Source organism: Paraburkholderia nemoris, from assembly GCF_905221015.1.
Classification (GTDB): Bacteria; Pseudomonadota; Gammaproteobacteria; order Burkholderiales; family Burkholderiaceae; genus Paraburkholderia; species Paraburkholderia nemoris.
Map to the genome: position 1 here is coordinate 1 of NZ_CAJNBO010000022.1, position 55,765 is coordinate 55,765.

Here is a 55,765-nt window from a genome sequence, read left to right on the forward strand (position 1 = left end):
ATCATCCCCAAACACCCTGCCTGAAAAACTAGCAGGATAGGTTGATTGCCCGGCTCAGTTTTCAGTCGGCGCGATCCCTACATGTGGCTGAATTTTCGGTCGGCGTAAACACGAGCTACCGCACCATCAGGCGGAGAAGCGTATTGCCCGAACGCATACGCCTTCAACAGCAGACCACCCAGACAGACACACATGAGAACCGCAAACGCCCACCGGTCGATTTCGGCATCTTTCATCGCTGTATCCACATGTTGTGCTGATTGCAGGCCCGCGCTTTGTTGAAACGGATTATAGAAACCGGATACCTTCCGCCAGCTTTCTGTGCTGCTGCGAAATCATGGGTGTTAACCCGCAAACCCCGGACGACCGACGCCGGCGACTCGAGAACGCAGACTCGATTTCAATCTGCATTCCAAACTATTGCGATGTTTGATCGTTGTCTGCCCCAACCGTGAGCGGAATATGTATACCAATGACTGTGCCCTTGCCGGCCGCACTGTCGATCGTCATCGTCCCGCCGATCAGGCGCGTGCGTTCCTGCATGCCGAGCAGGCCGTACGAATTGCCGCGGCATGCCGTCGCCGGATCGAAACCTCGGCCATCGTCGCTGACGCGGAGGTCGAGCGCCGCCGCAGTGCTGATCAGCGCGACGTCGACCCGCGTGGCACCCGCATGGCGCAAAATGTTGGTCAGCGAAGCCTGCACGATCCGGAACACCGCGGTCGCGCAGGCGTCAGGCAGCGCCGGCTCGCCGCCATTGATGCGCAACTGGCACGGAATGCCGTTGCGCCGGCTGAAGTCCTCGACCAGCCACTCGAGTGCCGGAACGATCCCGAAGTTCAGCGCCACCGGCCGAAGATGGTTAGCGACGTTCCGGACCATCCAGATGGTTTTCTCGACCAGTTCGAGCATGTCGTCTGCCTTCCGTTTCGCGTCAGGGTCATCGCCAAGCCGCATCTTCAGCAGCGAAACGTCCATCTTCAGTGCCGTCAGCAACTGACCCAGTTCGTCGTGAATTTCCAACGCGATGCGCTTGCGTTCTTCTTCCCGAATTGCCTCCATGTGCGCGGATAGTTCGCGTAACTGGTCACGCGATTCGAACAGATCCTGCTCGGTGCGCGTGCGTTCCTCGATCTCCTGCTGCATCCTTTCGTTGGCCTGCGTCAATGCGGCCGTGCGTTGCTGAACCGTGATCTCCAGCCGGTCGTTGGCGCTCCGCAACGCGCCCTGTGCCTTGAGTTTTTCTGTGACTGCACGGCGACGCTGGATAGCATAGAGGCAGTAGAGCCCCGCGATCAGGAAGCCGCCTGTGACAAACGCGAGCGCCATGAGCTGCTGACGCCGTGCTCCGGCGACGTCGAGCAGGACCATGATCGATTCATCAGTCTGAGGCACGGGGCGCGTCACCACCAGATAGCGCTGGCCATGGTTGGGGCGGGTCCAATCGGGAAAGCGTGCAAACCAGGCCGTGGAACTCCAGTCCCCAAGGCGGCGATGGGGCAGTGTCTGGACTGTGCGCCCCGCATACTGCCGCGATGCCTGGATCTGGCTCTGCTGCGCCGCCGTGACGGGCCGGAGTGCCATGAATTTCCACGCAGGCACCGTCGAAATCACGATTACGCCATTGCCGTCGACGACCATGGCTGCTTCGGCCGGCGTTCGCCATGCGGATTCGAGCGCATCGAGGCTGACCTTCACTGCCGTTACACCGATTGGCACTGTGCCATCGCGCACCGCGCTCGCGAAATACAGACCGGGTATGCCCGTGTTCGTACCGATGCCGAAAAACCGGCCCGAGCCGTGCGCCAGAGAGTCCTTGAAGTACGGCCGATACGATACGTTGGTGCCAATGAAGCTCACCGGCAGATTCCAGTTGCTCGCTGCAATGACCGACCCGTGCAGGTCGATGACGTCCACGGCGACGCTGCCGGCTTCGCGGTTCACTGCCTCGAGATAGGTATTGACGGTTTGCAGCAGATCCGGCGGTACCGGGGACGGGGCGCTCAACAATGCGCGCACGCTTTCCTGCCGCGCGACGATCGCGGGCATCATCTCGTGCCTCACCAGTTCGCTTTGCAGATCGGCGGCGTACAAGGCGAGCCGATGGGCACCGACCTCTGCCAGCACGTCGATCGCGCGGTCCCACACGAATTCGACGGCGATTGCTGCGACGCCAAAGTACAGCGCCGCTGCGGCCGCCCACCCCCATAAGGGGATACCTCTAATCCTCATGCGCACGTTCGACCCCGGCTGTCGTGACGGAACGAACTTTTACATACATATGCGACTCGCCGTCGTGCCAGAGTATGTCGTGGGTTCCGCCCCCGACGGCCATAACGTTTCGTCCATTCCGCGCTTCGCGCCTCGTCGATACGTCGGACTTGATTCTAATGACAGTTTCTAGCTCCGCCTGCGGCCCGCCCGGCACCGGCCAGTTGGTCGATCTGCCGACAACAGTCTATCAGTCTACGGCGGACGTGCTGCAACGTCACGGCGCATACATTCTGACCGACAGTGCGTGCGATCCGGTCGAACCCCGCGTGACCTCAGACTTGCCGCCCAATCACCGGGGTCTTGTCACCAGGAGCAGGGACGGGAAGGACTTTGGCCGGCCGACCGGCTTGTCAGTGCATGAACGCCTGCCGCGCGATGTGCGGTGCGCATACCGCTCGCCATAAGTTCCTTCACTGCTTCAACCACCCGGCTTTCACCCGGGCGGCCGCTTCGGGCAGTCAGTCGGTATGGATGCCGGAGATATAGCGGCTGCACACGTTTCGTTTGGCGCAGCCGTAGGAGAAGATCATTCCCCCCGACAAACGCCCTAGGATGCTACCGGGCAACGCGGCGCGGGGCACCGGCAGCGCAGCACAGCGTCTCGAGACCGCCTTTCACCTGTTACCGATTCCGGCGAATTTCGCTGTCGCCCGCAACTTTTCCGGGCTGCAACGTCACTTACCCCCGCGAACGACCTGTGCTTCGCTCGTCGGAGTGCAGCGGCCATCGTGCATATTTCTGATGGTTTGCCAGTCAATTAGGAACATCGTTTTCCCGGCATCGATTCCGGCGAAACGCCTTGTCGCCCAACGAAGCCTGTTTCGGCATCTGACATGTGGCGCGGCCAGACTGGGGCGTATGACGCAAAGAGAATCAGGTTGGAAGTCCTGCCAAAGATTGTGTGGATATTGAGAAGGATTGTTCACTGTGGTTAATGCGACAAGAGCAGTTTTGTTGGGACTGGTTTTTTCCGTGGTTGCGCTTTCCGCGCATGCCGGCGAGACGAAAAAGGTCGATGTCCTGCTGGTGGGCGGCGGTATCATGAGTTCGACGCTCGGCGTCTGGCTTCATGAGCTCGAACCCGACTGGTCGATGATGATGGTCGAGCGTCTCGACGGCGTGGCACAGGAAAGCTCGAACGGCTGGAACAACGCCGGCATCGGGCATCGGGCATTCGGCGCTCGCCGAGCTCAACTACACGCCGGAGAAAGCCGACGGCAGGATCGACATCTCGAAGGCCGTCGAAATCAACGAGGCGTTCCAGGTGTCGCGGCAGTTCTGGGCGTGGCAGGTCAGAAACGGCGTGCTCAGCAACCCGCATTCGTTCATCAATTCGACGCCGCATATGAGCTTCGTGTGGGGCGACGATAACGTGCGCTATCTCAGGAAGCGCTACGACGCGCTGCAGGCGAGCCCGCTATTTCGCGGCATGAAGTATTCGGAAGACTTCGACCAGATCAGGCAATGGGTTCCGCTGATGATGGAAGGCCGCGATCCGAAACAGAAGGTCGCGGCGACCTGGTCCCCCGTGGGCACCGACGTGAACTTTGGCGAGATCACGCGCCAGTTCGTCGACTATCTGCAGCGCCAGCCCAATTTCAGTCTGTCGCTTTCCAGCGAGGTCCGAAGCATCACGCGCAACGGTGACGGCACCTGGCGGGTGTCGTATGTGAAAACCCATTCTGACGGCCCGCAACAGGACGTCGACGCGAAGTTCGTGTTCATCGGCGCGGGTGGCGGTGTGCTGCATTTGCTACAGGCATCGGGCATTCCCGAGGCCCGCGACTATGCCGCGTTTCCGGTCGGCGGCTCGTTCCTCGTGACGGAGAATCCGGAGCTCGTGAACCGGCATATGGCCAAGGCGTATGGCAAGGCGTCCGTGGGTTCGCCGCCGATGTCGGTGCCTCATCTTGACACCCGCATCATCGACGGCAAGAAGATCATTCTGTTCGGCCCATTCGCGACCTTCTCGACAAAGTTCCTGAAAAACGGCTCGTACCTCGATCTTCTCAAGAGCATGAATACGAGCAACGTCATGCCAATGGCGCACGTGGGCGTCGACGAGTTTCCCCTGGTCGAATACCTTGCCGGCCAGTTGATGCTGTCGGACGAGGACCGCTTCAACGCATTGAAAGAGTACTTCCCGCTTGCGAAGAAGGAAGACTGGCGCCTGTGGCAGGCAGGCCAGCGCGTGCAGATTATCAGGCGCGACAGTGCGAAGGGCGGCGTTCTGAAACTCGGTACCGAGATCGTGAGTTCGAGCGACGGAAGCATCGCCGGCCTGTTCGGCGCGTCGCCTGGCGCATCGACTGCCGCGCCGATCATGCTCAGCGTGCTGGAGCAGGTGTTCAGGGACAGGATCGCCACGCCTTCGTGGCAGCGGAAGATCCGCCAGATCGTCCCGAGCTACGGGACGAAGCTCAACGACAGCCCGGCGAAGGTCTATCAGGAATGGACGTACACGAGCGACATGCTGCAACTCGCGCCTCCGCCTCGGCTCGATCTCACCACCACGCCCCCAGCGAAGCCCGGGGCTGCGGCATCGTGGCCGGCCAGGGCTGCGGCTGACATGGCGCTATAACCACCAGGCGAATGATGAAATCATGGTCGATGGCGGCTACTGCCGCGCTTCTCTCTATCGCGTGCGTGCCCGGTGCGGTGCAGGCTGAACAGCCCACGCTAGCGGGATCGTGGCACCTCGTTTCCTACGAGGTCGAATCGAAGGACACTGGTGGCAAGATCGCAGCCATGGGTGAGCACCCGAGCGGCCGCGTGATCTTCACTGGCGATCACCGGGTGGCGTTCGTGTTGACGGGCGACGGGCGCAAAGCGGGTAAGAGCGACGCCGACAAGGCGGCCCTGTTGAACAGCCTGGTGGCGTACACCGGCATCGAGCGTACCGGAGACAATCAGTGGTGCACCGACGTTGAGGCCGCATGGAACCCCGAGTGGGTCGGCACGACGCAGTGTCGGGAATTCCGTGTCGCTGGCGGCCGCCTGGAAGTGCTGACACCGTGGAGGCAGATGCCGAACTGGCCCGGCATGACGCGGTCCATTATTACTTTCGAGCGTGACAGGTAAGGCAGCTCCGCCTGCGGCCAGAACGCCTTGCGAGGCAGCTGGTCTGACGGGGAATGTCGAGTGCATTGAATTCAAGACCCCGCGTTCGATCGCGCGCATCTTTTTTACCGGGCCTGTCAGTTTTCTTGTGTGCCGAGGTCATGAGACGATACCGGAAGGGGACGCCCCATGACCGACACAACAGGCGTGACGAAAAAGAACATGAAACAGGACGCGCCGGAGCGTTTCCCGGATGAACGGATCGATCAACTGCTCGGTCAGGTGCCGAACAGGGATGCCGGGTCGAATCCCGACGAGTCCGGCCTGGCCGGGCAAGGCGAAACCGGCAATCACGGTGACGGCACCAAGATCTTGTTGAGGCGCTTTGATCGCGGGAACGCGTCTGGAGAGCGGCGCGTATGTCGATGCCAACGCACTCGCGTCTTCGCCAGAGGGGAACTAAGGTCACCGCACGATGCCGGTGTGGGTCACAACGAGAAAACACAACGGGCCCCGCCCTTCAAACGCCTGGTGGTTTCCACAAAAATTCCACGTCTGCTCTCTGGTCCTGGCGGGAAACCAGTGCTACGTCCAAAGGCGGGACCGGCTGCCCGGCTGCGCCGAAGGAGCAGACAGACAGGAGCCGGAGGCAGCCGAAGTCGCGCTCACCGGTTACGCGGGACCGCTGATTTTTTCAGTCGCTGCACGGCTTCATCGACGTCGGAATCACTGTCGGTATCGTACTCGAGCGTGATCTTGCCTTCCCGCGTTTTCGTCACGTAAGTTCCGATCGCCCGCTCGATATTGCGCTCAATGACCCTTGGCGTATCGATCAATGCCTGCGCCGCGCGTGACAGCCAGAACGGCCCGCGTGGCTCCGTGTCGTCGAGCCCCAGTTCTTCCGCGCACGTTCCGCATGGTCGCGTCGTGCCGCCGAGCAGTTTGCGATCGACGGCCTCACCGAAATTTTCCTGTAGATCATGCTTGATCCGACGCTCCGCGTGCAGGTCGACGGTCTTACCGTGATCGGTGAACTTTTGATCGGGCACGCGGAACCCGTTCTCCGACATCATCGCGGCGAGCACCTCCCCCGGCGGCCCGGGCAGCGTGCTGGCGGAGCCGATGCGAAGAGCCGCGCGCAACTTCTTCAGATGTCGCAGCTCCCGGCCAGTGCTTCGGCCATCTGGCTCAACTTGCCGCGGCCGAGCTGCGTCGTCAGTTGCGCGTTCACGCCATTCAGATTGGACGACACGACAATGGTCTGTTCCCTCGCATGGTAGTAGGACTGGATCTCTCTCGATTCCGGATACCTTGTCTTCAGGACCGTAGACTGCCAGCGCAGCATCTGCCTCGCCCGGTTCACCTCGTGGGATCTGGGCTCGCGAACCTGATCGGGATTGTTCGCGTAGATTTTTTCCAGCCGGTTGGCTTTTCTCACCCCAGGGTCTCCCGTCGAGGACCGGACAATAAACACTTTGGCAGGGATGGTGCCCTGGGCCGGCAATTTCATTCTCTTCATCGCAGGTCCCGGCATGGCCGCTACCGGCTTGCCGAGCGAAGTCTCCTGCAACCGGTCGAGCTGTTCTTCGACACCGGGAATCAGAAATCCGTGGAAGTGGGTCAGCAGCGCGCAGACGGCGGTGCGCTCACGCACGACGCCCCCATCGCCGATGACCGCCGTGAACGCTTCGGGATGCACGTCCGCCTGCATCGCGGCCTCGCGGGGCGAGACCGCCGGGGTGCTTCGCAGGGCGTTCATCGCCGCAACGATGCGGGCCAGATCCCGTCGCAAGACCTGCAGAAATTGTCCGGCGTCGACGAGCGGCAGCGGCAGCGCGTCGGCCTGCGCGTGCTGACCGAGCGCTGTCAGCGCGTCGGCGAGCGCTTCCCTGTGCTGCGCGTAGTCGGGCATGCGCTGAACCGCGCCGATATCGTGGAGGCTGCCGTCAGCTGGCACAACGTGCAGGGCGAGGCACGACGCGTCGACACCGACAGCAGCGCCGATCTTCCATAACTGCGCTTTACCGCTGGCCGGGAAGGCGCGCAGCACGTCGACGAGCAGCGCCGCCGTCATCTTTTGTATGGTCCCCTCTCCGGACACAGGCAGGCTGGCCGCCGTTTCCACATGGCCCAGGCGTGTGAAGAGCTGTTGCAGGTCGTCCCGCGCTTGCGCATAGCCGGGAAGGCGCGCGACCGCAGCGGCTGGTCGTTTCAGCGAGCCGTCCACGACCGAAAGCCAGCCCGCGATCGTGCTTTCCTTGTATCCCGACTTCTGCGCGACAATGCCGAGCAACCCCGCGTTTTTGCCGCGCGCTGTGCCTCGCTTTGCCCCGTGCCCGATCAGCGTTTGAAGCATCGCTTTCAGCGCGGGCGCGTCCATCGCTTGCGGCCCGGCAGACGGTTGCGGCAAATTTTCTGCGGTGAGCCTGAGCGCTCGTGCAAGGACATTGAGCCGGTCGCGAAACAACGGATAGTCGGGCATCCTGGCAAGCCGGTCAGGTAAATTCCGGTACTGCCAGAAATTCGGATTCAGCCAGGACGTGACCGTTCCTTTCGCAAACGGATGCGCCCTGAGTGTGTCCGAGAGCGCGGCTCCGCGAACCCTGTCCGATAGAATCGTGTGGACCATTTCCGCCGTCGTGGTTTGACGGGATCGACCGGCAGATCATTCCGAGGTGGTCCAGATCGGCTTCGGTCTGCCGGGCCCTGATAGTCCTGACGCGCGCCATGCGAGCCCGGCCTGGCCCCGGAATACGGACGACTGCACGGCCACACGACGACCGGAGATTGGTTGAGGCCCGCGCGCTTCATCCGCTCATGCAGGACGCGGCACTACGAGCCATTCTTTTCCTTCCTGATCACACTTATCGCGCCATTTCGTTCGAGGACGGCTGCCTCGACGTTTGACATCCCACGCTCCCCGAGTGTCTGCCGTACGCTTTCCTGAATATCGGTGGCGGTCACGAGCGCCTTCGTCATCTCCGCCTTGTTGAACTGTCCTTTCCTGAAGACCTCTCTTTCAACGCCGACCATCAGTCGTTCCACCACCCGGCTGTACATGCATAGCCAGGCCAGCAGTCTGTGGAGCACTACTATGACGGTCGACGCGACGACTGTTGCGAGGAACGGCGACGCACCGACAATCGCCCGGCTTAGCGTGGCGCCGAGCAGGATGGCCACGACGTAGTCGAATGCCGAGCGTTGCCCGAAGGAACGTCGCCCTGCAACCCGGATCAGTGCCAGCGCGATCATGAAAACGACGAGCGCGCGCATGCCCATCTGTAGCACGTCCAGGTCCTTGCCCTCACCGAACAGTATCGCGATCGCATTCATGTTGCTCTCCTGCTGCCGGGAGACCTCACGCGATAAATATGCCTGGGCGGCGGGGAGCAAACGCACGGGCGGGGTACTGCGTACCGGAGGTCGCCGAAACGCTCGCGAGGGCATGGGGGACTCCGGCACACATGCTTACCCCGCTGCCCCGGCCAGACGCGGCCAACCGGACATGTTAGCGTTACCAGGACACAGCGGTTGCGCCTCAATTCATCTCCGGTCGCCCACATCTGTCGGCAGTTTCGCCTGCAGCTGAGTCTTCCGGGCGGCAAGCTGCTGCCCGAGGCGGGTCAGGTCCAGTCCTGACCTCCGCAGCTCAGGGAACAGTTCCAACTCCTCCTCCTTGACGTGATGTCTGACGCTTTCCGCCATGACCGTGAACGTTGCGTCAAAACCGTCAGCGCCGGGCTTGAGCGTGGCAAACTTCTCGATAAGGGTCTTGACGAGAAAGTGTTCGACGTACGCTTCGTCGACATCCTTCTTTTTGTCTTCGGGCAATACCTCCTGTGCCGCGGGGTAGAGTAGTTCCTCCTCGATCATCGCGTGCATCGTCAGTTCTTCGCACGCCCGTCTGGCAAGGGTGCCCTTCGCGTCCAGCTGGTCCTCACCGGTCTTCTCGAAGGCCGCGAAAAGTCTCTCTACTGCGCGATGCTCGGACTCGAGGAAGGCAATCGCGTCATCCGTCGACGAGGCCGCGGTCGCGGATGCTGTCGACTGAGCGCGTTTTGAATCATTGGTAGAAGTTGTCATGGTCTCTCCATCGTCAATGTACAAGGCAACTCGTTACAGCAAGCCTTGGACCCGGCGACCGACGGGGGCCGGTCATGCAATGAGGCGTGGCACGTTTCGAGCTTCAGCGAACGCGTGACAACCAGCGGCATGCTGCTCAGAGGAGGCTTCGTGACCAGAAAATCAGTCAGAACGGGTCGGTTCCCGGAGCCTGACGCAAGGCAACCCGTGCTTGCGGAGATGCGGCGGCAGAAAATGGCCCGTTCACCCCACGCGTACGAGCGGGGCACCGCCGCCCACTTTTACGCGTGGCTGGATAGCCGGCCGGCCGGAATGTTGCCGGAGGGGCCAGCTGTATGGATCTGCGGCGATTGCCATCTCGGCAATCTTGGACCCGTGGCGGACGCCGCCGGCAAGGTTGCGGTACTGGTTCGAGACCTGGATCAGAGCGTGATTGGCAATCCGGTGCACGACCTGCTCCGTCTGGGGTTGTCGCTAGCGACCGCAGCGCGCAGTTCCGATCTGCCGGGCGTGATCACCAGCCGCATCGCCGACGCGCTGCTCGACGGGTACGAGCAGGCGTTCGACGACGCACGCACCGACGAGACCAGCAGGACGCAACGACCCAAAGTTGTCAAGATCGCGATGAAGGAAGCGCTCCATCGGTCGTGGCGCCAACTCGCCCGCCAGAACATTGATCATGTCAGGCCCCACATCCCGCTGGGCAAACGCTTCTGGCCCCTGTCAGGGGACGAAAACAAGGCGATTCACACGTTGTTCGAATCCGGTTCCCCCGCGCTGATTCGCGCTGCGTTGGGCAGCAAGGTGAGTGGCGAATCAGCGATACGTGTCCTCGATACGGCGTACTGGGTGAAGGGGTGCAGCTCCCTGGGGCGTCGACGTTACGCAGTGTTGCTGGACATCGACGGGGCGTGTTCCGGCGGCGGCCCACCCTGCCTCATCGATATCAAGGAAGCGGTAGCACCCGCCGCGCCCAGGCAGCCCCGGCATCGTATGCCGCGGGACAACGGAAAACGCGTGATCGAAGGTGCGCGACACGTATCGCCGTCATTAGGCGAACGCATGATCGCGGCACGGCTTGATGGTTGCGCCGTCGTCATTCGCGAGCTGATGCCCCAGGATCTGAAGATCGAGGCCGAACGCCTTGGGGAGGCCGACGCTGTGAGGGCGGCGCATTTTCTTGCGCTTGCTGTCGGCAAGGCGCACGCGGGGCAGGTGGACGCGGGAACCCGCCAGGCGTGGCTCGCCGAGCTTCGAAGAAGCCGATCGAAATCTGCTGATGCGCCGTCATGGTTGTGGCGCAGCATCGTAGCATTGCTGGTGAGGCACGAAGCCGAATACCTTGAACATTGCCGGCGTTACGCCCTGGCGAGGCCTTCGCGCACCTGAACCGGACAGAACTGCGGAGCGCTACGTGAGCGCGAAGATCACGAACATCGCGCTCACGGCGATGGCCATGACGCCGGTTGCCGTCCAGCCGGCAATGCGCAGGCTGCTTCGTATGCGGAACTCACCCATGATGCGCGGATGCGAGGCCATTCTCATCATCAGCGCCATGATCGGAACCGACGTCACGCCATTAATCACGGCGCTCCAGTAAAGGGCCTTAATCGGATCAATGGACGTCAGGCCGAGCGCGAGGCCGATGACAGTTGCGGCGATGATGATGCCGTAAAACCGTTTCGCGAGTCCGGGCTCCAGTTCCAGGCTGTTTTTCCATCTGAACGTGCCCGCCATCGCGTAGGCCGCCGAGCCGGCAAGGACCGGCAGGGCGAGGAGTCCGGTGCCGACGATGCCGAAGCTGAACAGCAGGAACGCGAATCGTCCAGCAATTGGCTTCAGTGCGGCGGCCGCCTGCGAGGACGTCTGGATGTCATTGATGCCGTGGGCGTTGAGGGTCGCGGCTGTGGTCAACATGATGAAGAATGCAATGAGGTTCGAGAATGCCATGCCGGTCCACGTATCGATACCGATCCGGTTCAGCTGCCGTGTGCCCTGCGACGGCGCCTTTTTCAACGCAAGTGCTCCGGGCGCAGCATTGATCTCTTCAACTTCCTGGGAGGCCTGCCAGAAAAACAGATAGGGGCTGATGGTCGTGCCAAACACCGCGACGATGGTCGTCGCATAGCTACCGCTCCAGGAGAGGTGGGGCAGCACGGTTCGCAGCGCCACGGTCGGCCACGGAATGCCGACGGCGAATACGACGCCGACATAGGCAAGCAGGGCGAGCGTCAGCCACTTGAGCACGCGAACATAGCGCCTGTATGGAACGAAGACCTGCAGTGCGAGCGATGCGGCGGCCAGCAGGATCGTATAAAGCCGGGTTGGACCGCCGACCAGCAAGTTCACCGCGGCGCCCATCGCAGTCAGATCGGCTGCGATGTTGATCGTATTCGCAACCAGCAGCAGCGTAACGGCGCCGTAGAGAAGCGGAAGTGGATAGTGACGCCGAAGGTTCGTCGCCAACCCGTGACCACTGACACGGCCGATCCTCGCACTGACCAGCTGGATCGCGACCATCAACGGGTAGGTCAGCAGAAGGGTCCACAGCAGGTTATAACCGAACGCGGCACCCGCCTGCGAGTAGGTCGCGATGCCGCTCGGATCATCATCAGCGGCACCCGTCACGAGTCCCGGCCCGAGCTTCTCCAGCCATGGACTGGTTGGTTCCTCCGCTGTCCGTGAAGGATCGATGTCGGTGGTCATGGTGTCCCGGCAATCAGAAATGCTGTGGCCTGGCAGCCGACACGACAGGTTCGCGTCGTACCTATGGCCCGCGGAGCAATTTCTGCGCCTCGAGCACGAGCTGCGACGTCTGGCCGCCCAAACAAAGGCGGCGGCAGAAGCGCAGGTCGCGCTTCACCGCTTGCGGACCGAACGCCGGTATGGCCTGTCACTCTTTAGCCTGCGATTGGAACAGCGTTTCGCAAGGGGTGCCGAAACTGCCGTCGCCGTTCCTCGAGCGGGCAATATGGCGGGTACTCGTCGGCGCACTCTTCAACGCTGCCGTCCTGTTGTCGGGGTTCATACGCTGTTAGTTGACAGAGTCGGTCACTCGTCTCCGTCGCAGCCGATCATTGCGACTTCTACGCGAGGCAGGGAACGGCACAGCGCGGACGCTGACATTTGAATCACGCTCTGGTCGCCGAAGGTCTATAACTGAATCGGACAGCCCACGATGAAGTTACTGTCCAAGTACCGCGGGCGCGGGAGTCCGCGAGCTTTTCCCCGGGGAAGGAGACTCAGCGATTGTGACCGCGTGAATCCGTGCTTTGTCATTTCGAATCCGGATTAGCCTGGGTATCGGAGGTAATCATGAAATGCGGGTACCGTGGATGGATCATCGACGCGACGCCGGATTTCTCCCTTGGGAAATTCTTCGCACACGCGCGACTGGTCCGCGTTTCGGCTGACGATAACGTTGAAGGTGAAATGCATATCGAGCGTGATCTTTCCTACTTCGACACGGAGGATGAGGCGATCGAAGTCGCTCAGGAATGGGCTTTTGCATGGATCTGCGAGCGCGACCGCAGCGTCGGTGACACGCAGCACGAGACGCCAGCATCCCGGAGCAGCATTCCGGACGAAATCCGATCCAGATGAAATGCCGCAAGACGGGTCTCCCGCCCGATGCGAAACGCAGGCTTCGGACCCAGCAGCGCAGGGTAAGCGTCCCTTGCAATACCGTAACTGGAAGGTCAGGGAAATAAAGAGCGGCGCCGCCGACCTGGTGTCGGGGCGCCGCCTGAATCACACACCCGCAAGACCGGGGAGAGCGCACGAGTGACCTGAAGATATCGTTCAGCGTTGCCCGCTTCAAGACGAAAAATCTTCGTTTGTAACTAATGTCGGCGCGCGACCGTCGCGGTTTTTGTGAATTTACAAATTCGTAAAATTCTTACAAAAGGGGTTATCGATTGAGTCCGGCCAACAGCGCGGTCCTGGTCACGGTTCGGAGCATCAGATTCTTCCGGATATTAAATTTTCCTTCAGTACCGGCGCAACGTAACCGCAAGCCGAAATTTCTTCCTGCGCAAATTTTGAGTGACTGTAAATACTGCATTCCTGTCCCATAATCAGCGTCAGGACCAACCGGTGTCGCACATGCGAAAGGAGACTGACCTATGGACGATACGAAGGCAAAAACTGCGGCTGAACGTTATGAAGCCGGGACATCGATGAAGGATGGTCTCGTGTCATGGCCGCGTGCGTCGACATGATCGACGCTGTTTCTGCCGCCGGCGTAAGAAACGAGCTGCACGCTGTTCGCGATGCATTGCGGCGCCTCCACGCTTTAGCTGCGGCCACACACGACGAGGCGGCCAGGACCAGAATGAACTGATCAGCTGCGGCGTCCTGTAAGCAGATCTGCCACCGCGGCTCGGGTGGCAATTTCCCAGATATATCCGCGAGAATAATTGACACCCACCCGCCGATGAAGCGCGGTGCGCAAACGGCCGTGCACGCGAGGTGACTCCTTGACCGTAGCGGCAATCCACGCCAGCGTTTCATCATTGATCGTCAGGCGTTTCTTCTCCATGCGCTGCTTCGGTGGTCGCATCCTGTGCTCCAGTCCGAGCTTCCCGACGAGGGTCCTGACATGTCCGCTTGAGTGGTAGACCCCGAATCGCTGCTTGATCAGCCTTTGCACATCCCCGGTCCGCCAGAGTTCGGATTCGTATCCGTGGGCCATGGGGCTGCGCTCCAATGCCGCTCGCAACCATTCAAGCGCCTCGGGGCCGAGTGTCGCTTCCCTCCCGGATGACCTGAGTTGTTCAACAGCCTCAACTCCACCAGCAACGACCATTGACCTGTATTTCGTAATCGTCCGCTCGCTGATGTTGAGCGCTTTTGAGACGCGGTCGGCGCTTTCGCCATCCAGAAGCATTTGGGCAGCAATCTTCCGGCGCTCGGCATCGATGTCGTTTTGCGACTTCCGACCCGTCGCACACGGCGGATTTTCCGAAACTGGATAAGTGAGACGGTATGCGAGGCCATAACCCCGAACGAGATAGCCAACATGCGAAGCGGAAAACTGGACTCCGAAACGCCGAAGGATCAGTTCGCGCAGTTGGTTTATGGTCCAGGTCGGCCCTGGATAGCCGTGAAGGCCCGGTGAGTGCTTGATAGCGCTAACGAGCCAGCTTTGCGAAACATCATCCAGTCGCGGGTTGTTCCCGTGGATACGAAGGCACGCGAGAGCTTCAGGTCCGTTCCTTTCTATCAGGTCCTTGTATTTGCTCACGGTCGGAAGACTCGCTCGGGCCTTCCTGGCTACCTCGCTGATACTTTCACCATTCAACAGCAGTTCAGTGGCGAGAACCCTTCGCCGCGCGAGCGGAATATCGTCGATCTGTTTGCTCATCTCGTCAACGAAAGTGAATTGATAATTGTCTCGCGTGGCGGTCTCCGTATTTATACACGATCGTCGACAAATTTCGGGCTAGGAGAGCGAGAATACCTCCCGACTTGATACGCGCTCTCAACTGGAGCGAAACCCCGACCTAGGGCCAATGCGCCGAGCATGAGCCCGGTCGCCTGACATTCTGAATGGCCGCAAATCTGCCATCTTGGGCCGTTCATTTGTGCTAGCCCGGCGTCGCTTGATGGCGAAATCCGGGCGCAGCGAGCAGTCGATGCGCGACGCGATCGACCCCGGCGCTCACTTCCTCAGCCGAGCGCGGCTCTCGCATTTATGTTATCGAGCCGCTACAGGTAAGGCGCTTTCAGACGATACGAAGTCTCGCCAACCAGTCGAACAAGTCGGGAACAGACGCGAAATTGTGCCCCTGTTCGCTTGAACGCAAAGTTACGGCTGCTGGACAATAAATGCCTTGCGCGCATCGGCGCCCTCATGCTTGCGCGGTCCCACATCGAATGCTGCACAGAGGAAAGGTTCATGCGACTGACAGATTTCACCGACTACACGTTGCGCGCGCTGATGTATCTGGCTTTGCGCGACGACAAACTGTCGACGATTGAAGAAATTGCCGGGGCCTACGATGTATCAAAACATCACATGGCGAAGATCATCCAGCACCTTACGCAACTCGGCTGGGTCGACAGCGTGCGCGGACGTCGCGGAGGTATGCGCCTGGCACCACGCACACGCGAACTGACCGTCGGTGCCATTGTGCGCGCGTCGGAACACGATTTCACGCTGGCCGCCTGTCACGCAATGGATGCAGGGAAAGACTGTGCGATCGTGCAGCATTGTCGCCTGCAGCATATCCTCGCTCACGCACGGGAGGCTTTTCTGGCTGAGCTTGACAGTTGTACCCTGGCGGATCTGGCGACGCCTGCCCAACCGCTTGCGATGGTACTTGGCCTGATCCGGCCCGGCAGGCCGGTTTCGCTGAACCATAAATAATCGTCGCCGCAGGCGGCAGCGGAAGTGACTGCGCCGTTTATCCCGTCGGCACGAGGCCATTGACGATCCATCCATCGATGACACACGCATCCTGAAAAGTGAACATGCGCAATTTCGACGAGACGCGGCGGATCCAGTCTGGAGAAGGTTCCGGGTTCATGTCGAACCGATCACGGTTAGCGTGCACAAAAGCGCAAATCCTGAGACCCTCCGGGCTGGATGGGGAAGTGGATACTAAAGGTCGTGCCGTGCCCTTCGCGGGTCTCGAAGCGAATCCTGCCGTCGAGTACCCGGCAAAGCTCCTTGACGATCGCCAGTCCGAGGCCCACGCCGGGTATATCGTCGCCCGCGGCCCGTTCAAATTCGTCGAATACGCGGTCCCGGTCCGCGGGCGCAATGCCTACCCCTGTATCCGCAACGCGCAGATACCAGCTGCTTTCGCCGTAGCCGCCCATCGCCAGCTCGATTTCACCGGTTTTCGTATACTTTGTCGCGTTCGACAGCAGGTTCAGCGCCACCTGTTTTACCTTGATGCGGTTCGACAGCACCGTGGTCACGTCCGCGTCGAAGTGGGCAGACAGACGTAACCCCTTCGCCTCGATAGCGGGTCGGCAGGCCGTGACCAGTTCGTCAACGAGTTCGCGCAGGTCGAACGGCTCGACCGCAAGCGGTGTGCTGTCGCCGAGCACCACCGAGTACTCGACCATGTCGTCCACCAGTTGCTTCATATCCGCGGCCTGGCGGGTGGCCAGCGCCAGTCCGGCTTCCGCTTTCGATGGTGCTCGCGAAATCAGCTGCAGCGCGATGGAGAATGCGTTCAGGAAGTTGCGCAGGTCGTGCACGACACTGCGGGTAATCTGCATGCGCGATTCGTACAGGTCGCTCACCAGCCGCTGCTTCAGCGTCAGTTCGTGGTTTGCCCGCTCCAGACTGCCGGTGTATTCATCGATTTTCCGGTCGCGCTCCGTGACCACTTCCCGGATCGACGTGACGGTGACGACGCCGAGCGCGTCATCGATCAGCCGCCGGGCGCGCCCTTCGTGGCGCCTCGTGAACGCGTCATTCGATTCCGCGAACGCCCCGGCCGCGTCCGCCAGCACCTGCCGGAACAGGTCCAGCTCGTGAACCAGTTCATCGATGCGATAGCCCTGTTGCCAGCGGACCCTGCCATGGGTACGGGCATCGCGTTCGATCGCAGGCTCCGCCGGTTCGAGATCCTGCGCGTCGAGCGCAGTACAGATCCCGTCCAGGATTTCCGGCAGATGATCGGCGAGCTGCTCGTACGTCAGCTTGTCGGCCTCGACGAGGCCAGCATCCCCGAGCACGGCATTCATCCATTTCTCGGTCAGGGTGGTGCGTTGCCGGCGCAGGAACCCGGCAAAACTGCGAAGCGGCCCTGCTTGCGCGTCAGTCATGTTTGGTATTTGCAGAATGGTGTTTCGACAGAACGGGCGCCCCGGTGACGCAGCGCACGCGTCAGTGAACAGGTAACAACGCAACGGGCGCCGGAATCTGGCACTGGAAAGGGAAGACCCGGAAACAGTCCCTGCCCTGGCCAGAAGGGCCGCGGGTGTGCTTGCCTGGACCGCTGCGCGGGTCATTATCCTTCAATCCCCTCCAATGGAACACGTCTTGCTAAACGGTTAGGGGGAAACGAGAACGCATAAACCGGGGCCAGATGTAAATGAAATCAATTCTGCTTGTCGACGACGAGTCCGACCTGCTCGCTGCGTGGCATCTGATACTGACCAGCGAGGGATATGACGTGCGGTGCGCCGCCAATGGTGCGGAGGCACTGGAGTCGATGCGACAACGTGTGCCTGACCTGGTCATCACGGACTGGATGATGCCCCTGATGGGCGGGGCCGAACTGTCGCCGTGTGCGTGCGCAGCCGCACCTGGCTCACGTGCCCATCCTCGTCCATACATCGGCTCCGCTCCCGAGGAATGAGGGTAACGCCTGGAATGCCTGCCTGCAGAAGCCGGCGTCCATGCAGCTTTTTCTCACCACCGTAGGGCGGCTGTGCGCGGCACGCAGATAGGCTGAAAGCTGTGCAGAGCTGATTTGAGCGGCCTTGCTGGCCGGTAACGCAGTGCGTGAAGCGCCGGTTGAATCCCGTACTTCACGTTGATATCCAGGGAGAAAAACCATGCGCAGGAGACAGTTCATTCTGACCACCAGCACAATGCTCGCGACGGGCGGGACTGTACTGGCCGGTTGCACGACTACGCCCCCGAAATCCGGATCGGAGACTTCGGAAAATGCCGGCAAACGCCGGTCCATCAATGCCGATGTTGATGCGACGCTTGCGCGCCTGTACACCACCGCCAGCGGCTCGCGAGAACTCGTCTCAAAAGCCCGCGGCATACTGGTGTTCCCGTCGGTTATCCAGGCCGGTTTCTGGATCGGTGGCCAGTACGGCGAAGGCGCGCTGCGGGTTGGCGGCCAGACGGCCGGCTACTACAGCACGGCGGGCGGTTCGTTTGGCCTGCAGATCGGTGCGCAGTCCAAAGCGATCATTTTTCTGTTCATGACAGAGGACGCGCTCGACCGGTTCCGCAACAGCGATGGCTGGGCGGTCGGCGCCGACGCGACGGTTGCCGTGGTGAAGGTCGGGGCAAACGGCAATATCGATACGTCAACCGCGACCGCGCCGGTGCAGGCCTTCGTGCTGACCAATGCCGGCCTGATGGCCGGCGTGTCGCTGGAAGGCACCAAGGTCACGCGGCTGAAAATCTGAGCGCCATGCGATGTATGTCCAGCCCGGGTCGCCACCGCATCCAGACACGAAAGACCGGCCGCCATGACGGTCCGGGCAGCATCGGGATCCGGCCGCATTCGTGGTCAACCCCGGCACGCCGGTTCAGGTGGTCAGGGTGACGCGTATCTGAATTCGGGCAACGCCTTCAGGGAGTCCCGCGTGGCGCCCGGCAAACGCATCTGCCTGTCGACCACGTGCAGACTGCCAAAGGGCACGGCGACCAGGTGGGTACCGAGACCGAGAAAACCACCGACGGACAGAATGGCGTACGTCACGCTATCTTTGGGACTCACGACCAGATCGTCGATCGTTCCGATCGTGTCCCTGCTTTCGTTGTAGACGGTCGCGCCAATGACCTTGGAAGCCCGGTATCCGGACGCCAGCTGAACGACATCGACCCGGGTCGTGGTGATCGATTGCACCGTCCCCTGGGCCCGGAGGTTGCCGGTGGAAAAAGCGGTGGCGAGCATCACCGCGCAGGTGGCGATCGCGAATTTCATATCAAACTCGCTATGTGTCAGACAGTCAACCCAAAGGTGCGCCTGGGCGCCGCGGCACGGTCGAGCCGTTCGAGGCGAAGCCGTCCTGCTCACTGCCCGCGCTCCCGCCATTCTCATGTTAGCGCCTCATTGCGGTGACCGGCCACTCGTCATGCGCGGAGCGTGCCGCTTGTACCACGCAATGTAATTTCGCACTCCCTAATGCACTCACATTATCGGCCCGGCGAGGACGGAGACCGCGACAGGGCGCAGCGCCAACGGCGCAGCCAGGTACGCCGTTTGCGTAAATTATGGAGCTTGCCCCGGCAGGCGGTAGCCCATCCATGGATCAGTTTTGCACGGGAGGTCGGCCATGAACAAGGATCAGATCAAGGGTACGGCGGAGAAGGTGAAGGGCAAGGTGAATGAGGCGGTTGGACACGCAACGGGCAACACGAAACAGGAAGTCAAGGGCGATGTCCAGCAGGCGGCCGGCGAAGCACGGAAGAAGGCGGGCGACGTCAGGGAAGCCGTCAAGGATACGACCCGGAAGCCCGTCTGAAACGGGGCCCCCGGGCGGGTCACGACCACGCTCATGACGGGGTTCTGACCGGTCGATGCGCGGGCCTGGCGTTCCGGCTTCGCTGGCCCGTTTCCGTGTCGCCTGTCATACGGAAGCGGGAAAAGGGGCGGCCGGACAGGGCCGCGTTGCATGACGCAGGGTTCGGACGACGGCGCTCCCGATGGCGCCGCCAGCAGGGTCGGGTCGCGCCCTCTTGCGTCTCGTGCGCCCTAGAACGCGCACGGTCTGCGCGAATTACCTGAACGGAGTTGCCCGATGCGTATCGCGCAGATCGCGCCGTTGCACGAAGCGGTGCCGCCGAAGTTCTATGGCGGTACCGAACGCGTGGTGTCGTACCTTACCGAAGCACTGGTCGAACCGGGGCACGACGTTACCCTGTTCGCCAGCGGTGATTCCCGGACAGGTGCGCATCTCGAACCAGCCTGGCCGCACGCTCTGCGTCTCGATCCGGGCATCTGCGATACGCTGGCTCCGCACCTGTTGCTCCTTGAGAAAGTGCGGCGTGTCGCCCATACATTTGACGTCCTGCACTTCCATCTGGGCTATTTGCCGTTCCCGACGTTTTCGCAGCTCGTCGTGCCGTTCGTGACTACGTTACATGGGCGCCTCGACCTGCCGGAACTGCAGCCGGTGTTCGACACGTTCCCGGACGCGCCTGTCGTGTCGATTTCCGGTTCGCAGCGGGTTCCGTTGCCGAACGCGAACTGGCTCGATACCGTGTACCACGGGCTGCCGGAAAATCTGCTGACGCCGCAAGCGCCGGCACAGCCGGCCTATCTGGCTTTCCTCGGGCGGATCTGTGCTGAAAAGCGCGTTGACCTGGCCATGGAGATCGCCGCCCGCGCCGGTCTGCCCCTGAAGATTGCGGCGAAGGTGGACAGGGCCGACGAGGCGTACTTCCGGGACGTGATCCAGCCGCTGCTTTCGCAGCCGCATGTCGAATTCGTCGGCGAGATCAATGACGCGCAGAAATCCGGATTCCTCTCGGGTGCCCGCGCGCTGCTGTTCCCGATCGACTGGTCCGAGCCGTTTGGTCTGGTGATGATCGAGGCGATGGCATGTGGCACGCCCGTCATTGCGTTCAATCGGGGCTCGGTGCCGGAAGTGATTGCCGACGGTGTAACAGGCTATATCGTCGATGATGTGGCAGGGGCGGTCGATGCCGTCACACGACTCGACGCGCTGTCCCGTACGGAAGTCCGCGCGGCCTTCGTGCGCCGTTTCACATCGCGGGCGATGGCGCAGCACTACATGAACCTCTATACCGCGCTCGTCCAGACAGCAGGAGCGCCGGCATTAGGTCAGGTCGTCGCGGGCTGACCGGAATGGGTAACACCCTGTCAACGTCCCGCACCTGCTTACCGGTCCGGCCGTACCGCGCCCGTCGTCAGTAGATCGGAAACACGAAGTCCGGTGTCGGCGCAAAGCGGATGCCGGAATCCGGACAGATAACGCGCCCCCTGACTGCGACCCGCTGCCCCAGATAAGGCAGCAGAAGCAATGGGTCGGGTACATTAGCCTTCCCGAGCACGATGTCGGTCACGAGCTTGTCGTTGCAGGGCGAGGTTGACGGACGGTCCAGCCGCAGCGACGTATAGTCGCCCGGCGCGTACTGTCCGTTGCCCCGCTGGATCGTGCCCGTGATCCAGATCTCCTGTTGCGACGGCAAGGTCTTCAAGGGTGGCTCAGCCGCCGCAGCCGCCGCCGGGCTGGCAGCCAGAATGGCCGACGCGAGCAGTGCCTTTGAGCGCTGTTTCATGATGCTGCTCCCATCTGACGTGTTGGTTCTGATCCCGGGCGTGTCCGGCGAATCAGCTCGGGTCCGCCGTCGCGCCGCAGCGTAATAGCCCGGCAATCACTGGATCGGCGGCACAACGCCGAGTTTCTCGGCGAGCATGCGCTCGTAGACGCCGAAGTGCAGGTCGACTTCCTCCTGACTCACCGTCGTCACGGTGACGTTCACCTGTCCCGTCGGGAGGCCCAGCACCACTGACATTGCCGCTTCCAGTTGCGGCGCACAAACGCTGTCTTCCACCAGCGTCGTGCCGACGGCGATATCGTAGGTCTGTTCCTGCTGGAAGACGATCTCGACGAGCCGCGCGCGCGCACTCATGTTGTTGTCGATTGCGAGCCTCACGACCTCCGCCACGTTACGCATCGTTTCAGTCGGAAAGCCTTTCGTCGAGCGCAGCCGGACGCGGTGTCTGCCCAGTGTGAGCCAGTCCGAATCGAATTCCATGGTGTCCTCCGCCTGGTCGTTGCACTGCATCGGACTATAGGGGCCGGCCGGCGGTTTTCAAGACCGGAATTTCACCGTCCCCCTTGAAATTTCCACTGTAGTGCCTATATTGGATTTCGCTCAGGCAGACGCGCTGCTGGTATCAGGCGCGCTGCGTGTTTCGATTTGTTTGCCAGCAGCTGGCAGGCGGACTGGAGCGCGTAAGCCCGTTCGCCTCCATGCTGCATTCCGGGAGGATACGACCATGAGTGATCTCTATTCCGGAACCGACCTGTTCGGCGAATTCGACCGTCTGCAGCGCCAGATGGCAAGCCTGTTCGGTGGCCTTCCGTCCAGCATCCGCGCCGGCCGCTCCGGCGCCTTCCCGCAGGTCAACATCGGTACGACCGACGACTCGATCGAGATCGTCGCGTTCGCACCTGGCGTCAAAGCTGCCGAACTCGACGTGTCGATCGACAAGGGTCTGCTGACGATCAGCGGCGAGCGCAAGCCGGCGCGGCCGGATGCCAGTGGTGACACCGGCGATGACCCAACCGGCAGCGACGCTCGCACCTATGCACAGGAACGCTTTGCCGGTGCGTTCCGCCGGGTGATCGAGCTGCCGCAGAACGCCGATCCCGACAAGGTAGAGGCGCGCTACACCAACGGCTGCCTGTCGATTACCGTCGGCAAGCGCGAGGTGTCGAAGCCGCGGGCCATTACCATCCAGTAACGCCAGCTATTCGAGGAGCAAGCCATTAACGACAGGACACAGGTTGCTGAACGCGACCAGAAAGCGGCAGCACGACGCGAGGGCGACCCGCCGGTACGGCGGACGACGATTACGCCAGCAGTCGACGTGTTCGAGGATAGCCAGGGCATCACACTGTGGGCGGACCTGCCCGGCGCCACGAAGGACAAGCTCGAGGTGAAGGTGCACGACGGCAATCTGTACATCGAGGCCGAAGCGGTTGTGCCGACACCCGCCGGTCTGCGGCTGCAGCACGCCGAGATCAGTGAACCGCATTTCGCACGCGCGTTCTCGCTGAGCCCGGACTTCGACACATCGAAGATTGACGCGAACCTGCAGGACGGCGTGCTGAAACTGACCATTCCGCGCCGCGACGAAGCAAGGCCGCGACGGATCGAGGTGCAGACAAACTGAGCCCGGAAGACCAGCAACGACGACAGGAGAAAAAGCGGTGGTGGCCGTGAGTTCGCCATCACCTACGTCATGGAGGCCCGGATGCAGAACGCCATGGAAAAATGGTGGTCGCTCGCGAGGCGCAGTGCAGCGACTTCAGCAGAAGCTTTGCAGTTCGAGCGCCGATGGATATCCAGTTTTCCTGTCTGGCCATCGAGGAGAATACGATGAACCACGAGCTGAAAAAGTGGAACCCTTTCAAATTCCTTCGCGGATCAGGGAGCAAGTCCGACACGCACAGCCCGGAGAGTCATCCAGCTAGCGAGCAGGGGCGTCCCGCGTGGCCTGATATCCAGCGACTTTTCTCGCGCGATTCCTTACGTGCGCTGGAGGATTTTTTTCCCGATCCGTTTGCCGTGCGCGGCACGCTCGAACGATGGTTTGGCGACTTCAGTTCATCGCGTTTCCAGCCGCGCATTGACGTGGTCGACGAGGGAAAGATACTGCGCGTGACCGTCGAACTGCCAGGCATGGAGCGGGAGGACCTGACAATCAGCGTCGAGGACGGAGCGCTGGTGCTGCGCGGCGAGAAAAGGCAGGACGTGCACAGTGAGGAGGACGGCTGCTACCGGCTGGAACGCGCATACGGGGCTTTCACGCGCACGATCCCGATGCCCGAAGACGCCGATCCCGATCATGCTCTCGCAAAGTTTGACAAGGGCGTGCTCACCTTGACCGTACCAAAACACGAGGCCTTGCGATCCGCCAGCCGAACCATCGATATTGGCTAACGTCGGGCGGCGCTTTTGCTTCAACGCGTATGGACGGACATAGCCCACCCGTCTGACGTGAAGGGTAGTGATCGCCGCGGGTTAAATCACGGGACTTGCGGCGATCATTGCGCCTCGAAGTCGCGAATCCGCTGCCAGTATTCGTCGGCCCGTCCTTCAGGACACCCATCCTGCACCCAGAGCACATGAGCCCGCTCCCGCAGATGCTGCTCCAGCGCACGATGCCAGTATTCCTCCGCGCGTCCCACTGGGCGACCGTCCTGCTCCCATAGAAAGTAGGCGCGCTCGCGAACGCTTTGCTCAAGGCCCGATTTCGTTTCCGAAGTACTCGCCACGTCGTCGCCATAGGGTGCCATCTGGCCGCCGCGACCGATGTGGATTCTGGCGGACAGGCTCCCGAGTTCCGCGTCGGAAACCAGCCGGCCGTGGGCAGCCGCCTCAAGCGCTTTTGCTTCGAAGGCAGCGTCGTCCGCCTCGTCTCCCGGATGCCCGAGCTTGATGGGATAGGTGTGAAGGACAGTACCACCGCTGTCCAGTACGTCGACCAGTCGCTCCATGGCTCTCTCCCTTCCCCTGGCCGGATCGCTGCCGCCGCTTACCCTTCTCACAGCTCAGAAGAAGCGGTCTGAACGTCGCTGTTGCACAGGCCAGAATTGCAACACCGTGTGCAAACCTTACCATCATTTACCCGCGCTGCCGCACGGACCGGCATGCTGCTGCGCGGGGGATCCGTATGAGGGGGCATGTTGCCGGGACGCTGGTTGCTCCTTCTCCTGCGGGGCCGCATTTGCGTGCATCCGTTTAAAGATCGCGGTGCTGGGCTTGCTTCTTGCTCGGGCGCAGGGACGCGAATCGTCGCGGCAGATTGACTTTGCCGGTGACGCAGCGCGCGATGTTGTCTCATCGCCTGCAAAAACGTCTAACTCAACGGAGTGTCGAAATGGATACGGGAAAGGCAGAGGGTGCGGTCGAGGAAGTCGCCGGCAAGGTTCAGGGCGCAGCCGGCGCGCTGGTCGGTGACTCCGCGGCGCAACTGGCAGGCAAGGCAAGGGAACTCGCCGGTAAAGCGCAGCAGCTTCGCGCCGACGCCGCGAGCGCGGTGCGCGAAACCACAGCCACGAACCCCTTCATGGCGCTGGCAGTGGTGGCGGCGGTGAGCTTTGTGGCAGGCGCCATATGGCGTGCCGGCGGGCCTAGGCGCAACGATCGGTAAGCTACCCTGGAACGAGGCGGTAGTCCCGGCGCCCATGATCCCATACACGCCAGCGCTCGCGCCTTGTGGTGAGGGAAGGTGGGCATCTTGCAAGCAGATAACCGGTCAGGACAACTCAAGGCGGGAACTGCGGCCGGGTCCACCGCCCGGGACGCACCGTACGGCACTTCCGCCAGTGGCATCTTTCTTCCATGCGCAAAAAACTTCTGCTGGCTGACGACGACGTCAATGCAACCGCCGCCGTCGCCGTGTTTTTCGAGTCTCACAATTTTGAGGTGCGCACGGCCACCGACGGGATTACCGCGCTTCGGTGGTTCGCGACCTGGCAACCCGACGCGGCCATGCTCGATATCGACATGCCGGGCGCAAATGGATATGCGGTGGCGCGACACGTCAGACGCACCGAGAGCCCGGGCAAACGCGCACTGCTCGTTGCCATTACCGGCGAAATGCCGCCGCACGAGGTCGCCGCCCGATGTCATGAGGCTGGCTTTGATCTCCATGTTGCGAAGCCAGCCGATGTGAAGGCACTCGCTGAATTTGTCATTCAGGGAATTACGCGATGATTTATCTGCCCGCGGTTCCTTGCTGCGCGCAATGCGAAAAGCGTTGACAGAACGGCTCTGTCATTTACACTGCGAGCTTTAAAATATTCAAGAAGCCCGATTGCTGATCACCATTTTCCGCCTTGTCTGCGCGGTACTCGTTGTCCTCCCCCCTTCCTTGAAGTTGTTGGCGCTCCACACCGGAGCTGTTATTTTCATTTCATGGATACCGGTACTGTCAAGTGGTTCGACGATAGCAAAGGTTTTGGCTTCATCACGCCGGACGCAGGCGGCGACGATCTCTTCGCTCACTTCTCGGAAGTTCGGGGCGACGGCTTCAAGACGCTCACGGAAAACCAGAAGGTGAGCTACGAAACAAAGCGTGGACCGAAGGGCATGCAGGCGTCGAATATCTTGCCGCAGTAAAGTATTTAAGGGCCGGTCTGCCGGCCCTTTCCATGTGTGCCTGACTTGCATCCTCGCGGAGCCAATGCGCTCCCGATCTGATCGCCACGTTTGAATGTGCGCATCATTTGTCGTTCCGACACGATCCGTCTCGCCCCATTTTCGATCCATTCGCCTGCACGGCATCGATGTCGTGCGGACGTCGCCCGGTTATCGCTTATGCAAAACAATAAACATATTCACCAGTACAACGGTTATTCAGTTTCCCCGTCCGTTCACGGGTTGCCGGACGGCTGGTTTGCCGCCAACCTGCTACCCACAAGGGGTGATGCCCTGAGTGCTGAGCGTGCGTCCTACAAGTTTGATGTGCTCGACTATTTCGATAGTGAAACACAGGCTGTCGGGCACGACGGACGAAACCCGACCACGCCGCACAACGCTGCGGGAATCCGCAGCGAGACGCCTGCGTCGGAGCCTGTGCACACCGGCAAGCATGTCGCACGCGAGCGCCGCGGCCGGAGCCTCCCGACGAGCCGCCCGCATTCAGATTGGGGGTTGAACGGATTGCCCGTTGCGCCCCGAACCGGATTGCGCCTGTTCGCGCCGGCGCCAAGTTCCGGCACGTTCGTCTTGCCGACGACAATCGCCCCAGCGGCGCGCAATCGCGCGACGGGCAGGTTGTCTTCCTGCGGCACGGCATCACGATAGAGCGGTGAAGCCTGTGTGGTCAACAGACCTGCGGTGGCTTCGAAATCCTTCACGCCGGTCGGCAACCCATGCAGCAATCCGAGTGGCTCGCCGCGCATGACCGTTTTTTCAGCAGCCCGTGCTGCGTCGCGCGCCGCGTCAAAATTCGTTGCGACCATTGCATTCTCGAACGGATCGAGCGCCTCAATCCATGCAATACAGGCGTCGACCAGCTCGACCGGCGAAAGCTGCTTGTTGCCGATCATCCTGCGCAACATTGCCGCCGACATCCCGGCGATTTCCCGGGGCTCAACCATCGCTACCCTCCAGTAAAGAACGATGTTGCGAAGGCAATGTCTATGCTGCCGCTTGCTGACTGCGCGGCAACAGATAGCCGTAGCGGTCGATAAAGGCAGCCAGGACTGCCTCAAAACGAGCCGTTTCTACGTTTGTCACTGGCAGGCTCAATACGACGTACCCGCGTCGCGCCAGATAGATACCATGCTCGCCCAGAAGGATGGCGCCAATTTGCGGCAATTGCGCTTCATCCAGATGAGATCAAGGCGGTCTGACCGCTCCTGATTTTCATGTGAGCAGGTCACCTGCGATAGTCTGGCACTCTGTGCCAGACTATCGACCCTGAATCCGTCGGCTTGACCGGACGGTGATTTCATTTTCTCCCTGCTTATGTCGATTCAAACAAGCCCAGGCTGGTTTCGCGGGTATGGTCTCATGGCCTGGGCTATTCCACGCGGAGGCGCTTCGCAAACGGGGGCCTGTTGAAGGGGGGGCTGTGGTCTCGGCCGGAAAGCATGATGTGAGTTTGGCCTCGACAGGCTCGGATGTTCACGGCGTTTCGATTCATCAGGTAGCCGATGGATCGAGGTTTGCGGATTCGGGACAAGTTGCGTGAGTGGAGGGTGGGGTGACCACCCTATGAAACCCGGGACAGCGAAACCCGATTCCGGCCGGTCGCTTTCGCGTTGTAAAGCGCCTCGTCGGCGGCCTTGATTACCGCGGTCACGTCGTCGTCGCTCTGTGGCGTGCAGCTTACTGCGCCGATACTGGCCGTCACGCATCCGTGCTCGCTGCCTGCGTGTTCAATGCAGCAACTGCATATGGCGTGGCGAATCTTTTCCGCGATCTCCGATGCGCCCGTGGCAGGTGTATCCGGAAGGACGACGATGAATTCTTCACCACCGTAACGTGCCGCGGTATCCGCGGGCCGCCGGATGCTGTCAGTGATGCAACGCGCGACCGCCGCGAGCGCATCGTCACCAGCCTGATGACCGTAGGTATCGTTATAGGCCTTGAACCGGTCAATATCCACAAATAGCAGTGACACAACGCTATGCGAGCGCTTCGCGCGGCGCCATTCCGCATCCAGAATTTCGCCGAGACTGCGGCGGTTGTTCAGCCCCGTAAGTCCGTCGATTCGCGCAAGGAGTTGCAATTCTGACTCAGCGCGCATCCGCCGACGCAGCTGGATTCCCAGCAGGGCCGCAAGACCAATGAATGTTGTGCCGAACAGGACCATCAGCGAACCGATCGTCAGTGCCCGTCGGCGCCACGCTGCGTAGATGTCCTGTTCAGCGGCGGCCGCCATGATGATCAATGATGTGTTGGGGAAATTCCTGAACCAGTAGAGACGGCGAATACCATCGATCGACGCCGTATCGCCGAAACTGCCTTCCTGCTCGGCTATGAAGTGCCGGAACGTGCTGGCGTTCCTGATGTCGCGCCCGACGATGCGCGGGTCGTAAGGTTGGCGCATGAGCATCACGCCATTCTTGCCGATCAGCGACAACGAGCCATGCGGACCGAGCGAGAGTCCCGCGAAGAGGGTGTGGAAATACTCGAGGTTCACCGAGAGCAGCACAATGCCGGCAAACGATCCGTCGGGATTTGAGATACGTCGGGTGAGCGCGATGCTCGGCGCGCCTCCTCTCAGCCGCGATGCATAGGGGTCACTGATATACATGCCGGCAGAGGGATTGTCGCGTTGGATCGTAAAATATTCGCGGTCAGCAAAATTGCCCTGGCGCGGCGAGTCGCTGCCTGAATCCAGGACGATATTGCCCCTGGCATCCAGTACGAGCATCGAACCAAGATATTTGGCGCTTGCAGCGCGATCGAACAGTACTTCACGGCGCAGTCTGGGAGACAGGGACATGACCTCGGGGTCCTTGAGTCCGTCCATCACAGCCTGCAATGACAGGTCATAAAGTTCGAAATTGCGTTCAATATCGCGCTCGGCAATGAGTGCGATGTCGCGCAAGGATTCGCGCGTATGGTTCATCGCATCCTGTCGGCTCTGGTACAGGACCATCGCACAGAGACCAACCATCACGATGGCGATGACGGCGCCAGCTCCGGCGACGAAGAGCGACGACGCAAAGAGTTTTCGCTGGATGAGCCCGATGAAATCTGCGATCAGACCCTTTCCAGTTTTTATCATCTTTGTCGGGCGAGGTAACTCTGGCTGGCCATCTGTCTGGTCAGCGTCGAAGGAGGTGTATGGGGGGCAATGAGGCTTCCCTGCTGTTCGCAGGTCGCGCCGCGCGCTACTGGCCCGTGCTGAGGCAGCAGCCTACATCAATTCTGGTGAACATGGGAACGGTGTGCCGATGGGCCTGCCGCAGTCGCTAACCACGTGCTACGGCATCTGAACCAGGAGGATCGGGAGGCACTGGGAGCCCGAATCCCCCTCAACGAGCGTTCGGGCGATTTGCCAATACTCGTCGGCACATCCTTCGAGGCTGCCGTCCTGCTGCCAGAGCTGATGGGCGCGCTCGCGGATTCTTTCGGCAAAACTCAGATCGTGCATGCAGTCATCTCCCTCTGAAACGGAGTTCCCGCGCGAGATTCTCAGCACCCCAAGCCACAATCACGTGCGCTCTAAAAAGTACGCTTTTCATCGACGATCACGCATCACGTCCCAACACTGGCGAGGGTCCATCTGCCTGAGCATCCTCCGTCGGATCAATTCACGACGGTAGTGACTGGCAACCAGCAGCGCGGCAACGGTCAGCCCCAAAACTCCGACGACAATTCCTTCCCACGAGTCGCTCATGGAAGATTCCTTGACTGAACAACTGGATCACCCGGTCAGTGTCACTTGTCGGCAGGCATGCGAGCGGCAGCTTTGAGAAAAAGCTGGCCGTCGTCGGTAAGGCAAGGGCGTTGCAGGCCGGAGGCGAGTTGCTCCAGCGTGACCAGCTGCCGTTCAAGGAGCGCTTCGAGATCCGCCCGATCCAGGCTCATTGGGTCCGGCGCGTCCTTGAGCAGCATGAGAGTGGCAAATTCATGTGGACTGAGCATCTCCGTCTCCTGGCTACACCTGCGTTTCGCTGGCAACCTGATCCGCCGTTCTCGCTTTGCGAGCGGGATCATTCGGGGATGGCGGCGGGATACCCAATTCAGCGGTGGATGCATGTCGCGCGCCAAGGTGCCCATCTTAATATTGAGATGAGTAAAAGATCAATATTTGGGAAAGATTTTTCCGTGCGGTGTGGCGGAGCGCTAGGCGGCACAAGCATGCCGCAATTGGGGGTGCAAAAAAGTCGTTTCCAGCACCACCAAGTCGCGAGGAAAGTCTCAGGGCCGCGACCAGTCGGCTCATGTGTGCAGGCCGGCCCTGCGACAGTCAGGATGTATTGCATGGCGAATTAACGCAACTAACCGTCTGCGCCGAGAACACCAACCCTCAACGTCAAAACCGCTCAGCAGGAAAGGCGGGCAGTCGCAAGGTGCTTTGTGGATAACGATGCTGGTTTTCGTTCGATCGATTCTGGTAAATTCGAAAATCAGCGGCGCAGTTAATTAGACGTCGCAGACGAATCTGACGAGGTTTCTCATGGACGTTGTTGATCTTGCTCCCGGCGTGTCGCCAGACGGACGCACGATCGTATTCCGCCTATCCGACCACCAGCGCGAAGTGGAATGCGCGATTACCCGCGAGGCACTCGTAGTGTGTTTCTGGCTGCCCGCTGACGCAGACAGCGACCGTATGCTGAAAACGTTCGCAGACGGCCGCCAACGCATCATCGCGGTTGCGGAAAGACGGATGCGGGCTCGCCCCGATCAGACCATCGAGTTGGCCATTGCCGACTTTCTCGCAAAGCGCTAAACCCTGCGAGACAGTTTTTCAGGGATTCGAAAAGTACGCAGCGGCGCAGGCCTGGCGGCGCAGTGCCCGCAGATGAATAATCTCGCGGGAAAAGTGACAACTGCTGATCGGTCTGGAGGGGTCCCCAGGCTTGCTGATCGTGGGCTCGCGCTCGGCAAAAACAAGCGTACGCCACAGTCTCGTCTGCTTTGCCCAGAGTCATTGGGGCTACGGCCAGGCGTTTCCGGCTAATGCCGGCCGAAAATTCCCGCAGGCAGTCCCGCTATAATCTGCCCGTTATTAAACCGCTCCTTGCATCTTCGAATCCGTGTCGACCAAGCGAAATAAGTCCCATAGTACCCGCGGCCATAAACCGCTGACCAGGACGCTTCTGTTGCCGATGGATCGTGCCTCGGCAAACGCACAGTCGCTTGCCAGTCATCTTGCGCTGGTCGCATGCCGGAGTGGTCACGGAAACGGGCACCACGTCAATGAACTCATGCGCGTGGTGTATCTGGGCTGGTTTCTGCAGCGAGCCGGATACGGCAGTTGTCCGGCTGAGCAATTCAGGATTGCCGAGTACGCCGTTGAGGCGATTTTGTCACATGCTCGCGAGTATGGCGAGTGGCAGCTACCGCCCGAGACGAGCGTTGACTTCGAAGCATTGCTGGCCCTTTACGACTCTCAACTCGCCCGTGCGCCGCTGCACGAAGTGCTCGCCGCGGAGCAGAAGCTCGGGGCATTTCTGGCCGGAACGTCCCGTTCTCCCATTCCCGCGGATGCCTGATTCTGGCCGGGACAGGTTGCGATCGTCGGGCATTATGCGGCAGTCGGCCCGCGGGTCAACGCGATCGCCAGGGGTTGGCCGTCCGGGGTTGGATTCATGAGTCGTTCTTCGCAGAACCGGGCTCCGCAGCAGGCGGCGTCTCCCAGTTCATCCGGTGGCGCTTCACCGTCTCGCGATGCCGTTTGTCCTCTTCCTCATGCAGGTACAGGCTCGTGGTGTTCAGCGACACGTGACCGAGATTGTCGCGGACCGTGCGCAGGTCGACCCCGCCGTCGGCCTGGTGCGAACCCGATGTATGTCGCAGCCAGTGCGCCGATGCACGGTCCAGTTCATCGGCGCGATCCGTGAACTCCGGTCCGCGGGCGCGCAGCCACGCGGCGGCGTTGCCGAATACGCTTCTGATCGCGTCGTGCACGGCTGAGCGCGACATGCAGCGGCGCTTTCCCCTGAACGGGATGAGGAGCGGCGTGTCGTCGGCGCGGCCCGGGAGCGACGGCAGGCCGTTCACCTTCCGGTAGCGGGCCAGCTCGGCGATCAGTTCGGGCGACGCGGGAACGATCCGCTCTTTCTCACCCTTGCCGAGGATGTCCAGCCACCACTGCTCGCGTCCGTCGGCGCCGAGCCGGCGCGAGAAGTCGCCCATCTTTCCGGCGGCGACCTCTGAGATGCGCATGCCTTGCAGGTAGAAGAGGGTGGTCAGCCACCGGCAGCGGGCGGCGTACGCCTGCTGCAACCCGGTGTCCTGCGGTAACTGCCCGACGAAGCCTTTGACCTCATCCCACAATGAAATGGACAGGTAGCGCGTGACACGCGGTACCGCGTGTTTTCCACGTTGCCGCAGCAACGCCATCGGGTTGCCGCGCAGGTAACCTGCGTCCACCAGCCAGGTGAACATGCCGTTCAGGATGATCAGCGCCTGGCGCTGGCTGGCCAGTGACAGCGGGCCGTTGAACGGCCGCCAGCGGGCATCGCCGCGCGGGTATTTGCCACGGCTGGCCGACACCCAGCGGTTTTCGGGCTGCGGGTTGACGAGGAACACTTTGAACAACAGCAGATCCTCGTGCGTGAGCGACGACAGCGGCTTGCCGAGTTGCACGACGGCCCACAACAGCAGCCGCTCGGCTTCCTTGCGGTAACTGTCGAAGGTCGTCTTCGTGTCAGCGTAATTGGAGAGCCACGCGCGCACCGCATCGAGGTCATTGCGGGCCGACAGCTGCGAATTCGCGGGGTCGCCCCGGTTGGTGCCGTCGCGACCGTCCAGGCGTTCCGGAATGATGAGCGACTCGACGGGCTGGATGGACGCAATCGGGGTGTTCGACACGGTTCGGGCGGCTCCCAGAGATGTGACGCGTTTCCGGCCGGCACTCGCGACCATTTAGACGACATTATAGGCCTAATGTCGTGTAAGTCGTAAATGCAGTTAAAAGTGGTGCGGTTTACGTAGTATTATTTGGAAAATTCCTCAGAACCTCGCCCATGTCCGACGTCCTGCCCGACGAAACCCGTCTTGCCGCCGAGATCGATCGCCTGAAGGCCGCGCATCCGAAAACCCGCGAGCTCTATCGTGAGGTCTGCGCGCTGCTGTTCTTCCGTTACGGCATCACGCCGACCGCCAACCGCCTGTACCAGCTGGTCCGGCGCGGCAGCATGGGCACGCCGACCGCGGTGCTCGGCGAGTTCTGGACGGAATTGCGCGAGAAGAGCCGGGTGCGCATCGAGCACCCCGACCTGCCGGCTGAACTCGGCGCGGCCGCCGGCGAACTGGTGGCCACCCTCTGGTCGCGCGCGACCGCGTCAGCGGAGGCCGCACTCGACGCGCTGCGCGCCGAACTCGAGGCGCAGCGCGTCGAGGCGCAGCAGGCGGTCGTCGCCGCCCGCGATGAGCTGGGTCGCACCGAGACGGCGCTCGAGCAGCGCACCGCTGCGCTGCTGGCCGCGCAGGTCGAGGTGCGGGATCTGGACAGGGCACAGGCCGAAGGCCACGCGCAGCGGCAGGCGCTGGAGGCAGAACTGGCGAGGGTCCAGGCGGCGCTGGCCGCGCGCGAGCGCGAGCTGGTGGAGGTCAGGGAAGGGTTTTCGCGCGATCTGGAAAAGCAGCGGGAAGCGGCTGAACGCGCGGAGGAACGGCTGCGGGCCTCCGAAAAGCGCGCCCTGCTGGAGATTGATCGCGAGCGAAGTACCGCAACGAAGCTGCAGAAAGAGCTGGAAGAAGGCACGCGTCGGGCGGACCGGAAGGATGAAGACCATCGCCGTGCATCTGAAACCATGCAGGCGCAACTCGGCGACGCGCGTCATCAGGCGGGCGTGCTGCAGGGGCGGCTGGATGCCGTTCAGGCAGAGAATATGCGGCTGCAGGCGGAGATGACGACGCTGCGGGAGGCGGAAACGCGAGCGCGGGAAACCCGGGCATCGGCCGCCTCGGCCGGAGTCCGGAAGACTCCACGCCCGACCGGTTCGTCCCGCACCGTGCCGACTGCCAAACTAGCAACGCGTCGCAAGAAAGCGGTATAAACACAGGGTAATTTGCCACCAGGGAAATGGGCTGCATGGCTGACATCTACCTGCTCAGTGGACTGACGCTTCCGCAAGGCGTCGCGCATGAGTCCCTGCCCGGGACCGTGACCGGCTTCATGTCGGATTGCTGGCAGGGCATGAGCCGCACGCAGATGATTGCCCGCGCGAAACGGCGGGGTATGCGTCTGTCGTTTCGCGCAACGGCACCATGCCCTTCCGGCGAAACCGGCGTGTTCGAGCTGCGCTTCAACGATGGCGCAGGCGAATTCCTGATGCTGGCGCGGCTACAGCGGGTTGGAAACAGGCCCGGTGGAAATCGGCGTACCCGCCGGACCGACGTATCCCGCGCCCCGGCGCGCGATCTCCGACAGACCAGGTTGTTCTGACGTGACGGCCGCAGTTGCCGCGCAACGCGCCGCTCGCTATGCTCGCAGCCTTCAACGGATCGGGAGTGGTGAAGTGCGGCGCGTGACGGTCAGAAAATCATCGGTTCATGGGCGAGGTGTGTTCGCGCTACAGGCGATTCCGGCCGGCCAGCGGATCTTCGAATATCGCGGTGAGGTGACGTCGTGGCGGCGGGCCTCTGCCCGGTACCGGCGTTCGGGAGTGCCCGGCCACACATTCATCTTCGGACTGGCTGACGGGCGCGTGATCGACGGCAGCGTTGGGGGCAACAGCGCCCGCTGGCTGAACCACTCCTGCCAGCCGAACTGCGAGGCGATCGAGGACGAGCGGGGGCGGGTTTTTATCGGGACGCTCAAAGACGTAATGCCGGGCGACGAGCTTTCTATCGCCTATGGACTCACGATCGATGAGGTGAAGTCCCCAGAAATTGTCGCTGACTATGTGTGTCGCTGTGGGGCGAGGAAATGCACGGGTTCGCTGCTAGCCTGACGAGCGGATAACGACTTCCGCCAGACGCAGGAGAACTCTGCGCTAGCAGTGTGAAACGGGCACTCCCCGGAAGCCAGGCCGGATCGTTGTTTTGAAACTGAAAGCGCCAAACCGGAAGCGACGTGAAGATTGTCTCCGCACTGCGGAGGGAATTTGAGGGGCAGCCCGGAAAGTCGCGCCCAGGTTGCCGTCCAGCGGCGGCTCCGGTAACGTATCTTTCTCACCTTGGCAACGCAATCGCAATGCCCGTTTCAGAGGAAATGAAACCATGAACAAGCACGAACTCGTCGATGCCGTGGCCGCCGCGACCGGAAACAGCAAGGTGGCCGTCGCAGGAGCAGTCGATGCACTCATCGGGGCAGTGACGAGCGCGGTAGCGAAAGGCGAACCTGTGCAACTGGTGGGTTTCGGTACATTTGCGACCGGGGCGCGTGCCGCACGGATTGGTCGTAATCCCGCTACGGGTGCGGAGATACAGATCGCTGCGGCAAAGACCGTGAAGTTCACGGCGGGCAAGGCGTTCAAGAATGCCGTGAACGCAGCGTGAATGATGTGATGATGCATTTTTTCCCGTTGGCGGCCGGAGTGCAGCCTGTATGAGCGCACTCACGCCCGCATTGCTACTGAACGAAGTCCGGCTCCTGATCGATTCGGCCCGTGAGCGCACGGCCGCAGCCGTGAACGCCGAACTAACCCTGTTGTACTGGCGGGTGGGGCGCTGCATCCACGCGGAAGTGCTGGGCGGCGTCCGTGCAGAATACGGGCAGCAGGTGATCGCGTCGCTTGCAAAGGCGCTCACCGCCGACTATGGCCGTGGCTGGAGTGAACAGCAACTGCGGCATTGTCTGCGCGTCGCGGAAATTTTCACGGACGAGGCAATTCTCTCCGCAGCGCGGAGAGAATTGAGCTGGACGCACATCAAGGCGCTGATCTATATCGAAGACCCAATCAAGCGCGAGTTCTACCTGGAGCTCTGCCGGCTCGAGCGCTGGTCGTCGCGGCAACTGCAGGAACGGATGAATTCGATGCTGTTCGAGCGCAGCGCGATTTCACGCAAGCCGGCAGAGGCCATCCGGCATGACCTGGCGCAGTTGCGGCAGGAACAGCGGGTGCAACCGGATGTCTTGCTGAAAGATCCGTATGTGCTCGATTTCCTCGGCCTGAACGATCACTACCTCGAAAAGGATCTCGAGGACGCCATCCTCCGGGAAATGGAGCAATTCCTGCTTGAACTCGGCGCAGGCTTTACGTTTGTGGCTCGCCAGAAGCGGCTACAGATCGATAACGATGATTTCTACATCGATTGTTCCGATTTGCGGGTTATTCCGATTTCGTCGGTGCTTGCTGCTTGACTTGCCGAGTGACCCGGGATGGCGTGCTGGCGGCTGGTGTGGGTATCGGGATAGTGCGGTCATCAGGTGAGTCCGCAGAGTCGTTGAATGATGTCCTGCCGGTCGTGCCAGATCGGGGGCGGTGACGGGCTGACGTTGTGGCCTTGGGTGGCTTTCTCCAACGCCGCGCGTTTCATCTCGGTATCGGCGTGGGCGTAGATGAGGGTCGTCTCGGGGTCGGCGTGTCCGAGCCACTCGGTGAGGATCGGGAGGGGCATGCCCGCCTGGTAGAGATGCATCGCACGGGAGTGGCGAAGCATGTGAGGGTGGACCTTCCCGGGCATCTCCGGGCAAGCCTGCCGGGCCGTGTCGGCGTGCTGGCGCAGGAACCGGGCGACGTTGTCGTCGGACATAGGCGTCTTGCGGTGGTCGTGGATCGTGTAGAACAACGGCTGGACTAGGTCTCCGTCAGGGTGGAACGTTTCAACGTAGCGGCGGAAGTGCGCGGCAGTGTCAGGGGTGATTGGCAGCCTGCGAGGCTTGGAGCCCTTTCCGACAAGTTCGGCACTACGCCGCTGCGTATTGATGTCGCCGACGGTCAGGGCAAGCATCTCGGCGTCACGAGCAGCGAGGTCATACATGAGGATCATGAAGAACTGGTCGCGCAGTCCGGCCTTGGTAGCTGGGTCGGGCGCAGCGAGCAGGGCCGTGACTGCGGTAGTGGTCAGGTGGCACACGGGCAGCTTGGCCGGGCTCTTCTTCTGCGGGATGCCGGCGATGTCAGCCAGGTGCATAGCGAGCGTGGGCTCGGCGGTGGCGGCGTAGTGGAAGAACGAGCGGATACACGCCAGGCGCTGGTTGTAGGTGGTGGCCGTCCAGCCACGCGTGGTTGTCATGTCGTCGAGGAACCCGGCGATGAGCGCCCTGTCGAGGACGGCGAAGGTCACCTTCTCCAGCCGGATTCCCCGGCTGTTGTCGACGTAGCCCAGGAGAAGGTTCCAGGCCTGCCGGCAGGCCGTGATCGTATGGGGGCTGACGGCGCGCTGGCGGGGAAGGAAGACGGTGAACCATTCCCGCAGGTGCCGGTAGAAGGTGTCGATGGGCGTGTTCACGGGGTTACCTCCGGGATGATGCCGGCCGCGCTGGTCAGGCCGGTCGCGGCGAGGCGCTCGGGCAGCAGGTGGATGTAGTAGGCGGTCGAGGAGTAGGTGTCGTGGCCCATGTATGCCGATAGATAGGGCAGCCAGACGTTCAGGTCGCGCCCTTCCTCAACCCACCGAGTCAGGGTGCGGGTCGCGTAGTTGTGACGCAGTGTGTAGGGTGTCGAGTACGGTGCGATGCCGCCGGCCATCGCGCGGCACCGGTGGTAAGACGCCGTGACCCAGCGCGCCGGGTAGGGCTGGGCGGGGTGATCCTCGAAGAAGAACGTCCGTCCGGGGCGGCGCAGTTCGGCGAGATCGTCGAATCGGACAAGCAGACGAGCCAGGGCCTCTTCGACGGGGACTCGACGATCCTTGTTTCGTTTCGATCGCTCGATTGTCAGGACAGCCGATCCTGAGTCGACGTCGCGGCGCCGCAGCAGCCGCGCCTCTTGGGGCCGCAGCCCGCACCCGAGCATGAGACGGAACAGCACCGGGATCGTGTACTCGCGGAACGGGCTGGCCGAGCACGGTGTGATCCGATCCGCCGCAGCGAAGAACGCCGCCAGATCTGTGTCGGCGAACAGATGCGGCAAGCTCCGAACGTGCGGGCTTATCCACGCAGCGGGCAGTACAAACGCGTCCTTGCCAAGCAGGCGCAAATACTTGCCGAACGCTCGGACAGCGTGCGCCTTGTGAGCGGGCCAATCGACCCGCGTGCCCTCCTGACACCAAGCCGTGGCCAACTCGCGGTTCAGGACCGTTTCGCCGGGATAACGCCTGGCGCAGAATCGGTCGAAGCTCATCATCGGATAAGCCAGAGTCCTGCGGGAGTATCCGAGCGCTTCGCGCCAGTCGAGCATCGCCTCAATGTGGGAAGCGAAGGCGCTGGTGAACGTGATCATCGCAGGCCCTCCCTCGTGCAGACCAGACTGTCCAGCGGCAGGCAGCAGTCCCGCAGCGACACGTCGGCTAGCGCGATGTAGCGGCGGGACGAGTCGACGTTGGCATGGCCGAGAACTTGCGCGGTCAGCGCAAGCTCGGCACCAGACTCGACCAAGCGGGTTCCCGCTGTGCGGCGCAGTGCGTGGAAGGTCTTGCCATCTCCTGCGTGGTGGGCCACGCCGGCCTTGTCGAGCCAGCGGGCCATCAGCAACGCGCCTGTCGGGCCGGTCAGCTTCACGAACGGGGCCTTGAGGCGCACGAACACCTCCGGCGCCTCGCACTCGGGCCGGCCGCTGAGCAGCCAGTCCGCGATCGCGTTGCCCACCTGTGCCAACAACGGTAGCGTCACCGCTGCGGATGTCTTGTGCTGGATCATGCGGATCTCGTCGCGCCGCCAGTCGATCTCGTCTAGTCGGAGCGCTGCAATGTCGCCGCCGCGGAGGCCCGTGGATAGCGCCAGCACGACCATCGCATAGTCCCGCTTCCCATTCGGGGAACCGGTTTCGATTGCTGCCACGATGTTCGCAGTCTCCTCCGCAGTGAAGCACGGCAGCGCTCGTACCCGTCGCGGCCCCACTCGGGCCAGCAGAGCCTCGACCCTTAGCGCGTTCAGCCCGCGCTGGTTGGCGAACGCGAAGAACCGCTTGATCGCCCAGACCGTGTTCCCCATACCCGCGTTGTGACGTGGTCGGGCGACGACCAGATACTCTCGGACATCCTCGATGTTCACCGCGGGAAGGTCGCGACCGAGCGCGTCCAGGTGACGCAGGAACTGGCGGACTTCGAGCACAAGTAACCGCACCGACCCGGCCGACAGCTCGCCACACGCTGACTTCGAGAACGCATCCAATATCATCGCCGAAGCGTCCCGCAGACCAGACGCCGGCCTACGCCGTCGCCAGTTCACGGCACCAGTCCGCTCGAACTCCAGCAGCATCCGGGCCGACTTCTCCAGAGCCGATCGCATCACCTCGCCGATCTCTCCGCGGCGATGACGCTCATCCATTGCCGCCAGGAACTCCACGAGGATTGCGTCTGTCAATCGCGCACTCTCGCGCGTCTGACAGAAACGGACCACGACGCGGCAGCACGCGCGGTAATACTTCTGAGTGGCGTCGGCCAAGCCGATCCGAGCCCCCCGGGACATCACTCCCTCGACAAGGACAGACAGTTCGTTGTCGTTCTCCATGACGCAGACCTCCTATCGGATAGGCGTGACCTCTCACGTCAGGGCCACGCACCTATCACGATGCGCCGGTCAGCCTCATCGCACCACCTCACCCTCGAGCGCCCCAGGGAGCCTCTCGGTTATCCCGATCCGTCGGAGCGAAACTCCTTGCCTCAGCCGCCCTTACGCAACCGTCGGAATAACCCGCAAATCGGAACAATCGATGTTATGCCGAGGTCGGCATAACATCGACCTGCTGTTTTACAACCGCAAGCTGAAGCGACTGGTGGCCGTCGAACTGAAGCTCGGCGCTTTCAAGGCCGAACACAAAAGCCAGATGGAACTCTATCTTCGCTGGCTCGCAAAACATGAGCAGGAACGGGACGAACTGCCGCCGCTTGGCATTATCCTGTGCGCCGGAAAGAAACAGGAGCAGATCGAACTGCTCGAACTGGACAAAAGTGGAATTCACGTCGCCGAATATCTGACCGTGCTGCCGTCGCGTGAGACGTTGCAGGCCAAACTTCACCAGTCAATCGAGACGGCGCGGCTGCGGCTGCAGAACAAGCCATAGAAGTAATAGTGGGACGCGCTGTGTTTCAGCACGGGTGGCCCAACGGGTCGCCCAGTCAAACCGTCGGCGTAGCCGCTTCGCGAACAACCCGACGAGCGCTCGCGGCATTCGCGGCAGGCGCTACAACTTTTACTTCGAAATCGCTCTTACTTTCGCTTCATCGGACGCCGACGCGGTGAAGCGGCTGGTGGCCGAGTGCTGGCCCGGGATGAGCCGCGCGCAGCTGGTCGCGCGCGCCCGCCGCCGGGCCCTTCAACCGTCCCTCGGAGCCGCAGTGGGCAACCCCGGCGCGCCGGCGCCGGGGGAGACTGGGCTTTTCAGCCTGACACTGCTGGCCGAGGGCGTGCCGGTCCGGCTCATCGCGCATCTGCGGCACGTGAAGCCGCGGCGCCAGTCGGCGCGCCCCGTGAAGGCATCAAAACCCCCAGCGCGCGATCCGCGGCAGGGCGATCTTTTCTGACGGACCCCGAGGAACTGAACAATGGGCCGACCCCGGATTGAATGGAGCGATGCGCAACTGCTCGCGATCATGAATGGCATCGCCGCGATCGACCGGGATTTCCCGCGCGACAATGCACGCTTCCTGGATGGCCTGATCGCGGAAGTCCGGGCCATTACCGGCCGCGTGTTTGGCGCCACCACCTACAGCCGGCTGCTGCGCGATGTCGCGCCGCAGGCCGGCGTCCGGCGTCATCCGAGTGCGCCGACGGTCCAGCAGGCGATCCTGCGCGCACAGGCGCTCGCGCCGATGGCGCAGCCGGGCCGCGCGGACAGCCGGCCAGCCGATCTCGAGCTGATGCGACAGGCGCTGGCCCCGGTGGTGCGCGAGGCGCTCGCACCGCTATATGCCTCGCAGCGCGAGCGGGGGGACGGGCATGCGAGCGGTGCCGCCCAAGATCGTGGTGACGCGAACGCGATGATGCAGCAGCCACTGCTGCAGGCGGCGCTGGAAGATGCGCACGCGCGGATCCGGCGTCTTGAGCAGGACAATGCCCAGCTGCACCGCGAACTCGGCGAAGCGCATGCGGCGCGGGATCTGGCCGGTGAACACGTGAACCGGCTGCTCGGCGATCTGTACGCGTCGATCGAACGCGCCGGCGTCGGCGCCACGACCCTCGCGCAGACGGCCGAGCAGCTGGCCGGGACCGAGCGGTTTCTCAAGATGCAGAACGATGCCGTGCGGCTGCAGGCGAGCGGGGAGGCGGACGCGCTGCGGGCGCAGAACGGCCAGCTGCGCGAGCGGATTGACCATCTGCTGCTCGAAGTCGACCAGTACCGGCGCACCCTGGCGACCCGCCCGCCCGGCAGTCGCTGAGCGCGCGGCACGCCGGCGCGGGTGGCCGCCCATCGGGCCGGTGCACGGGTTCCAGCCGGAGGTGCCGGTTCGTGATTACTCCAGTCTGGGGTGTCCATTTAACCGGAGTTAGCGATTTGCCTCCACGGGCGATGGTGCCTGCCATCACTGATGTGCGGCTATCGCATCCAGTACACATGAACCTGTCGTCTCCAAGCCGCCGTCCTCGCGGATGTCCACAGGACGGGCAGACGAAGCCGCAAGGCCATCGCAGCCATTCGAGGTAGTCCAGGCAGTCTGCATCAGTCGGGAACCAAGCCTGAAACTCCCCAAGGGACTTAGGGCAGTGGGTGCTGGCGGGGGGGACGTTCCATTGCCCAGTCTGCGCTCAACTCCGGTTAAATGGACACCCCAGACTCCAGTTATCAGATGTGGCGATTTTCGAGAAGATGGGGATCGCCGGGCTATTTGTCAGCGGCCAGTAGGCCACAGGCTCGCTCCGGTGGAGCGGGAGACTGATGGCGCCAGGGCGCATCGTCGCTCAATTGAGGCGAACTCTTGCAAGTAGAAAAAAGGACGTCTGCCAGCTGGGATGAGGGCGCCGTTCAATCGGCTTCGATGGGGACTGTCCGGTGGAAACCTCATCACCTTCGCCCTGTGAACTTGGTTCGGCGCCCGACCTAGGGGCCATGAACGTATTCCGGGCCAAAGAAGCTTTGAGACGTAAGCCATTAGATGCAGTTTGGTAATAGCAGTTATCCAATCTGGCAGGGAGACGGAAGAGTGCCGTCGTGATCACGCGTTTTCCTCATCGGTCGGCAGTGCGCGAGCGTTTGCGGCTGACTGACGCAATTCGCGACACAGGGGACGTCGACAGCTGGCCGAGCGCGGAAGCCGGGGGGCAGTTATGGAATGAGTCAAGGCACCCTTGGTTGAACCCCCGAGCATTGCGAGCAGCTCAAGGGGTAAGAGCGGCTTCGCGCACATGCAGGGCTTCAGCGCTAGCATGCGCAGCGTGCCGACAAAGACGCCACCCCATCGCGTCACTCGCACGTCGACGATCAACCACGTGCGGGATTTCCCGCGGCTCATCTTCATACCAGCACGCCGCGGATCGCCAGTTAGCGCTTCACGCGCACCGGCACGACAATCGAATCGCGCGCGTGCGCGTCATTGCCGCCGATCAGGCCGTGGTGGCCGTCGTCGCCGAAGCGAGGGGACGAGAGCTGACGCACCGCGATCCGCGGCTCGCGTAATTGGCGTGCGCCAACTCGCAGCGCCGCCGCGCCCTAGCCAGCAAGACGTCTCGCAGGTTGGTCTGCGCTTCCAGGTGCAGGCTTTCACGGGCGGCCCGGGCGGGTTGCCTCAAAGGCAGATTTTTCGGCTGGCGTGATCATCGGAAAGCCTGCCGCCACTGCACGCCGGCTTTCGGGTTCGTTTACAGGGAGGGCGGCACATGCTGCACCTGCCACGCAGCGCCCGGATGCGGCGAGTTCGTTACCCTTCGAAAACGTCTGCGTTGTGTTCATAGCACACCGCGCGATATCGGCGTAGGCGCTCGTCGTGTAAGTGACCAACGGATACAATACATCGGTTAAATTCAACCTCGACACACAATGAAGAGAATCCGTCTACTGCATCTCTCAGACATTCACTTTCAGCGTCCCGGAAAGATAGGGCATGATCCAGATTACGCGCTGCGCGAAGAGCTTCGCCTGGACGTCGACAAGATGGTCCGCGACCGTGGAGCAATTGACGCTATCGTGGTGACAGGCGACGTCGCTTTTTCTGGTGCGAAGCACGAATATGAGGAAGCGGAGCGTTGGCTTGACGAGCTTACCGCCACGGGGGGCTGTGGGCGCGAAATGGTGTATGTTTGTCCAGGCAACCATGACGTAGATCGCGAGTACATCCTAAAAAACAGCCCGGTCCGTGACATGCACAGATCTATTCGGGGCGAGGCGAACAACGAAGAACGTGAACGACAGCTATTGATCCGCCTCGGCGAGGACACGGCCAGTGAGCTGATTTACAAACCGCTTACCGAGTACAACGAATTCGCCGCCCGTTACGACTGCACGTTTTTTGCGGACAAACGGTACGCTTGGGACAGTGAGGAAGATCTCGTTCTGAACGATGGATCGGTTCTGAAGGTACGGGGTTTGAATTCGGCGCTACTTTCGGGACCCGGCGACACGAAGGGATCGCTGTTCCTCGGGAAGAGGGCTTGTACCATTCTGCGGCGCCCCGGAGTTGAGTATCTGACTATCTGTCATCACCCGCCGGCGTGGCTACTTGACAGCACAGATGCGGAGAGTCTTCTCCAGTCCAAGGCAAAGATTATGCTGTTTGGTCACGAGCATAACCAGCGAGTCGCGTTTGCGAGAGACCACGTTACGTTGTATGCCGGCGCGGTCAACCCAGCACGTGATGAGGCGCCGTGGAAACCCGGATATAACATCATTGAGATATGGATTGAAGCAGGCGCGAAGCGTGAACTTCATGTCGAAATCGTTGCGCGGGAATGGCAGGAAAACCCGACGCAGTTTCGCAACCATGAAGACACGGATAACCGTCCGACGCATAAGCATCACTTTGACCTCGTTCCCTGGACCGCGCCAAAACCAGCGGAGGTGCCTGTGATACCAGCGAAAAGCAGTGACTCGGCGGTAGCCGATGCATCCGTCGAAACGACGACACCACCAATGCGTCGAATAGTGAATGAGTTTTTCCGGCTGTCGATTTCGAGAAAGAGCGCGATTGCCGGAACACTCGAATTGCTCGAAGAGAGCGAAAAAGGATTGCCCGAGGTTCAGCGCTTTACGCGCGCACTCGAACGGGCAAGGCAGCGTGGGAAACTTGCGCTGCTTTGGCAGATGACGAATGAGAGAAGCTAGAACAATGTCCGAGACTACCTCGCAATACCTGTTGCGACTGCATTCAGCCATTGGCATCACAGCCGATGCCGCGTCGATTGAGCGTCGATCGATTGCTATCGATGCGCTACGTGCAAATATCAGTGTTGAGCAGACGATTGCCGCGGCCGCCGTGTCGACAGGATTGGTCGCCGATCTGGCGAAGGTCCGGGAACTCCTGAGTCCGGTAAGTGAAGCGGACCCTGACTTTGCGCCGGTTCAGCTGGACAAGGCCGCAGCAGCTGTGTGCGCAGCCATAACGAATTCAGTACTCGCGACTGGCGGCAGAACGGGACTGGCGGCAGCGCTTGTGATCATGTCTGCTTCGATGGGGCAGCCGGCCAAACATGTCGACGGTCGGTTGAAAGCGATCGCGCAGGAGCAGCTTTGGCTGATGCAACGTGCGGCGGCGCCAGTGGCGAAATACGCTGCACCGAAACCACAGGTTACCGCCGAGCACGTCAAGGCGTTGAATGATGTCCTCGCCACCGGAAACGTCGTAAATGCCGTCGCTCCGATGCAGGCCGTAGTCGATGGAATACTCGCGACATTCGCCGCTCAAAGTGCGGCCGTAACAAGGGCGTTCGAAGCGCTTTCGGTCCGGCAGTCGATAGTTGAGGACGAGACCCTGATGCAGTGGTGGGTGGTAGGCAAGGCGAGTGCTGAAACCCTGCGTCCGTTCGCCGCATTGCCGCCCTTCGAAGCCGCTGCACGGGCAGCCGGCGATCTTTCGGTCATGGTTTCTCCGCTGCGCCCCGCTGGTCCGTTTGCAGCACCGGCTCTACTCGAGAGGGTTCTGTGTGCCGACGATCTTGCTCGCAACCACGCGAAGTCATTCGCGGAAGCGATTGTCGGTATACCGCTCGCGGAGCGTCCGGCAATTTTTAAAAACAAGCCGTCCACGGCGAACGTGCCGGGCGTCTTCCCGATCATGCTCGCTGCTGAATATTCGATCGAAAGCGGGGACGAAGAGGACTGGCAACCTCGCTTTAAGCGTGCTGCACACGTCGAGGTACACACTAAATTGACGCCGAGTGAATTCGCAGAGCAACTTTACCGAGAACGCTTGCTATGGAATCTGCTCCAGAAGTAAAAGAACCATTGAAAGGAAAATGCACTACGGCCGGCTGCAACGCGCCGACAGATCGCTGCATCGAAGGCCTCGCGCCCGAAGAGTGCCCGAAATTCGTGATAGGGCCTGAAATCGATGAAATTGCATTCGAGGCGAGCCGCCCTGTCGATCAGGAAAGCGTTGTTCGCGTAAGCCGCTTTGGCCGGTCGCTTACGGCTAAGGATGCCGACGAATGCATGCTGTCGACGCCTGTAGGTCGCCGACTTGCTGTAGTTTCGCTTGTCGGGGTACCTGATTGCGGAAAGACGACCCTAGTTTCCAGCCTCTACGAAATCGTGCGTCGCAATCTTGCAGAAAGGATTGGCTTCGCTGGTAGTGAGACGATTCACGGATTCGAGGAGCGTTGTCATATGTCGCGGCTCGCTTCGGACCGCGAAACACCTGACACGCCACGAACTGTGCAGGAACTCCAGTTTCTTCACATGAGCGTCGTAGATCGAGATGCGATCGAGCGCGTCGAACTGTTCATGGCGGACCGCCGGGGAGAGCAGTTCCAGGACGTGTTGGATCGACCTCCGCTGTCAGAAACGCTGGTTGAAGTGCGAAGGGCAGATTCTGTCGCCTTCCTGCTTGACGGCGAACATCTCGTCGACGGTAGCAGGCGCGAGTCGGCGATTTCGAAGGTGCACCTGCTCGCGATGGCGTTGAAGAACGTGATCCGGCATTCGATTGCGATGCAACTGGTTATCACTAAGACCGACAAGATACATAGTCACCATCACGAATTACTGGTAAGGCGCCGGGTCGATGCACTGTCATCCCTGCTCGTTCAGATGTTTCCGAAGCAGATTCGATATTCGGTGCATTACGTCGCCGCGCGCAACTTGGACGATGGGTCGAACGGTATGCACGAGTTGTTGTCCGATTGGATGCAAGTTTCAAATGACGAAGAGCATCTGCAAGTCGCTCCTCCGATCGGGAAGGGCGCTTTTGAACGCCTGATGAATCTGCGCGGCGCAAAAATATGACGAGAAAACTGGTTATTGCGGGAATGCCTGACTCGGGGAAGAGTACCTTTCTCATTGCCTTACGACATCTTTTGGTGTCACATGAAGTGCAATCAGTCCTGCGCGCGACTCGCCTTTCCGACGCAGAAAAGCACCTCAACGGTCTCGCGGAGAAGTGGCTCGCGTGTGAACAGGTGGACCGCACCCAGACGGGTGTCGAAGAGTGGGTGTCGTTGCACGTCAGGAAGGAGGCCGATTCGAGCGAGGCCGAAATCGTCGTGCCAGATTTCTCGGGCGAAGCTTTTCGGCGTCCCGCCGCAACGGGAAACTGTTCGTCCGGTATTGCACGCATGCTGTTCGAGTTGGACGGTTTGCTCCTTTTTACAAATGCCGATCGTAGCGCGGACGATGTTCGACTGGAGGCTCTGGCCAGCCTGTTCGCCGTGCCGTCTGAAGCGGAGGGGAGTGGAACGGATGGGACGAACGCGAAGCCGTCGCGATCGGAATCAGGTACCGAACCTGAGAGCGGTGACGCAAATCCCGTGATGCAGCCGGCGATGGCGGACCCCGCCGGGGTTGCTAATAGTGCTCCGGCGTACAGTGCTGCACCGTTCGATCCGGTAAACATGCCTGAGGAGGCGCTGCTGGTTGAACTGCTCCAGATTCTGAATCGCCGTCCCCGTGTCCCGACGGCTAGGGCCATCGCAGTGATTGTTTCGGCGTGGGATGTCGTAGAAGAGCAGGACGTATCGCCCGAGCAGTGGCTTGAGCAGCATCGCCCCATGGTTTGGCAGTATCTTCGTAATAATGACGATCTCTGGTCGATTCGTGTTTATGGAGTGAGTGCCCAAGGGGGTAAGCTCCCCGATGAACAGAAGGCGCTTCAGGCCAAGATTCCTGGGGAGCGTGTTCAGATCGTCGGCCATGGCGCGCAGCCGCATGACCTCACTGCGCCCATCGACTGGCTCATGACTGGCGGCGTTGTGGAAGACCATGCGTGAAAAGCCTTTTGAGTTCGACCAGGTGGTGCATGGATACCGGGACGGACATCGACAACTAGCGGCATCGCTCGTGCTAGACGCCGAAGCTGCCGATGCTATGGCGTTGGCAAGTGATCTTTTGACGTCGCGGGGTCTTCGGTACGACGAAGACTACATCACAGCTTATCCTCTACGAAGCGAACACAAGTACGTGTTTTCGCGGACTTGGCCCGCACAGGAAATGCCGCGCCCAGGTTGCGTCTGGACACATTCACTAGTGCTGGACTACGTGACGGTGTCGAAAATTAATGATGCCGGATTCATCCTGTCGCTGTTTCGTCGGCCGTCGATCTCATCGCTTTCGACCTATGCGGTTCCGCTGACGTACGACGGTGAGCCCCTCGTCGATCGTCATGCTGCTGTTGCCTTGCCTGAGGCCGACGAAACAGTGCGCCGCGTGTACGGAGCGAGATGGTCACAATGCGACATCGTGCTGGATAGTCGTGGATCAAAACGGGATGAAGAGATCGTCATCGCCATCTGGTCGCAAATGCCGCCGCGACTGCGCAGAACCATCGCCTTTTGTACCGAGCCATCGGCTCGCGGGCTGCCACTGGAGGCCGAAGCGACAATGCGGTTTGCGTCGTTTCCCGAGCCTCAAATACCCAATCCGAGCGACGAAGTCGGACGCGCCACAGGTTCGGGGCGCGGGATCAGGCTCCTTGCAAAGGATTTAACCCGGACTCATACGACGCCCCTGCGTCGTTTCCTAAGGCGATACTCGATCGACGTGAGCGACTCTTTCGGTGCAATGCCGGTCCTCGCGGAAGTGTTTCTCCTGATTGGCGATGCTAGGGAGCTTGAGGACTTCGCCGAGGTCGCGCGATTGCTCGGGCGAGCCTTTTCGAACAGACGTGACGCGCAGCTCCTCAAGCAGGATCTCCTGCTTGGTCGCTTCTTCGAAGGGCCAGATTCGACCGAAAGGCGGGCGCTCTCATTCTTGGGCACATTGCGCTCGATCGACCGTCAGGAATTGATGATGACCCTTCCTGACGAGACGCAACTCTCTGATGTGTTCTTGGACGTCGCGCGTGAGCCATCAATGCTTGCCGAGATGGTCACGCTACGCCGGAACGAGGAGCTGGCAGAACTCGTAGAATCCTGTTTCCGTCACACGATTGCCCTTATTCCACCCGACGTACTTGCGACACTACCGATCAATGAGCAGCAAGCAGTTGAACTCGCCAAGATGCGTCCGGACCTTCTGACAGACGAATCGTTCTGGTTGCTAAATGCATCGTCGAGGAAGGTGCTGCTACGGTCTTGCCAGCTTGACGGAGAATCCGTGTCGTGCTTTATTCGGGTATTTCGCGATACGCTGGATGAAGAAGATTTCGAATTCCTTTTGTACGTGGAACCCGGGAGCGTAGTTAGCAGTGTTTCGATGCTCTGGGAGCAGGACGCGGTCCCCGCATACGTATCGCGAATGATGGTCGAGCGGTTCGCGCATTCGGGCGAGTTGCTGCGGCAGGTGATCGCGAACACGAATCTGCTTCCACGAGCGATTTGGGCGGACATTGGTAATGCAGTTGCTTCGCAACCGCTTGGTTCGATTGACGGGGTCGCTTGGGCGAAGATATTAAAGCGTACGCGTGTCACCAAGCTGGAGCGTCACGAAAGCACATTGGCCGCACTGTTATTTGCAGAAGGGATGAGGATGCCGGCAATTGGCGTCGCGCCTTTGCTTGCAGTTAGCTTTGACCTGCTATACACCATTGCTTGGAATGGAGCCCTTACACTTCAGGAGCAAAAAATTCTTGATCAGAATTTGACCGGTTCAGGGACGTACTGGTCGTGGGACTATTGCAAGAGGCTTGCACGCGCAGTACTCGACGCAGTAGCCCGCGAAAGCTCGTGGGAGGCGGCGCTTCTGGGCATAAACGTCAGCTTCTTGACGGCACGCGGGGTCGTACGGGAGATTGAGACCCACCGGAATGCCCAGGATGAGTTGAGGTTGCTCAGCGAAAAGCTCGACGGTATGCCCGATAAGAGGCATACATGGGGCGAGGCAGTGCGCGACGCGATGAAATACGTTTTTCGATTTGGACCGTTCTCCTTTTAGCGCGACAGAACAGTGACTACCGCCTGAACAGGCTGTAGTGGCTGGATAATAATGTCGGTTGAGGGGGTGCGGCAAAAATCTTGGACGGGTTTAAGCCGCAATTCCGAGACTCTCCCGGTATTCGAGCGAGCGGAGTGAGCCGAGCGAGACCTTGATCCGCTTGGACAGAATTGAAGCGCTGCATGACGCTATCGGGGGAGATCAGTCGTCGGAACCATCGTGATGTCTTGACGACATCCTCTGGGAGTTAAACTCATGTTCTACTCGGCTGACTTTGTGGGGAATGCTGTCATTAGGAATGCGAAACGTACGTCAAGCAAGGCGGCGGCCGATGGCGAGCCGGTCGTTGTCTTTTCCTAGTCTTCTTCGTTCGCTCGTTCTACGCGGCAGACATGCCGCCCCACTGTCCGTCACTCAATCCGGAAAAGCACACCGGGGGCGATATTCAAGCTCGCATAGTCCCTCAATTTGAGTTCGCCGGACAAGGATCGGCCAACGTTCTTGCGTTGCCGGTCGGACCACCAATCCGGCACTTCGAGTCCAGAAATCTCTCCGGGCCCGATATCGTCAAGGCGCTCCATGACGACGACCTTCCCCGAACGACTCCACGAATGGATACAGCCAAAGAACGACTTGTCTTTGACCTGGACGTAGACGACGACCTCGGTCCAGTTAGTTACGTAGCCAGGCACCTTGCATACCTTGAGTACCTTGTCATCATGCGACGGAATGGCGGTAAGCGGCTCGGTCCGACCGTTTCCCGATGCTGACTTTTCCAAAGCATGATGAGCGCGTTTAGATTAACGGAGCCAGTCAGCCATGTCGAACGCAGGGGGCGGAGCCCATCCCCGTCGCACGTACGCGCGAGAATTCAAGCAGCAGGTGATCAGAGAGACGTTGGAGCCCGGCATGTCGGTGTCGATTGTTGCGCGCCGGCACGACATCAACGCCAATGTGGTGTTCGGATGGCGCAAGCAATATCGTGAAGGCAAGCTGGTCGTCCCTGCACTCGACGTTGCGCCGAGCATGCCATGCACGGAACTGCTGAGCGTCGACGTGATCGACTCGGCGTTGGTACTTCGGGCGCCGGAGCCGACAGTGATGTCAGAAGCGATGAGCAGCGTACCGATGCCGACGCCCGTGTGCGAGATCGAGGTGGAGATCGGCAAGCGGCGCGTGAAGATTCGCGGCCTGTCTGCCGAGCGCACCGAAGCATTCCTGCAGGAATGTCTGAAGTGATCGCGCTGCCCGCAGGTACGCGTATCTGGCTAGCGGCCGGCGTGACGGACATGCGCTGCGGGTTCCAGGGGCTGGCCGCGAAGGTGCAGACAGCACTCGAAGAGAATCCGCTGGGCGGCCACCTGTTCATCTTCCGCGGGCGTCGCGGCGATCTCGTGAAGCTGCTTTGGGCGACTGATGACGGACTCTGGTTGCTCGCAAAACGATTGGAGCGAGGCCGTTTTATCTGGCCCCAGGCCGATGGCGGAAAGATCCATCTGACGAGCGCCCAGCTGTCGATGCTGCTCGAGGGCATCGACTGGCGGCAGCCGCGACGTACTGCTGCTCTGTCGATGTTGTAAACCGCATCGAAGGCTCGTAAACTGCGGGGCATGTCCAAACATGCGCCGCTTCCCACCACCGTCGCTGAGCTCCAGGCTCTGGTGCTCGAGCAACAGACGTCGATCACGAATATGGTGCGGGAGATTGCCGCACGCGACGACGAGATCGAACGACTGAAGGCGCAGATCGACAAGCTCAGGCGGATGTACTTCGGGAGCAAGTCCGAGAAACTGGCCCGGCAGATCGATAAGCTCGAAGCGCAGCTGGAAGACCTGACGGCCGGCCAAGGGGCGGCAGAGGCGCGAGGACAACGAGACAAAGCATCGAAGGGACCATCCAATCGAGAGCCCACGCGAGAACCACTGCCGCCGCACTTGCCGCGCGACGAGATCGAACTCACACCTGATTCGGCTTGCCCCATATGCGCGACTGTAATGCAGTGGCTCGGCGAGGATGTCTCCGAGCAACTCGCCCGCGTGGCGGCCGCGTTCAAAGTGACCCGCACGATCCGCCACAAGCTGTGTTGCCCTGATTGCGGCCACATCGAACAACCCGCGATGCCTAGCCTGCCGATCGAGCACAGCATCGCGCATCCGAGCTTGCTGGCCGATATTGCGGTGTCGAAGTTCGCTGATCATCAGCCGCTGTATCGCCAATCGGAGATTGCGGCACGCGACGGAGTGACGCTGGATCGCGGCAGCATGGGCCGCTGGCTCGGGCAGATTGCCCAGCTCTGTGTGCCGCTCGTTGAAGCGATCCAGCGCTACGCACTGGTTCCCGGAAAGGTACACGTTGACGACACGCCGGTCGCGGTGCTCGCGCCAGGCAACGGTAAGACGGTGACCGGCCGCTTCTGGGTCTACGTGCGCGACGATCGTCGCTCGGGTTCGGCTGAGCCTGCTGCGGTATGGTTCGACTTCTCCTCGGATCGCAAAGGCGTCCACCCTCAAACCCGGCTCGCCGCATTCCACGGCATCGTGCAGGCCGATGCTTACTCGGGGTTCGATCAACTGTACGCGAGCGGCGAGATCCACGAAGCGGCATGCTGGGATCACGCGAGGAGGTACATCTACGATGTTCACGCGCGCACGCCGACTGCGGATACCCAGCAGCTGCTCGAGATGATCGGCGAGCTCTACAGCATAGAAGCCGACATCCGCGGCAAGGAACCAGACGAGCGTCTGCGCGTGAGGCGGGAGAAGAGCAAGCCATTGCTCGTGAAGTTCGAAACGACGATCAGGGCAAAACTCACGACGCTGTCGACGAAGTCCGCGCTCGCCAAGGCGATCAACTACTCGCTGAACCACTGGGCAGCCCTCACGTTCTACTGTGAAGACGGTCGGGCCGAGATAAGCAATGTGCTTGCCGAAAACGTCTTGCGCTGTGTCGCGCTCGGACGCAAAAATTATCTGTTCGTCGGCTCCGACAGCGGGGGCGAGCGGGCCGCCGCGATGTATAGCTTGATCGGGACGTGCAAGCTCAACGGAATCAACCCGCGTGTCTACCTGGAATACGTCCTGACCCACATCGCTGATCACAAGATCTCTCGCATCGACGAATTGCTGCCTTGGAATGTGGCTGACAAACTGAAACCCCTCACCCCGCCCACACTCTCAACCGGGTAGATCTGGATAGATTTGGATGGATCGTGCCCACGATCGCCGATCGTGGACACGATCTCCCTTGATCTACACGGACTCCGACACGCCATCACCATCATGCCTCACTCGCGCGCGCGTGAGGACACGGCCCAGCCGAGCCGCTTACGAATGGCGTATGCGTCTCGAGTTGTGCCGGACCCGATAGGACCGCCGCATTGCGGCAGCACCGCCTCAAAATGTTCGTCAGGCGCGTTCGCCGAAGGAATCACGATCTGCATTGCTTTTCCTTGTCAACGCTGATCGGCGCGAAAGCCGTCGCGAACCCAGCGATAGAGTTTTGCTAGACCGATTGCCAAAATCCATCCCGCAACGACCGGGCAGATCACGAGCGAGACCGTTCGACCGAGGTCCAGCGAGCAACTGCTTACCGGTGATTGAGACGACGCTCCACAGATAACGAGTAGATTCCGGACTTCCCATCCCGGATGACCTGCCGCTTCCCATCCGGCATGCAAGTGATACAGGATCGCGAAGTCGTACGCTGCAAAAGCGCATGCTCCCAAAACCCAAAGGAGAGACAAGGAGAATCCAAGCCTAAGCCACCCAAGCGATACGCCGCGCGTCAACATGAAAGTCATCAAACGGCCGAGCGGATCAAACTGGTGGAGCATCGTCCCGACAACTTCCGCCCGAAGTGCGAGGTACTCTTTCGGCCATAAACGGTGGCATCGAACGGCGAAGTCATCGTCGCTACGAGTGGTCCTCTTGCCCGTCTTGACGCTCTGAAAAATGGCTCGCAAGCGAGCTTCGGATCCCTCGTCCATGATCTTTACCTTGTTGCGCGGCAATGCCGCTTTTCCGGTCAATCAGCAGACTTTTCAATCTGATGCTGGCTGTAGGTCCAGCCGTAATCGTATTGATCCCTCGGCAACTCGCTTACCTGCAACGCCTTATGCGCCGCAGTCAAGGACAAGCGAAGCCAGCCAGCTGCGTGCGCCGCACGAGCCAAAGCGAATTCTCTGCGCTCCCACGGCCCAAGGTCGGCATCTGTGTTCATCGCGGCAATCTCGCATCGCTCGATCAGCCCAGCAACGAGAGCGCGATGTTCGTCTTCGATTCTGCCGTCATGCGCGGCGAGTATGTCAAACGCATTCTGGATTGCATCGTAGAGTGCTTCGTGTTCCATCGCTTCTCCTTGCGCCGGCTGCACCGGCTCTTCCTATCTCTTTACAACCATCCGGCGACGGGTCTATTGAGTCGTAGTTGTCGTGACGCCATTGTCCGGGCGCATATGAACGTCGTTGGCATGCACGACGCATCTGAACGTGATCGACGCCCCGCCCAACCGAACGCCAGGAATATTGGAGGTGGTTGTTTGCGTCACCAGTTCGAACTCTTTATCCATCGAAGCGCAAAACTGATTGCCCTCAACCATCAACTTCCCGCTCACCGCGCTCACGTCCCCGAAGATTCCTGCCGTATTCGTCTTTGACGAATAGTACGTATCTCCGCCGATCTTCGTTGGAGGGGTGCTAGCACATCCGCCGATGAAAACAGCAGCAGAGAGCATCACAACTCTCGCAATCAGTCCCGCCCCGTTTCCCGTCTTCATCATTATGTTTTCCTTCGTAACTATCGGTGATTTTTTTCGCTGCTCCGACTGCAAGGTAAGCGCCCAGGATGCCTACTGCGAACATGATTTTGCTCGTCCAGTCCGACGGCTGGAGCAACCAACCGAGTGCGCCTACTACGACCAGAGTCGAGATCACCCAAAACCGCGCCGTTGGCTTCCGCTTCAAATATCCAAACATGTTTTCCTGCTTGACCAGTGCCCACTGGCGGGAGCGCTTTTCCGTCACTTCTTCGAGACCAACTCAGGACGCCACTCTCGAACCACGGCCTCAAACTGGGGTCCATAGCCGAGTGTGTCAGGGTACGTGTTGCAACGTACCGCGAGCCCGAATACCGTCACCACGTCCTTTGCGATTTCCTCGTCAAGACCCCACGCGGTCGTAATATCAAACCCACCGCAGTTCGCCGCGTTCCACCACGCCAGGAGAAAGTCCGCGACACGACGACTCTGGCCCGTGTCACGCTGGGCGTGCCCAAGGAGCCGCTCCAATGCTGCGCGCTCCACTTCCGTCATTTTTTTCACATCAACTCCATTTCCGTAATCTCGCCGCGCTACTTTTGGTCAATCTCAACCCGCTGATTGGGTTCCGCTTTGAACTCAGGGCGCTTTAGCATCGGGTCCCCGGCCTTGAGGCAATAAAACTCAATTTCTGCTTCTCCACAGCCACCATGCAGAGCGCATTCACTCGATTGCTCATGTTGGAGAAGTATCTCTCTGCCTTGTGACGAGCAATATGCGTTTGCCTCCTGCAATGCCTGTCCCTTCGCAGAAGCAGGGCCGCCCAATGGCACGCGCGTGGAAATCGTGTAGGTATCCGGTCCGATCTTGATCGGGCCAGTGTCGGTGCATCCAGTCAGCACCCACGCTAGGCTGCACAATATAAGAGCTTTTGCGAGCACGTTTGTTTTCCTTGGCTCAAATCTTGATGCTAAGCGGCGAGCCTTTTGGGCCAGACGCTCGATGCGCGCTTTGATAATCGCCGTACACTCCTTCAAAACGATGGACGTCCATCGTCCTGTCATCTGGCTCCCGGCCGAGCATCAGGTTGAGCCCGATGAACACCAGCTTACTGGTCCCCGCCCATTGCGTCATCAATAGCAACGAATACTTTCATGATTTGTTCCCGTTTTCCTGTCTCTTATGCCGACTGATGGTCACATTCGGAAACGGGTCCGCGAATCACACTGCGGCAACCCGATAGCTCGCCTTTTTTATGGCTTCCCTTTGTAGGTTAAATGCGACAACGCATCTTCGAATTCTGCTGCCAGCGTCTGCGATTTTTGCGTGAACGCTTCCATCTCACCGAGCGACTTGACCTGCGAAGGGTCTGTGACCTTCTCGATCTCATGCACGAACTCACGCGCATCGAAGTCGATCCATGTGTGAAAGGGATTGTGCGCAAACAGGTTGCGTTCTTCCGCTAGGTCGCTGATCGCTTTTACGCACTTGTAGGCAAGCTGCTTCATCGACTCAGAACCATCCGCGCGCGCGATCAATTGCTTGATGA

The 55,765-nt window shown here is 60.9% G+C and carries 59 protein-coding genes and 4 pseudogenes (1 of these 63 cut by a window edge); 34 read left to right on the forward strand and 29 right to left on the reverse strand.

Features of this window, described 5'->3' with window-relative positions; translation table 11 throughout:
• Positions 1–417: 417 nt before the first annotated feature.
• The gene (locus KHO33_RS28965) at positions 418–2,232 is read right to left on the reverse strand and encodes a histidine kinase (RefSeq protein ID WP_200567508.1); all 1,815 of its coding nucleotides are present in this window, start codon (positions 2,230–2,232) and stop codon (positions 418–420) included.
• 969 nt (positions 2,233–3,201) lie between these two features.
• Between KHO33_RS28965 and mqo the strand changes: the two are divergent.
• Both mqo and KHO33_RS28975 read left to right on the forward strand, forming a co-directional pair.
• A pseudogene (gene mqo, locus KHO33_RS28970) lies at positions 3,202–4,855 on the forward strand (malate dehydrogenase (quinone)).
• An 11-nt stretch (positions 4,856–4,866) separates the two neighbouring features.
• Positions 4,867–5,355 carry a lipocalin-like domain-containing protein gene (locus tag KHO33_RS28975; RefSeq protein WP_200567509.1) on the forward strand — a complete coding sequence of 163 codons (489 nt, stop codon included), beginning with the start codon at positions 4,867–4,869 and terminating at the stop codon, positions 5,353–5,355.
• A 138-nt stretch (positions 5,356–5,493) separates the two neighbouring features.
• Here the strand turns inward: KHO33_RS28975 and KHO33_RS43010 are convergent, their stop codons facing one another.
• The 5 genes from KHO33_RS43010 to KHO33_RS29000 form a co-directional block, all read right to left on the reverse strand.
• Positions 5,494–5,766, reverse strand: a complete 273-nt coding sequence (locus KHO33_RS43010; RefSeq protein WP_200567510.1) for a hypothetical protein — start codon at positions 5,764–5,766, stop codon at positions 5,494–5,496.
• Between the two features lie 233 nt (positions 5,767–5,999).
• Complete coding sequence (locus KHO33_RS28985) at positions 6,000–6,476, reverse strand: hypothetical protein (protein WP_200567511.1); 477 nt, start codon at positions 6,474–6,476, stop codon at positions 6,000–6,002.
• Between the two features lie 5 nt (positions 6,477–6,481).
• Entirely contained in the window at positions 6,482–7,963 is a 1,482-nt protein-coding gene (locus KHO33_RS28990; RefSeq protein WP_211629240.1) for a hypothetical protein, read from the reverse strand.
• Between the two features lie 203 nt (positions 7,964–8,166).
• Positions 8,167–8,667: a DUF421 domain-containing protein gene (locus KHO33_RS28995; RefSeq protein WP_200567513.1), complete on the reverse strand. Its 501-nt coding sequence runs from the start codon at positions 8,665–8,667 to the stop codon at positions 8,167–8,169.
• 210 nt (positions 8,668–8,877) lie between these two features.
• Positions 8,878–9,417 (reverse strand): hemerythrin domain-containing protein, encoded by a 540-nt coding sequence (locus tag KHO33_RS29000; protein ID WP_200567514.1) that lies wholly within the window; start codon positions 9,415–9,417, stop codon positions 8,878–8,880.
• A 150-nt stretch (positions 9,418–9,567) separates the two neighbouring features.
• On the opposite strand from KHO33_RS29000, the gene KHO33_RS29005 reads away from it, so the two are divergent.
• Positions 9,568–10,806, forward strand: a complete 1,239-nt coding sequence (locus tag KHO33_RS29005; RefSeq protein WP_200567560.1) for a DUF2252 family protein — start codon at positions 9,568–9,570, stop codon at positions 10,804–10,806.
• A 21-nt stretch (positions 10,807–10,827) separates the two neighbouring features.
• On the opposite strand, the gene KHO33_RS29010 is transcribed toward KHO33_RS29005, so the two are convergent.
• Positions 10,828–12,123 (reverse strand): NRAMP family divalent metal transporter, encoded by a 1,296-nt coding sequence (locus KHO33_RS29010; protein ID WP_200567515.1) that lies wholly within the window; start codon positions 12,121–12,123, stop codon positions 10,828–10,830.
• Positions 12,124–12,732: 609 nt separating this feature from the next.
• Here KHO33_RS29010 and KHO33_RS29015 point away from each other — a divergent pair.
• Positions 12,733–13,020 carry a hypothetical protein gene (locus KHO33_RS29015; protein WP_200567516.1) on the forward strand — a complete coding sequence of 96 codons (288 nt, stop codon included), beginning with the start codon at positions 12,733–12,735 and terminating at the stop codon, positions 13,018–13,020.
• Between the two features lie 739 nt (positions 13,021–13,759).
• Here KHO33_RS29015 and KHO33_RS29020 read toward each other — a convergent pair.
• The gene (locus tag KHO33_RS29020; protein ID WP_200567517.1) at positions 13,760–14,782 is read right to left on the reverse strand and encodes a winged helix-turn-helix domain-containing protein; all 1,023 of its coding nucleotides are present in this window, start codon (positions 14,780–14,782) and stop codon (positions 13,760–13,762) included.
• 432 nt (positions 14,783–15,214) lie between these two features.
• Here KHO33_RS29020 and KHO33_RS29025 point away from each other — a divergent pair, with 432 nt between their 5' ends.
• Positions 15,215–15,787 (forward strand): Rrf2 family transcriptional regulator, encoded by a 573-nt coding sequence (locus KHO33_RS29025; protein WP_234480820.1) that lies wholly within the window; start codon positions 15,215–15,217, stop codon positions 15,785–15,787.
• 176 nt (positions 15,788–15,963) lie between these two features.
• Here KHO33_RS29025 and KHO33_RS29030 read toward each other — a convergent pair whose 3' ends face one another.
• Positions 15,964–17,202: a sensor histidine kinase gene (locus KHO33_RS29030; protein ID WP_200567518.1), complete on the reverse strand. Its 1,239-nt coding sequence runs from the start codon at positions 17,200–17,202 to the stop codon at positions 15,964–15,966.
• Positions 17,203–17,471: 269 nt separating this feature from the next.
• Between KHO33_RS29030 and KHO33_RS29035 the strand changes: the two genes are divergently transcribed.
• Together KHO33_RS29035 and KHO33_RS29040 are read left to right on the forward strand one after the other, a co-directional pair.
• Positions 17,472–17,738, forward strand: a complete 267-nt coding sequence (locus KHO33_RS29035; protein WP_234480821.1) for a response regulator transcription factor — start codon at positions 17,472–17,474, stop codon at positions 17,736–17,738.
• A 199-nt stretch (positions 17,739–17,937) separates the two neighbouring features.
• Entirely contained in the window at positions 17,938–18,528 is a 591-nt protein-coding gene (locus KHO33_RS29040; protein WP_200567519.1) for a BPSL1445 family SYLF domain-containing lipoprotein, read from the forward strand.
• A gap of 131 nt (positions 18,529–18,659) precedes the next feature.
• Here the strand turns inward: KHO33_RS29040 and KHO33_RS29045 are convergent, their stop codons facing one another.
• The gene (locus KHO33_RS29045; protein WP_200567520.1) at positions 18,660–19,049 is read right to left on the reverse strand and encodes a PRC-barrel domain-containing protein; all 390 of its coding nucleotides are present in this window, start codon (positions 19,047–19,049) and stop codon (positions 18,660–18,662) included.
• 352 nt (positions 19,050–19,401) lie between these two features.
• On the opposite strand from KHO33_RS29045, the gene KHO33_RS29050 reads away from it, so the two are divergent.
• Positions 19,402–19,590: a CsbD family protein gene (locus KHO33_RS29050; RefSeq protein WP_200567521.1), complete on the forward strand. Its 189-nt coding sequence runs from the start codon at positions 19,402–19,404 to the stop codon at positions 19,588–19,590.
• A gap of 276 nt (positions 19,591–19,866) precedes the next feature.
• Positions 19,867–20,931: a glycosyltransferase family 4 protein gene (locus KHO33_RS29055; protein WP_200567522.1), complete on the forward strand. Its 1,065-nt coding sequence runs from the start codon at positions 19,867–19,869 to the stop codon at positions 20,929–20,931.
• A 67-nt stretch (positions 20,932–20,998) separates the two neighbouring features.
• Here the strand turns inward: KHO33_RS29055 and KHO33_RS29060 are convergent, their stop codons facing one another.
• Together KHO33_RS29060 and KHO33_RS29065 are read right to left on the reverse strand one after the other, a co-directional pair.
• A complete protein-coding gene (locus KHO33_RS29060) occupies positions 20,999–21,370 on the reverse strand; it encodes a hypothetical protein (RefSeq protein ID WP_200567523.1) in 372 nt (123 codons plus the stop codon).
• 96 nt (positions 21,371–21,466) lie between these two features.
• A complete protein-coding gene (locus KHO33_RS29065; RefSeq protein WP_200567524.1) occupies positions 21,467–21,850 on the reverse strand; it encodes a hypothetical protein in 384 nt (127 codons plus the stop codon).
• A 244-nt stretch (positions 21,851–22,094) separates the two neighbouring features.
• Between KHO33_RS29065 and KHO33_RS29070 the strand changes: the two genes are divergently transcribed.
• The 3 genes from KHO33_RS29070 (at position 22,095) to KHO33_RS29080 (ending at position 23,764) form a co-directional block, all read left to right on the forward strand.
• Positions 22,095–22,562: an Hsp20/alpha crystallin family protein gene (locus KHO33_RS29070; protein WP_200567525.1), complete on the forward strand. Its 468-nt coding sequence runs from the start codon at positions 22,095–22,097 to the stop codon at positions 22,560–22,562.
• Between the two features lie 24 nt (positions 22,563–22,586).
• Positions 22,587–22,994 carry an Hsp20/alpha crystallin family protein gene (locus KHO33_RS29075; protein WP_200567562.1) on the forward strand — a complete coding sequence of 136 codons (408 nt, stop codon included), beginning with the start codon at positions 22,587–22,589 and terminating at the stop codon, positions 22,992–22,994.
• 206 nt (positions 22,995–23,200) lie between these two features.
• Positions 23,201–23,764, forward strand: coding sequence for an Hsp20/alpha crystallin family protein (locus KHO33_RS29080; RefSeq protein WP_200567563.1), 564 nt, complete (start codon positions 23,201–23,203; stop codon positions 23,762–23,764).
• Between the two features lie 104 nt (positions 23,765–23,868).
• Here the strand turns inward: KHO33_RS29080 and KHO33_RS29085 are convergent, their stop codons facing one another.
• Positions 23,869–24,321: a DUF2934 domain-containing protein gene (locus KHO33_RS29085; protein ID WP_200567526.1), complete on the reverse strand. Its 453-nt coding sequence runs from the start codon at positions 24,319–24,321 to the stop codon at positions 23,869–23,871.
• A 383-nt stretch (positions 24,322–24,704) separates the two neighbouring features.
• Between KHO33_RS29085 and KHO33_RS29090 the strand changes: the two genes are divergently transcribed.
• The 3 genes from KHO33_RS29090 (at position 24,705) to KHO33_RS29100 (ending at position 25,948) form a co-directional block, all read left to right on the forward strand.
• Positions 24,705–24,977, forward strand: a complete 273-nt coding sequence (locus KHO33_RS29090; RefSeq protein WP_200567527.1) for a CsbD family protein — start codon at positions 24,705–24,707, stop codon at positions 24,975–24,977.
• Between the two features lie 191 nt (positions 24,978–25,168).
• Positions 25,169–25,543 (forward strand): response regulator, encoded by a 375-nt coding sequence (locus KHO33_RS29095; protein ID WP_200567528.1) that lies wholly within the window; start codon positions 25,169–25,171, stop codon positions 25,541–25,543.
• A 201-nt stretch (positions 25,544–25,744) separates the two neighbouring features.
• Positions 25,745–25,948, forward strand: a complete 204-nt coding sequence (locus tag KHO33_RS29100) for a cold-shock protein (RefSeq protein WP_200567529.1) — start codon at positions 25,745–25,747, stop codon at positions 25,946–25,948.
• Positions 25,949–26,301: 353 nt separating this feature from the next.
• Here the strand turns inward: KHO33_RS29100 and KHO33_RS29105 are convergent, their stop codons facing one another.
• Positions 26,302–26,931, reverse strand: a complete 630-nt coding sequence (locus KHO33_RS29105; RefSeq protein WP_328822813.1) for an amidase family protein — start codon at positions 26,929–26,931, stop codon at positions 26,302–26,304.
• A 617-nt stretch (positions 26,932–27,548) separates the two neighbouring features.
• Positions 27,549–28,964, reverse strand: coding sequence for a sensor domain-containing diguanylate cyclase (locus KHO33_RS29110; protein WP_236074708.1), 1,416 nt, complete (start codon positions 28,962–28,964; stop codon positions 27,549–27,551).
• Between KHO33_RS29110 and KHO33_RS42225 the strand changes: the two genes are divergently transcribed.
• On the forward strand, positions 28,905–29,090 hold the full coding sequence (locus tag KHO33_RS42225) for a hypothetical protein (RefSeq protein ID WP_236074718.1): 186 nt from the start codon (positions 28,905–28,907) through the stop codon (positions 29,088–29,090). The genes KHO33_RS29110 and KHO33_RS42225 overlap by 60 nt on opposite strands.
• Before the next feature lie 180 nt (positions 29,091–29,270).
• Here the strand turns inward: KHO33_RS42225 and KHO33_RS29115 are convergent, their stop codons facing one another.
• The 3 genes from KHO33_RS29115 to KHO33_RS29125 all read right to left on the reverse strand — a co-directional run bounded on the left by KHO33_RS29115 (position 29,271) and on the right by KHO33_RS29125 (position 29,935).
• Complete coding sequence (locus tag KHO33_RS29115) at positions 29,271–29,441, reverse strand: DUF2934 domain-containing protein (RefSeq protein ID WP_200567530.1); 171 nt, start codon at positions 29,439–29,441, stop codon at positions 29,271–29,273.
• Positions 29,442–29,528: 87 nt separating this feature from the next.
• Positions 29,529–29,687, reverse strand: coding sequence for a hypothetical protein (locus KHO33_RS29120; RefSeq protein WP_200567531.1), 159 nt, complete (start codon positions 29,685–29,687; stop codon positions 29,529–29,531).
• Positions 29,688–29,728: 41 nt separating this feature from the next.
• Positions 29,729–29,935 carry a hypothetical protein gene (locus KHO33_RS29125; protein WP_200567532.1) on the reverse strand — a complete coding sequence of 69 codons (207 nt, stop codon included), beginning with the start codon at positions 29,933–29,935 and terminating at the stop codon, positions 29,729–29,731.
• Between the two features lie 535 nt (positions 29,936–30,470).
• Here KHO33_RS29125 and KHO33_RS29130 point away from each other — a divergent pair.
• Positions 30,471–30,743 (forward strand): DUF1488 family protein, encoded by a 273-nt coding sequence (locus KHO33_RS29130; protein ID WP_200567533.1) that lies wholly within the window; start codon positions 30,471–30,473, stop codon positions 30,741–30,743.
• A 379-nt stretch (positions 30,744–31,122) separates the two neighbouring features.
• Positions 31,123–31,509, forward strand: a complete 387-nt coding sequence (locus KHO33_RS29135; RefSeq protein WP_234480828.1) for a hypothetical protein — start codon at positions 31,123–31,125, stop codon at positions 31,507–31,509.
• A 94-nt stretch (positions 31,510–31,603) separates the two neighbouring features.
• Here KHO33_RS29135 and KHO33_RS29140 read toward each other — a convergent pair whose 3' ends face one another.
• On the reverse strand, positions 31,604–32,830 hold the full coding sequence (locus KHO33_RS29140; RefSeq protein ID WP_200567534.1) for a tyrosine-type recombinase/integrase: 1,227 nt from the start codon (positions 32,828–32,830) through the stop codon (positions 31,604–31,606).
• A gap of 155 nt (positions 32,831–32,985) precedes the next feature.
• Here KHO33_RS29140 and KHO33_RS29145 point away from each other — a divergent pair, with 155 nt between their 5' ends.
• The 5 genes and pseudogenes from KHO33_RS29145 to KHO33_RS29165 all read left to right on the forward strand — a co-directional run.
• On the forward strand, positions 32,986–34,020 hold the full coding sequence (locus KHO33_RS29145) for a DNA-binding protein (protein ID WP_200567535.1): 1,035 nt from the start codon (positions 32,986–32,988) through the stop codon (positions 34,018–34,020).
• Between the two features lie 35 nt (positions 34,021–34,055).
• Positions 34,056–34,409, forward strand: coding sequence for a hypothetical protein (locus tag KHO33_RS29150; protein ID WP_200567536.1), 354 nt, complete (start codon positions 34,056–34,058; stop codon positions 34,407–34,409).
• 73 nt (positions 34,410–34,482) lie between these two features.
• Complete coding sequence (locus KHO33_RS29155) at positions 34,483–34,917, forward strand: SET domain-containing protein (RefSeq protein ID WP_200567566.1); 435 nt, start codon at positions 34,483–34,485, stop codon at positions 34,915–34,917.
• 184 nt (positions 34,918–35,101) lie between these two features.
• Positions 35,102–35,464, forward strand: a complete 363-nt coding sequence (locus tag KHO33_RS29160) for an HU family DNA-binding protein (RefSeq protein WP_267915739.1) — start codon at positions 35,102–35,104, stop codon at positions 35,462–35,464.
• Between the two features lie 49 nt (positions 35,465–35,513).
• Positions 35,514–36,221: pseudogene (locus KHO33_RS29165) on the forward strand (PDDEXK nuclease domain-containing protein); the annotation flags it as partial.
• A gap of 110 nt (positions 36,222–36,331) precedes the next feature.
• On the opposite strand, the gene KHO33_RS29170 reads toward KHO33_RS29165, so the two are convergent.
• The 3 genes from KHO33_RS29170 to KHO33_RS29180 are packed head-to-tail and all read right to left on the reverse strand — an operon-like array spanning position 36,332 to position 39,521.
• A complete protein-coding gene (locus KHO33_RS29170; protein WP_200567539.1) occupies positions 36,332–37,360 on the reverse strand; it encodes a tyrosine-type recombinase/integrase in 1,029 nt (342 codons plus the stop codon).
• Entirely contained in the window at positions 37,357–38,292 is a 936-nt protein-coding gene (locus KHO33_RS29175) for a tyrosine-type recombinase/integrase (protein ID WP_200567540.1), read from the reverse strand. The genes KHO33_RS29170 and KHO33_RS29175 overlap by 4 nt, the downstream gene beginning before the upstream one ends.
• Positions 38,289–39,521, reverse strand: a complete 1,233-nt coding sequence (locus KHO33_RS29180) for a tyrosine-type recombinase/integrase (protein WP_200567541.1) — start codon at positions 39,519–39,521, stop codon at positions 38,289–38,291. Before KHO33_RS29180 ends, KHO33_RS29175 begins: the two co-directional genes overlap by 4 nt.
• Before the next feature lie 226 nt (positions 39,522–39,747).
• Between KHO33_RS29180 and KHO33_RS29185 the strand changes: the two are divergent.
• From KHO33_RS29185 to KHO33_RS29195, 3 genes and pseudogenes are all read left to right on the forward strand, one after another.
• A pseudogene (locus tag KHO33_RS29185) lies at positions 39,748–40,074 on the forward strand (PDDEXK nuclease domain-containing protein); the annotation flags it as partial.
• Between the two features lie 34 nt (positions 40,075–40,108).
• Positions 40,109–40,534, forward strand: coding sequence for a hypothetical protein (locus KHO33_RS29190; protein WP_200567542.1), 426 nt, complete (start codon positions 40,109–40,111; stop codon positions 40,532–40,534).
• 21 nt (positions 40,535–40,555) lie between these two features.
• Positions 40,556–41,389, forward strand: coding sequence for a hypothetical protein (locus KHO33_RS29195; RefSeq protein ID WP_200567543.1), 834 nt, complete (start codon positions 40,556–40,558; stop codon positions 41,387–41,389).
• Between the two features lie 172 nt (positions 41,390–41,561).
• On the opposite strand, the pseudogene KHO33_RS42230 reads toward KHO33_RS29195, so the two are convergent.
• Positions 41,562–41,666 (reverse strand): annotated as a pseudogene (locus tag KHO33_RS42230) (transposase); the annotation flags it as partial.
• A 1,318-nt stretch (positions 41,667–42,984) separates the two neighbouring features.
• Between KHO33_RS42230 and KHO33_RS29205 the strand changes: the two are divergent.
• The 5 genes from KHO33_RS29205 to KHO33_RS29225 are packed head-to-tail and all read left to right on the forward strand — an operon-like array spanning position 42,985 to position 49,464.
• A complete protein-coding gene (locus KHO33_RS29205; protein ID WP_200567544.1) occupies positions 42,985–44,265 on the forward strand; it encodes a metallophosphoesterase in 1,281 nt (426 codons plus the stop codon).
• 4 nt (positions 44,266–44,269) lie between these two features.
• Complete coding sequence (locus KHO33_RS29210; RefSeq protein WP_200567545.1) at positions 44,270–45,376, forward strand: GTPase-associated system all-helical protein GASH; 1,107 nt, start codon at positions 44,270–44,272, stop codon at positions 45,374–45,376.
• Positions 45,355–46,383, forward strand: a complete 1,029-nt coding sequence (locus KHO33_RS29215; RefSeq protein ID WP_200567546.1) for a TRAFAC clade GTPase domain-containing protein — start codon at positions 45,355–45,357, stop codon at positions 46,381–46,383. The genes KHO33_RS29210 and KHO33_RS29215 overlap by 22 nt, the downstream gene beginning before the upstream one ends.
• Positions 46,380–47,363 carry a TRAFAC clade GTPase domain-containing protein gene (locus tag KHO33_RS29220; RefSeq protein WP_200567547.1) on the forward strand — a complete coding sequence of 328 codons (984 nt, stop codon included), beginning with the start codon at positions 46,380–46,382 and terminating at the stop codon, positions 47,361–47,363. Before KHO33_RS29215 ends, KHO33_RS29220 begins: the two co-directional genes overlap by 4 nt.
• On the forward strand, positions 47,356–49,464 hold the full coding sequence (locus KHO33_RS29225; protein WP_234480824.1) for a GAP1-N1 domain-containing protein: 2,109 nt from the start codon (positions 47,356–47,358) through the stop codon (positions 49,462–49,464). Before KHO33_RS29220 ends, KHO33_RS29225 begins: the two co-directional genes overlap by 8 nt.
• A gap of 410 nt (positions 49,465–49,874) precedes the next feature.
• On the opposite strand, the gene KHO33_RS29230 is transcribed toward KHO33_RS29225, so the two are convergent.
• A complete protein-coding gene (locus tag KHO33_RS29230) occupies positions 49,875–50,243 on the reverse strand; it encodes a hypothetical protein (protein ID WP_200567548.1) in 369 nt (122 codons plus the stop codon).
• 40 nt (positions 50,244–50,283) lie between these two features.
• Here KHO33_RS29230 and KHO33_RS42650 point away from each other — a divergent pair, with 40 nt between their 5' ends.
• Genes KHO33_RS42650 through tnpC form a run of 3 tightly spaced genes read left to right on the forward strand, consistent with a single transcriptional unit; the run spans position 50,284 to position 52,649 of the window.
• Entirely contained in the window at positions 50,284–50,703 is a 420-nt protein-coding gene (locus tag KHO33_RS42650; protein ID WP_201108857.1) for a transposase, read from the forward strand.
• Complete coding sequence (gene tnpB, locus KHO33_RS29240; protein ID WP_075358736.1) at positions 50,700–51,044, forward strand: IS66 family insertion sequence element accessory protein TnpB; 345 nt, start codon at positions 50,700–50,702, stop codon at positions 51,042–51,044. Before KHO33_RS42650 ends, tnpB begins: the two co-directional genes overlap by 4 nt.
• 30 nt (positions 51,045–51,074) lie before the next feature.
• Complete coding sequence (gene tnpC / locus KHO33_RS29245; protein WP_200567549.1) at positions 51,075–52,649, forward strand: IS66 family transposase; 1,575 nt, start codon at positions 51,075–51,077, stop codon at positions 52,647–52,649.
• A 266-nt stretch (positions 52,650–52,915) separates the two neighbouring features.
• On the opposite strand, the gene KHO33_RS29250 is transcribed toward tnpC, so the two are convergent.
• The 5 genes from KHO33_RS29250 to KHO33_RS29270 all read right to left on the reverse strand — a co-directional run.
• Entirely contained in the window at positions 52,916–53,449 is a 534-nt protein-coding gene (locus tag KHO33_RS29250) for a hypothetical protein (protein WP_200567550.1), read from the reverse strand.
• 38 nt (positions 53,450–53,487) lie between these two features.
• On the reverse strand, positions 53,488–53,811 hold the full coding sequence (locus tag KHO33_RS29255; RefSeq protein WP_200567551.1) for a hypothetical protein: 324 nt from the start codon (positions 53,809–53,811) through the stop codon (positions 53,488–53,490).
• Positions 53,812–53,874: 63 nt separating this feature from the next.
• On the reverse strand, positions 53,875–54,240 hold the full coding sequence (locus KHO33_RS29260; protein WP_200567552.1) for a hypothetical protein: 366 nt from the start codon (positions 54,238–54,240) through the stop codon (positions 53,875–53,877).
• A 240-nt stretch (positions 54,241–54,480) separates the two neighbouring features.
• Positions 54,481–54,780: a DUF7673 family protein gene (locus tag KHO33_RS29265; protein ID WP_200567553.1), complete on the reverse strand. Its 300-nt coding sequence runs from the start codon at positions 54,778–54,780 to the stop codon at positions 54,481–54,483.
• Between the two features lie 689 nt (positions 54,781–55,469).
• Positions 55,470–55,765 carry the 3' portion of a hypothetical protein gene (locus KHO33_RS29270; RefSeq protein WP_200567554.1) on the reverse strand. The gene runs 187 nt beyond the window's last position, so the window shows 296 of its 483 coding nt (coding positions 188–483); the start codon falls outside the window, past its right edge; the stop codon is at positions 55,470–55,472.

Coding starts and splice junctions, on each gene's coding strand:
- KHO33_RS28965 (WP_200567508.1), bottom strand. CDS start 2,232: ATGAGGATTAGAGGTATCCCCTTATGGGGGTGGGCGGCCGCAGCGGCG.
- KHO33_RS28975 (WP_200567509.1), top strand. CDS start 4,867: ATGATGAAATCATGGTCGATGGCGGCTACTGCCGCGCTTCTCTCTATC.
- KHO33_RS28990 (WP_211629240.1), bottom strand. CDS start 7,963: ATGGTCCACACGATTCTATCGGACAGGGTTCGCGGAGCCGCGCTCTCG.
- KHO33_RS28995 (WP_200567513.1), bottom strand. CDS start 8,667: ATGAATGCGATCGCGATACTGTTCGGTGAGGGCAAGGACCTGGACGTG.
- KHO33_RS29000 (WP_200567514.1), bottom strand. CDS start 9,417: ATGACAACTTCTACCAATGATTCAAAACGCGCTCAGTCGACAGCATCC.
- KHO33_RS29010 (WP_200567515.1), bottom strand. CDS start 12,123: ATGACCACCGACATCGATCCTTCACGGACAGCGGAGGAACCAACCAGT.
- KHO33_RS29015 (WP_200567516.1), top strand. CDS start 12,733: ATGAAATGCGGGTACCGTGGATGGATCATCGACGCGACGCCGGATTTC.
- KHO33_RS29020 (WP_200567517.1), bottom strand. CDS start 14,782: ATGAGCAAACAGATCGACGATATTCCGCTCGCGCGGCGAAGGGTTCTC.
- KHO33_RS29030 (WP_200567518.1), bottom strand. CDS start 17,202: ATGACTGACGCGCAAGCAGGGCCGCTTCGCAGTTTTGCCGGGTTCCTG.
- KHO33_RS29035 (WP_234480821.1), top strand. CDS start 17,472: ATGAAATCAATTCTGCTTGTCGACGACGAGTCCGACCTGCTCGCTGCG.
- KHO33_RS29040 (WP_200567519.1), top strand. CDS start 17,938: ATGCGCAGGAGACAGTTCATTCTGACCACCAGCACAATGCTCGCGACG.
- KHO33_RS29045 (WP_200567520.1), bottom strand. CDS start 19,049: ATGAAATTCGCGATCGCCACCTGCGCGGTGATGCTCGCCACCGCTTTT.
- KHO33_RS29050 (WP_200567521.1), top strand. CDS start 19,402: ATGAACAAGGATCAGATCAAGGGTACGGCGGAGAAGGTGAAGGGCAAG.
- KHO33_RS29055 (WP_200567522.1), top strand. CDS start 19,867: ATGCGTATCGCGCAGATCGCGCCGTTGCACGAAGCGGTGCCGCCGAAG.
- KHO33_RS29060 (WP_200567523.1), bottom strand. CDS start 21,370: ATGAAACAGCGCTCAAAGGCACTGCTCGCGTCGGCCATTCTGGCTGCC.
- KHO33_RS29065 (WP_200567524.1), bottom strand. CDS start 21,850: ATGGAATTCGATTCGGACTGGCTCACACTGGGCAGACACCGCGTCCGG.
- KHO33_RS29070 (WP_200567525.1), top strand. CDS start 22,095: ATGAGTGATCTCTATTCCGGAACCGACCTGTTCGGCGAATTCGACCGT.
- KHO33_RS29080 (WP_200567563.1), top strand. CDS start 23,201: ATGAACCACGAGCTGAAAAAGTGGAACCCTTTCAAATTCCTTCGCGGA.
- KHO33_RS29085 (WP_200567526.1), bottom strand. CDS start 24,321: ATGGAGCGACTGGTCGACGTACTGGACAGCGGTGGTACTGTCCTTCAC.
- KHO33_RS29090 (WP_200567527.1), top strand. CDS start 24,705: ATGGATACGGGAAAGGCAGAGGGTGCGGTCGAGGAAGTCGCCGGCAAG.
- KHO33_RS29095 (WP_200567528.1), top strand. CDS start 25,169: ATGCGCAAAAAACTTCTGCTGGCTGACGACGACGTCAATGCAACCGCC.
- KHO33_RS29100 (WP_200567529.1), top strand. CDS start 25,745: ATGGATACCGGTACTGTCAAGTGGTTCGACGATAGCAAAGGTTTTGGC.
- KHO33_RS29105 (WP_328822813.1), bottom strand. CDS start 26,931: ATGGTTGAGCCCCGGGAAATCGCCGGGATGTCGGCGGCAATGTTGCGC.
- KHO33_RS42225 (WP_236074718.1), top strand. CDS start 28,905: ATGGTTCATCGCATCCTGTCGGCTCTGGTACAGGACCATCGCACAGAG.
- KHO33_RS29115 (WP_200567530.1), bottom strand. CDS start 29,441: ATGCACGATCTGAGTTTTGCCGAAAGAATCCGCGAGCGCGCCCATCAG.
- KHO33_RS29120 (WP_200567531.1), bottom strand. CDS start 29,687: ATGAGCGACTCGTGGGAAGGAATTGTCGTCGGAGTTTTGGGGCTGACC.
- KHO33_RS29125 (WP_200567532.1), bottom strand. CDS start 29,935: ATGCTCAGTCCACATGAATTTGCCACTCTCATGCTGCTCAAGGACGCG.
- KHO33_RS29130 (WP_200567533.1), top strand. CDS start 30,471: ATGGACGTTGTTGATCTTGCTCCCGGCGTGTCGCCAGACGGACGCACG.
- KHO33_RS29135 (WP_234480828.1), top strand. CDS start 31,123: ATGGATCGTGCCTCGGCAAACGCACAGTCGCTTGCCAGTCATCTTGCG.
- KHO33_RS29145 (WP_200567535.1), top strand. CDS start 32,986: ATGTCCGACGTCCTGCCCGACGAAACCCGTCTTGCCGCCGAGATCGAT.
- KHO33_RS29150 (WP_200567536.1), top strand. CDS start 34,056: ATGGCTGACATCTACCTGCTCAGTGGACTGACGCTTCCGCAAGGCGTC.
- KHO33_RS29175 (WP_200567540.1), bottom strand. CDS start 38,292: ATGATCACGTTCACCAGCGCCTTCGCTTCCCACATTGAGGCGATGCTC.
- KHO33_RS29180 (WP_200567541.1), bottom strand. CDS start 39,521: ATGGAGAACGACAACGAACTGTCTGTCCTTGTCGAGGGAGTGATGTCC.
- KHO33_RS29195 (WP_200567543.1), top strand. CDS start 40,556: ATGGGCCGACCCCGGATTGAATGGAGCGATGCGCAACTGCTCGCGATC.
- KHO33_RS29205 (WP_200567544.1), top strand. CDS start 42,985: ATGAAGAGAATCCGTCTACTGCATCTCTCAGACATTCACTTTCAGCGT.
- KHO33_RS29210 (WP_200567545.1), top strand. CDS start 44,270: ATGTCCGAGACTACCTCGCAATACCTGTTGCGACTGCATTCAGCCATT.
- KHO33_RS29215 (WP_200567546.1), top strand. CDS start 45,355: ATGGAATCTGCTCCAGAAGTAAAAGAACCATTGAAAGGAAAATGCACT.
- KHO33_RS29220 (WP_200567547.1), top strand. CDS start 46,380: ATGACGAGAAAACTGGTTATTGCGGGAATGCCTGACTCGGGGAAGAGT.
- KHO33_RS29225 (WP_234480824.1), top strand. CDS start 47,356: ATGCGTGAAAAGCCTTTTGAGTTCGACCAGGTGGTGCATGGATACCGG.
- KHO33_RS42650 (WP_201108857.1), top strand. CDS start 50,284: ATGTCGAACGCAGGGGGCGGAGCCCATCCCCGTCGCACGTACGCGCGA.
- tnpC (WP_200567549.1), top strand. CDS start 51,075: ATGTCCAAACATGCGCCGCTTCCCACCACCGTCGCTGAGCTCCAGGCT.
- KHO33_RS29250 (WP_200567550.1), bottom strand. CDS start 53,449: ATGGACGAGGGATCCGAAGCTCGCTTGCGAGCCATTTTTCAGAGCGTC.
- KHO33_RS29255 (WP_200567551.1), bottom strand. CDS start 53,811: ATGGAACACGAAGCACTCTACGATGCAATCCAGAATGCGTTTGACATA.
- KHO33_RS29260 (WP_200567552.1), bottom strand. CDS start 54,240: ATGATGAAGACGGGAAACGGGGCGGGACTGATTGCGAGAGTTGTGATG.